Annotated in this window: 45 protein-coding genes (2 of these 45 cut by a window edge); 17 read left to right on the top strand and 28 right to left on the bottom strand. The window is 45.6% G+C overall.

The window, feature by feature from the left end; genetic code table 11:
* The 4 genes in view from AB6805_RS09575 to AB6805_RS09560 are tightly spaced (at most 54 nt apart) and all read right to left on the bottom strand, a layout consistent with a single transcriptional unit that may run on beyond the window.
* Positions 1–278, bottom strand: the start of a protein-coding gene (locus tag AB6805_RS09575) for a VWA domain-containing protein (RefSeq protein WP_370909205.1). The gene continues 733 nt to the left of window position 1, outside the view; the window shows 278 of its 1,011 coding nt (coding positions 1–278); it begins with the start codon at positions 276–278; its stop codon lies off the left edge, out of view.
* A gap of 28 nt (positions 279–306) precedes the next feature.
* Positions 307–1,302: a hypothetical protein gene (locus tag AB6805_RS09570; protein ID WP_370909204.1), complete on the bottom strand. Its 996-nt coding sequence runs from the start codon at positions 1,300–1,302 to the stop codon at positions 307–309.
* Between the two features lie 24 nt (positions 1,303–1,326).
* Entirely contained in the window at positions 1,327–2,193 is an 867-nt protein-coding gene (locus tag AB6805_RS09565; protein ID WP_370909203.1) for a DUF58 domain-containing protein, read from the bottom strand.
* Between the two features lie 54 nt (positions 2,194–2,247).
* Positions 2,248–3,207 (bottom strand): AAA family ATPase, encoded by a 960-nt coding sequence (locus AB6805_RS09560; protein WP_370909248.1) that lies wholly within the window; start codon positions 3,205–3,207, stop codon positions 2,248–2,250.
* A 287-nt stretch (positions 3,208–3,494) separates the two neighbouring features.
* Between AB6805_RS09560 and AB6805_RS09555 the strand changes: the two genes are divergently transcribed.
* The 4 genes from AB6805_RS09555 to AB6805_RS09540 all read left to right on the top strand — a co-directional run bounded on the left by AB6805_RS09555 (position 3,495) and on the right by AB6805_RS09540 (position 5,496).
* Positions 3,495–3,833 (top strand): hypothetical protein, encoded by a 339-nt coding sequence (locus AB6805_RS09555; protein WP_370909202.1) that lies wholly within the window; start codon positions 3,495–3,497, stop codon positions 3,831–3,833.
* 9 nt (positions 3,834–3,842) lie between these two features.
* Complete coding sequence (locus tag AB6805_RS09550; RefSeq protein WP_370909201.1) at positions 3,843–4,505, top strand: peptidylprolyl isomerase; 663 nt, start codon at positions 3,843–3,845, stop codon at positions 4,503–4,505.
* 100 nt (positions 4,506–4,605) lie between these two features.
* Positions 4,606–4,986: a glycine cleavage system protein GcvH gene (gene gcvH, locus AB6805_RS09545; RefSeq protein WP_370909200.1), complete on the top strand. Its 381-nt coding sequence runs from the start codon at positions 4,606–4,608 to the stop codon at positions 4,984–4,986.
* Between the two features lie 117 nt (positions 4,987–5,103).
* On the top strand, positions 5,104–5,496 hold the full coding sequence (locus AB6805_RS09540; RefSeq protein ID WP_370909199.1) for a VanZ family protein: 393 nt from the start codon (positions 5,104–5,106) through the stop codon (positions 5,494–5,496).
* A gap of 70 nt (positions 5,497–5,566) precedes the next feature.
* Here the strand turns inward: AB6805_RS09540 and AB6805_RS09535 are convergent, their stop codons facing one another.
* From AB6805_RS09535 to prfA, 3 genes are all read right to left on the bottom strand, one after another.
* Positions 5,567–6,172, bottom strand: a complete 606-nt coding sequence (locus tag AB6805_RS09535; protein WP_370909198.1) for an OmpA family protein — start codon at positions 6,170–6,172, stop codon at positions 5,567–5,569.
* A gap of 299 nt (positions 6,173–6,471) precedes the next feature.
* Positions 6,472–7,065, bottom strand: a complete 594-nt coding sequence (locus AB6805_RS09530) for a hypothetical protein (protein WP_370909197.1) — start codon at positions 7,063–7,065, stop codon at positions 6,472–6,474.
* A gap of 170 nt (positions 7,066–7,235) precedes the next feature.
* Complete coding sequence (prfA, locus tag AB6805_RS09525) at positions 7,236–8,300, bottom strand: peptide chain release factor 1 (RefSeq protein ID WP_370909196.1); 1,065 nt, start codon at positions 8,298–8,300, stop codon at positions 7,236–7,238.
* A 97-nt stretch (positions 8,301–8,397) separates the two neighbouring features.
* On the opposite strand from prfA, the gene AB6805_RS09520 reads away from it, so the two are divergent.
* Together AB6805_RS09520 and AB6805_RS09515 are read left to right on the top strand one after the other, a co-directional pair.
* The gene (locus AB6805_RS09520; RefSeq protein WP_370909195.1) at positions 8,398–9,543 is read left to right on the top strand and encodes an amidohydrolase family protein; all 1,146 of its coding nucleotides are present in this window, start codon (positions 8,398–8,400) and stop codon (positions 9,541–9,543) included.
* 9 nt (positions 9,544–9,552) lie between these two features.
* Positions 9,553–10,659 (top strand): mechanosensitive ion channel family protein, encoded by a 1,107-nt coding sequence (locus AB6805_RS09515; protein ID WP_370909194.1) that lies wholly within the window; start codon positions 9,553–9,555, stop codon positions 10,657–10,659.
* A gap of 213 nt (positions 10,660–10,872) precedes the next feature.
* Here AB6805_RS09515 and AB6805_RS09510 read toward each other — a convergent pair whose 3' ends face one another.
* The 3 genes from AB6805_RS09510 to AB6805_RS09500 all read right to left on the bottom strand — a co-directional run bounded on the left by AB6805_RS09510 (position 10,873) and on the right by AB6805_RS09500 (position 13,005).
* Positions 10,873–11,367 (bottom strand): thioredoxin domain-containing protein, encoded by a 495-nt coding sequence (locus AB6805_RS09510; protein WP_079469869.1) that lies wholly within the window; start codon positions 11,365–11,367, stop codon positions 10,873–10,875.
* A 10-nt stretch (positions 11,368–11,377) separates the two neighbouring features.
* Positions 11,378–11,896 (bottom strand): MerR family transcriptional regulator, encoded by a 519-nt coding sequence (locus AB6805_RS09505; protein WP_370909193.1) that lies wholly within the window; start codon positions 11,894–11,896, stop codon positions 11,378–11,380.
* A gap of 137 nt (positions 11,897–12,033) precedes the next feature.
* Positions 12,034–13,005 (bottom strand): M23 family metallopeptidase, encoded by a 972-nt coding sequence (locus tag AB6805_RS09500; RefSeq protein WP_370909192.1) that lies wholly within the window; start codon positions 13,003–13,005, stop codon positions 12,034–12,036.
* Between the two features lie 351 nt (positions 13,006–13,356).
* On the opposite strand from AB6805_RS09500, the gene alaS reads away from it, so the two are divergent.
* Both alaS and AB6805_RS09490 read left to right on the top strand, forming a co-directional pair.
* On the top strand, positions 13,357–15,978 hold the full coding sequence (alaS, locus tag AB6805_RS09495; RefSeq protein WP_370909191.1) for an alanine--tRNA ligase: 2,622 nt from the start codon (positions 13,357–13,359) through the stop codon (positions 15,976–15,978).
* Positions 15,979–16,510: 532 nt separating this feature from the next.
* Positions 16,511–17,539 carry a PDZ domain-containing protein gene (locus AB6805_RS09490; RefSeq protein WP_370909190.1) on the top strand — a complete coding sequence of 343 codons (1,029 nt, stop codon included), beginning with the start codon at positions 16,511–16,513 and terminating at the stop codon, positions 17,537–17,539.
* A 2-nt stretch (positions 17,540–17,541) separates the two neighbouring features.
* On the opposite strand, the gene AB6805_RS09485 is transcribed toward AB6805_RS09490, so the two are convergent.
* On the bottom strand, positions 17,542–18,924 hold the full coding sequence (locus AB6805_RS09485; protein WP_370909189.1) for an aldehyde dehydrogenase: 1,383 nt from the start codon (positions 18,922–18,924) through the stop codon (positions 17,542–17,544).
* 104 nt (positions 18,925–19,028) lie between these two features.
* Here AB6805_RS09485 and gatB point away from each other — a divergent pair, with 104 nt between their 5' ends.
* Both gatB and AB6805_RS09475 read left to right on the top strand, forming a co-directional pair.
* Entirely contained in the window at positions 19,029–20,480 is a 1,452-nt protein-coding gene (gene gatB, locus AB6805_RS09480; protein WP_370909188.1) for an Asp-tRNA(Asn)/Glu-tRNA(Gln) amidotransferase subunit GatB, read from the top strand.
* Positions 20,481–20,547: 67 nt separating this feature from the next.
* Positions 20,548–21,708, top strand: coding sequence for a redoxin domain-containing protein (locus tag AB6805_RS09475; protein ID WP_370909187.1), 1,161 nt, complete (start codon positions 20,548–20,550; stop codon positions 21,706–21,708).
* A gap of 76 nt (positions 21,709–21,784) precedes the next feature.
* On the opposite strand, the gene AB6805_RS09470 is transcribed toward AB6805_RS09475, so the two are convergent.
* The 8 genes from AB6805_RS09470 to AB6805_RS09435 form a co-directional block, all read right to left on the bottom strand.
* The gene (locus AB6805_RS09470) at positions 21,785–23,413 is read right to left on the bottom strand and encodes a RagB/SusD family nutrient uptake outer membrane protein (RefSeq protein ID WP_370909186.1); all 1,629 of its coding nucleotides are present in this window, start codon (positions 23,411–23,413) and stop codon (positions 21,785–21,787) included.
* A gap of 12 nt (positions 23,414–23,425) precedes the next feature.
* Positions 23,426–26,557, bottom strand: coding sequence for a SusC/RagA family TonB-linked outer membrane protein (locus tag AB6805_RS09465; protein WP_370909185.1), 3,132 nt, complete (start codon positions 26,555–26,557; stop codon positions 23,426–23,428).
* Between the two features lie 631 nt (positions 26,558–27,188).
* Positions 27,189–28,610 (bottom strand): SusD/RagB family nutrient-binding outer membrane lipoprotein, encoded by a 1,422-nt coding sequence (locus AB6805_RS09460; protein ID WP_370909184.1) that lies wholly within the window; start codon positions 28,608–28,610, stop codon positions 27,189–27,191.
* Between the two features lie 11 nt (positions 28,611–28,621).
* Positions 28,622–31,702 carry a SusC/RagA family TonB-linked outer membrane protein gene (locus AB6805_RS09455; RefSeq protein ID WP_370909183.1) on the bottom strand — a complete coding sequence of 1,027 codons (3,081 nt, stop codon included), beginning with the start codon at positions 31,700–31,702 and terminating at the stop codon, positions 28,622–28,624.
* Positions 31,703–32,295: 593 nt separating this feature from the next.
* On the bottom strand, positions 32,296–33,708 hold the full coding sequence (locus tag AB6805_RS09450) for a RagB/SusD family nutrient uptake outer membrane protein (protein ID WP_370909182.1): 1,413 nt from the start codon (positions 33,706–33,708) through the stop codon (positions 32,296–32,298).
* Between the two features lie 29 nt (positions 33,709–33,737).
* Entirely contained in the window at positions 33,738–36,830 is a 3,093-nt protein-coding gene (locus AB6805_RS09445; RefSeq protein WP_370909181.1) for a SusC/RagA family TonB-linked outer membrane protein, read from the bottom strand.
* A 478-nt stretch (positions 36,831–37,308) separates the two neighbouring features.
* Positions 37,309–37,998, bottom strand: a complete 690-nt coding sequence (locus AB6805_RS09440; protein WP_370909180.1) for a hypothetical protein — start codon at positions 37,996–37,998, stop codon at positions 37,309–37,311.
* Between the two features lie 251 nt (positions 37,999–38,249).
* Positions 38,250–40,616 carry an RND family transporter gene (locus AB6805_RS09435; RefSeq protein WP_370909179.1) on the bottom strand — a complete coding sequence of 789 codons (2,367 nt, stop codon included), beginning with the start codon at positions 40,614–40,616 and terminating at the stop codon, positions 38,250–38,252.
* Between the two features lie 232 nt (positions 40,617–40,848).
* Between AB6805_RS09435 and recO the strand changes: the two genes are divergently transcribed.
* A complete protein-coding gene (recO, locus tag AB6805_RS09430) occupies positions 40,849–41,586 on the top strand; it encodes a DNA repair protein RecO (protein WP_370909178.1) in 738 nt (245 codons plus the stop codon).
* On the opposite strand, the gene AB6805_RS09425 is transcribed toward recO, so the two are convergent.
* The 4 genes from AB6805_RS09425 to rsfS all read right to left on the bottom strand — a co-directional run bounded on the left by AB6805_RS09425 (position 41,558) and on the right by rsfS (position 45,642).
* Positions 41,558–42,382, bottom strand: coding sequence for a UDP-2,3-diacylglucosamine diphosphatase (locus tag AB6805_RS09425; protein ID WP_370909177.1), 825 nt, complete (start codon positions 42,380–42,382; stop codon positions 41,558–41,560). The genes recO and AB6805_RS09425 overlap by 29 nt on opposite strands.
* A 107-nt stretch (positions 42,383–42,489) precedes the next feature.
* Positions 42,490–43,125: a lactate utilization protein C gene (locus AB6805_RS09420; protein ID WP_370909176.1), complete on the bottom strand. Its 636-nt coding sequence runs from the start codon at positions 43,123–43,125 to the stop codon at positions 42,490–42,492.
* Positions 43,126–43,133: 8 nt separating this feature from the next.
* On the bottom strand, positions 43,134–45,161 hold the full coding sequence (gene ftsH / locus AB6805_RS09415) for an ATP-dependent zinc metalloprotease FtsH (RefSeq protein ID WP_370909175.1): 2,028 nt from the start codon (positions 45,159–45,161) through the stop codon (positions 43,134–43,136).
* A gap of 76 nt (positions 45,162–45,237) precedes the next feature.
* On the bottom strand, positions 45,238–45,642 hold the full coding sequence (rsfS, locus tag AB6805_RS09410) for a ribosome silencing factor (RefSeq protein ID WP_370909174.1): 405 nt from the start codon (positions 45,640–45,642) through the stop codon (positions 45,238–45,240).
* A gap of 158 nt (positions 45,643–45,800) precedes the next feature.
* Between rsfS and AB6805_RS09405 the strand changes: the two genes are divergently transcribed.
* Positions 45,801–46,544, top strand: a complete 744-nt coding sequence (locus AB6805_RS09405) for a biotin--[acetyl-CoA-carboxylase] ligase (protein ID WP_370909173.1) — start codon at positions 45,801–45,803, stop codon at positions 46,542–46,544.
* Between the two features lie 4 nt (positions 46,545–46,548).
* On the opposite strand, the gene AB6805_RS09400 is transcribed toward AB6805_RS09405, so the two are convergent.
* Positions 46,549–48,117, bottom strand: coding sequence for a glycosyltransferase family 39 protein (locus tag AB6805_RS09400; RefSeq protein ID WP_370909172.1), 1,569 nt, complete (start codon positions 48,115–48,117; stop codon positions 46,549–46,551).
* A gap of 345 nt (positions 48,118–48,462) precedes the next feature.
* On the opposite strand from AB6805_RS09400, the gene AB6805_RS09395 reads away from it, so the two are divergent.
* Both AB6805_RS09395 and AB6805_RS09390 read left to right on the top strand, forming a co-directional pair.
* A complete protein-coding gene (locus tag AB6805_RS09395; RefSeq protein WP_370909171.1) occupies positions 48,463–49,401 on the top strand; it encodes an AraC family transcriptional regulator in 939 nt (312 codons plus the stop codon).
* 88 nt (positions 49,402–49,489) lie between these two features.
* Positions 49,490–50,482, top strand: a complete 993-nt coding sequence (locus AB6805_RS09390; RefSeq protein WP_370909170.1) for an aldo/keto reductase — start codon at positions 49,490–49,492, stop codon at positions 50,480–50,482.
* A gap of 212 nt (positions 50,483–50,694) precedes the next feature.
* Here the strand turns inward: AB6805_RS09390 and AB6805_RS09385 are convergent, their stop codons facing one another.
* The 4 genes from AB6805_RS09385 to AB6805_RS09370 all read right to left on the bottom strand — a co-directional run bounded on the left by AB6805_RS09385 (position 50,695) and on the right by AB6805_RS09370 (position 53,347).
* Positions 50,695–51,033, bottom strand: a complete 339-nt coding sequence (locus tag AB6805_RS09385) for a translation initiation factor (RefSeq protein WP_370909169.1) — start codon at positions 51,031–51,033, stop codon at positions 50,695–50,697.
* A gap of 20 nt (positions 51,034–51,053) precedes the next feature.
* Positions 51,054–51,935, bottom strand: a complete 882-nt coding sequence (locus tag AB6805_RS09380) for a diacylglycerol kinase family protein (protein ID WP_370909168.1) — start codon at positions 51,933–51,935, stop codon at positions 51,054–51,056.
* Positions 51,936–51,945: 10 nt separating this feature from the next.
* Entirely contained in the window at positions 51,946–52,797 is an 852-nt protein-coding gene (gene nadC, locus AB6805_RS09375) for a carboxylating nicotinate-nucleotide diphosphorylase (RefSeq protein WP_370909167.1), read from the bottom strand.
* A gap of 136 nt (positions 52,798–52,933) precedes the next feature.
* Positions 52,934–53,347 carry a DUF4783 domain-containing protein gene (locus tag AB6805_RS09370; protein WP_370909166.1) on the bottom strand — a complete coding sequence of 138 codons (414 nt, stop codon included), beginning with the start codon at positions 53,345–53,347 and terminating at the stop codon, positions 52,934–52,936.
* Between the two features lie 293 nt (positions 53,348–53,640).
* Between AB6805_RS09370 and gpmI the strand changes: the two genes are divergently transcribed.
* From gpmI to uvrC, 3 genes are all read left to right on the top strand, one after another.
* Entirely contained in the window at positions 53,641–55,164 is a 1,524-nt protein-coding gene (gene gpmI, locus AB6805_RS09365) for a 2,3-bisphosphoglycerate-independent phosphoglycerate mutase (protein ID WP_370909165.1), read from the top strand.
* 415 nt (positions 55,165–55,579) lie between these two features.
* A complete protein-coding gene (locus AB6805_RS09360; RefSeq protein ID WP_370909164.1) occupies positions 55,580–56,164 on the top strand; it encodes a hypothetical protein in 585 nt (194 codons plus the stop codon).
* 2 nt (positions 56,165–56,166) lie between these two features.
* Positions 56,167–57,671, top strand: the 5' portion of a protein-coding gene (gene uvrC, locus AB6805_RS09355; protein WP_370909163.1) for an excinuclease ABC subunit UvrC. Its footprint extends 307 nt past the window's final position; the window shows 1,505 of its 1,812 coding nt (coding positions 1–1,505); it begins with the start codon at positions 56,167–56,169; the stop codon falls past the right edge of the window.

The raw sequence follows: 57,671 nt of genomic DNA, 5'->3' as shown, positions 1-57,671 counted from the left end.
CTGTCGATGCTTTCAGAGGTGTTGGAAGTTTGTGGTCTTGCCAGCGCTACAATGAGTGCAACTACCGCCAGGATACGCAGCACCAGTAACAGGGGTCTGAAACGTACTTTCCAGGATACCGGCAGTCCTTTCAAACCTTCAATGGAAGATACCATCATTACACTTTGCCGGCCCCTGCGCCGCGCAAAGTACCAGTATATCAACACCGGTACCAGCAGCAGGAGCCACAGGAAAACCGGGTAGGCAAATTCAATATTTTTCCAGGTTGAAAAATCCATCAATTTTTAATTAAGATCCATGCTGACTTTATGCTTTTTCGAGGGTAGCATCGGTACCGGTATCCTCAGCCGGACCTGCTTTTGGTTTGGTCCACTCCAGGATTTCTTCGGCCTTCCGCATACATTCTTCATGTTCATCTGCTGTTGGTTGCAATTTGGCAAACTTTGCCAGATCCGCAATCGCCAACAGCGAACGCAGTTTGTCCCTTTGCTGGTTCAGCTTAGTCACCGGCTTGATATTCTGCAGTAATTCCTCACTGGTTTGCTCCAGTGCAGCAATACTGAACTGATGCTCGAAGTAGGTACGCAGGATATCCGTTAACCGGGTATAGTATTGTTTAATATCGCCCTGTTGCCATACCTTTTCTTCCTTCAGCGCTTTCAGCTCCTGTACCGCAATTTCGTAAGGGGAAACGGTAGGTGTTTGTATAACCGGCGGCGTTTTTTTACGGGTACGGAGATACCATATGAGTCCGCCGATGATGAGCACAGCTGCGGCGCCTATAACGATATACAACCAGTAGTCCCAGATGCTCCAGGCGACGCCTTTTATTTCTTTAATTGGTTTGAATGCTTTGGTGGTATCTACTGCTACGGTGTTTACATCAATACCGATAGGCAGCGTCACAGCAGAATCGGGGGCAGCATTGGCGCCGCTGAAAACTTCAAAACGCATGGGAGGAATTTCCCAATGGCCGGAGTCAAAACTGGTAAGGGTAAAAGTCTGGTGAAGAATGCGCTGATCCTGGTTTACCACGGTATCAAGATTGGAGCGGGTTACCACCTCAAAATGATCCAGTGAATCGGGTAATACCGGGAAGAGCACTTTAAAGTTAGCGTCCTTAAACTGTTGCGCTGTCAGCGTAGCGGTAAGCTGCAGTTTTATCTGCTCACCGATCCTGATACTATTGGTATCTGCTTTGGCGGTTACATCCACAGCCTGCTGTGCCAGCAGGGAGAAAGGAAATAACAACCCCAGTATGCAACATAAAAACAGACGCCTTATCACTTGTTGTTTATACATGTTTAATTTGCTCTCCTTTAAATCTTATGCCCTGTTCAGGAAAAATGTTTGTAACGCTTTCACATAGTCCTCGTCGGTACGTACGCTCACTAATTCTGCGCCACTTTTCATAAACGCATTTTTGCAATATTGTGAATGCTGCAGGAATTGCTGTTCATAATACTGGCGTACGCGGCGGTCGTTGGTATCAACCCATTGCGTAGCGCCCGTTTCAGCGTCTGCTACCTGGATCAGTCCTACCGGCGGCAGGTCTTTATCCCGCTGGTCGTATACCTGCACTCCTACTACATCATGCCGTTTTGCGGCGATGTTCAGTGCGTCCTGGTAATTTCCGGATAAGAAATCGCTTAGCATAAAAACGATGCTACGTTTTTTGGTGGCATTGTTAAAGAAACGCAGGGTTTCTTTTATATTAGTTCCTTTTCGTTTAGGCGTAAATGATAGTAGTTCACGGATGATGAAAAGAATATGTGATTTACCTTTTTTAGGGGGGATATATTTTTCCATCCCATCGCTGAAAAAGATAACGCCCACCTTATCATTATTTTTGATGGCAGCGAAAGCGAGTACAGCGCACAGTTCCGTGATCAGGTCACGTTTATCCTGCTTCTTGGTACCGAAGGAAGAGCTTTCGCTCATATCCACCAGCAGCATCACGGTAAGTTCTCTTTCTTCTTCAAAAACCTTTACAAAAGGATGGTTGAACCGTGCTGTTACATTCCAGTCGATAGACCTCACATCATCACCAAACTGATAATCCCTTACTTCGCTGAACGACATACCCCGGCCTTTGAAGGCGCTATGGTATTCCCCCGCAAATATGTGGTTGGTAAGCCCTTTCGTCTTAATCTCTATCTGCCTTACCTTTTTTAATATTTCAGCCGTATCCAATGGGAAAATTTTTGAGTTGTGATTTACGAATAAATGCCCGGCAGCTTTCAGCTGCTATGGTACTTCTACTGCGTTCAGTATTTCACTCAGGATATTTTCGCTGGTAACATTTTCTGCTTCTGCCTCATAGGTTAAACCTACGCGGTGACGCATAACGTCGAAGCATATATTACGTACATCTTCCGGAATCACATAGCCGCGACGCTTCATGAAAGCGTAGGCTTTGGCAGCCCAGGCCAGGTTGATGCTGGCTCTTGGCGAACCGCCGTATGCGATGAGCGGTTTCAGTTTATTGAGTTTATATTCTTCCGGATTACGGGTGGCAAAAACGATATCGAGGATATATTTTTCGATCTTCTCATCCATATACACTTCCCTTACCAGTTTACGCGCTTCGAGGATATCGGAAGGCTGGATAATGGGACGGATAGGAGCTGAGAGTTCCGGGTTCAGGTTTTGACGGATGATCTGTTTTTCTTCTTCCTTGGTAGGATAACCAATCACTACTTTGAGCATGAAACGGTCTACCTGTGCTTCGGGCAGGGTGTAGGTACCTTCCTGCTCAATCGGGTTCTGGGTAGCCAGTACCAGGAAGGGCTCGTCCAGTTTAAAGGTAGTATCGCCGATGGTGATCTGTCTTTCCTGCATGGCTTCCAGCAGGGCGCTCTGTACTTTTGCCGGGGCGCGGTTGATTTCATCCGCCAGGATAAAGTTGGCGAAGATGGGGCCTCTGCGTACTACAAATTCATTCTTCTGCTGGTTATAGATCATGGTACCTATCACATCCGCAGGCAACAGGTCAGGCGTAAACTGGATACGGCTGAATTTCGCGTTGATAGCGGAGGACAGGGACTTGATAGACAATGTTTTTGCCAGACCGGGTACGCCTTCCAGCAGTACGTGGCCCTGGGCCAGCAAACCGATGAGCAGTCTCTCCACCATATAACGCTGGCCAACAATTACTTTACCTAACTCCATTGTGAGCAGGTCCACGAAGGCGCTTGCCTGGTGAATCTTCTCATTCAGTTGCCGGATGTCGGACGATGTATTTTCCATGCTAATAATTTTTCAGGTGTGCTAAAATAAACATTCTCTGGTCAAATAAAACTTATCACTATGTGAATGGGCCGTTAAAATGCTGTTAAACTTGCCACTATGGCTCATTTCCGGCAAATAATCATTCTATGGCGCTGCCTAAATTAATAAAGCCCTGCATATTTATATAATATTTTTCCCTATAACGTACCTTTGCGGAGAATAAGCTCCTGGCAAAAAGCCAACAATTTAAAAGCAACAGTAATATGGAAGATTTTGAGAAGCGCTGGAAACCGGTAGAAGATATGCTTACCGAAAGATTTGGTAAAAAGCCCAATATGGAAGCCATTCTTTTCCTTATCGGCGTAAATGAAATAAATAATTTAAAGAAGAAATATACCAAAGAACAGAAGCAGGATCTGATGCATGTGGCAGTATGTACGCTGCTGAGCCAGAGCGGCTACTTTGAGCTGGATGGCTACGACGAAGACGGATGGCCGCATTTCAAAGAGTTACAACCCGTTCCGAAAATGGAAATGATGGAACAGGAAACCTTTCTGAAAGAACATGTAATTGCTTACTTTGCCGGTCACGAAGAAGCCTAATACACTTTTATGAAGAAACTGCTACTCCTGGGTACCCTGTTTTTGCTGATTGTTAACCTGGCAACTGCCAAAGACCGGAAAGTAAAAGTAACCACCCCTTATGGTACCATGATCATCCGGTTGTATGATCAAACCCCGAAACACCGGGATAATTTCGTCAGGCTGGCCAGACGGCACTTTTACGACAGCACGCTGTTTCACCGGGTTATTCAAACCTTTATGATCCAGGGCGGCGATCCGGATTCCAAACACGCCCATGCGGGCGATACATTGGGCAACGGCGATGTGGGCTATACCATACCACCTGAGTTCCAGCTGGACTTATTCCATCGCAAAGGCGCGCTGGGAGCGGCCCGGGACGACCGTCCCGATAAGGCTTCTTCCGGCTGCCAGTTCTACATTGTGCAGGGCAAGGTATTTACCGATGAGCAACTGGATAAGCTGGAGCAAACAAGGCTCAAAGGCCGCAAAATCCCAACAGATCAGCGGCAGGTATATAAAACGGAAGGCGGCAGCCCGCACCTCGATCAAAACTATACGGTGTTTGGCCAGGTAATTAAAGGCATGGACGTGATCGATAAAATCGCCGCACTAAAAACCGACAGCCACGACAGACCATTGCAGGACGTACCTGTGAAGATCCGTGTCATAAAGAAATGGCTGATCTTCTAAATAAAAAAATACCATGTCCGGAGAAAGTCAAAATTTAAGATAGCTTCCCGTCAAAATCATAATAGTTTCTGTATTTTTACGGCTCAAAATCAAACTTGATATGAATTTTCCGTCAAATCTGCGTTACACAAAGGATCACGAATGGATTTTATTAGAAGGTAACGTAGCTACCATCGGTATAACTGAATTTGCACAACGCGAATTAGGCGATATAGTTTTCGTTGATATCAATTCATTGAGCAAGCCAGTGAACGCCGAAGAAGTTTTTGGTACAGTGGAAGCAGTAAAAACAGTATCTGATCTGTTTATGCCTGTTGCCGGTACCGTTAGTGAAGTGAACCCTGCACTGGAGGCTTCTCCGGAACTGGTAAACCAGGATCCTTATGGTGAAGGCTGGATGGTGAAAGTAACTGTAAACAACCCGGCTGATGTGGAAGCACTGCTGGATGCTGCTGCTTACCAGGCGCTGGTAGGGGAATAATTCCGACCAAAATAATCTTTTATATAAGAAAGGACAACAGGCTACGTTATTGAACGGTCAGCCTGTTGTCCTTTTTACTGGTAGTACTATAACCCGTTCATTAATTAAAAAAGGATCATGAAACTCCTGAGATATTATACGCCAGCTATTCTATGGATCATCCTGATCCTGGTTTTGTGTACCCTGCCCGGGAAGGACATTCCCTCCAACACATTTTTTGATAAAATCCATTTTGACAAATTCGTTCACTTCGGCCTGTTCGGAGGCATTGTTTTATTCCTGAGCCTTGGCATCTACTGGCAAAAAAAACACATCTCTGCGGGAACCCTTGTGTTGCTGGTGATTTGTGCTGCAGGATATGGCCTTGCTATAGAGTTTATCCAGGAGTACTGGGCTATTGGCCGCAGCTTTGATATGTTTGACGTGCTGGCCGATACCCTGGGCGCTATCGCCGGCGTATGGGTATTTAAAATTGTCAGATCCCTGTTCTTCAAAAATGCTGATAAATAAAAAATCCCCCCTGTAACCAGGGGGGAATGTATATCTGCTTATGAGAAATAAGTATTCTTAATGTTTTTTATTACTGTTGACCAGCTTCTTTCTTCGCGTCATTTTTCATCTTATCATTTGCGAAGATAGAGAACTCACAACGGCGGTTGGTAGCGCGGTTAGCGTCTGTATCATTTGGCACTTTAGGCTGTGATTCACCATACCAGAATCCCTGGATACGGCTCTTGGCAATACCCTGTGCTTCCAGATAAGACATTACACTCTTGGTTCTTCTTTCAGATAAACCCATGTTGTACTCATCTGTACCTTTGTCGTCGGTATGACCTTCCACACGCACATAAGTGTCAGGATACTTGTTGAGGATAACAGCCAGTTGTTTGATATTGTCCTGTGCTACGGCAGACAGGTTAGACTTATCAAAACCAAATAATACACCTGCATCAAATGTTACGTTGATACCTTCACCCACACGCTCTACGGTTGCATTTGGTACTTCCGTTTTTATTTCCTGCGCCTGTTTATCCATTTTTTTACCGATCAAAGCACCACCAGCACCACCTAATGCAGCACCAATAATAGCTCCCAATGCAGTATTACCGGCTACTTTACCAATTACAGCACCAGCGGCAGCTCCGCCACCAACACCAATTGCAGCACCTTTTTTAGTATTGTCCATGCCCTGCCAGGTTTTACAACTGAACAACATGGTTGCAGACAAGACCAAGGCTACCAGAACATTGATTTTTTTCATCATAATAAATTTAGACATGAAGGGTTTTTAGCATTAATTCCGTTGACAAAACTAATTGAAATCCTGTATGCAAATAGTTTGCCAACTTGATTTAACAGTCACAACATATTGATAAGTAGAATTAAATAAGCAATAAAAAAATTGCAGGCATAAATCACATAACAATAATTGGGCATGTAAAATGTAACGTGTACGACTATATAACAAGCAAAGTGGTAAAAAGATTATCCAAGCAGATTTTTTAATAATCCGCCGATACCGCCGCCTTCGCCGGCCTGTTGTTGCTGTTGCTGCTGTTGGGCGCCATTTGATAACAGGCTCTTTAAATCATCCAGGTTCACCTGTCCGTCGCCGTTTTTATCCAAACCGCCGGAAAGCCCGCCCAGTATACCGTTCAGGTTAAGTCCCTGTGCAGAACCACCGGTAAGTGAGTTCAGGATACCATCCAGGCTGAAGCTGCTATTGTTGGGATCCTTTGTTTTATTTACCAGGGAGCCTAATACGGTTGGGATCAGGGTAGCCGCCAGTTGTGTAGCCGTACCTTTATCCAGGTGGAATTTCTCCAGGAGTGTTCCGATAAAATTGTTGGAGATATTTCCCACCACGGGATTAGCGGCGGAAGTATCGCTGCCGGCGCCGCCCAGTAAAGATAACACGCCTTCTGTGTTACCGCTGGCCAGTTCCTGTTGCAAACCCGTTGCAATGGAAGAAGTGGCTGCGCCTATTACGGCTTCATTCTGTTCGTTAGGAATAGCAGGATTGTTTACCACAGTACCCTGGGCATTTTCGCGGACGAGGTCCATTAATTGCTCTAACATTTGATGATGATTTAGGGGGAAGAAAAAGGTTTTCCTTAGTGCTACGGCTTGTGACCGCTAACTAAATGTAGGATATTTTGTGTGATTACGACTTAACCCGGAGGAAATTTGTGGAAAGATAACAGCAGGGAAACACCCGTCACTTTCCACAAATTTAAAACCGGTGATCATTAACTGCCCTGCTTCAGCTTTTCTGCGTTTTCTGCAAATTGAAGGGCATCTATCATATCTTTAATATCGCCATTCATAAAGGCGTCCATATTATATACGGTCATACCAATACGGTGATCCGTTACACGTCCCTGCGGATAGTTATAGGTACGTATTTTAGCAGACCGGTCGCCGGTAGATACGAGGCTTTTACGCTGAGAGGCAATGGCATCTTCATGCTTACGCACCGCCGCTTCGTATATACGGGTACGTAACATCTTCATGGCAATTTCACGATTCGAGTGCTGGCTGCGTCCTTCCTGGCACTCCACTACCACACCGGTGGGGATATGCGTTAACCTCACCGCCGATTCAGTTTTATTTACGTGCTGACCACCCGCACCGGAGGAACGGAAGGTATCCATTTTAATATCTGCTTCCCTTACATCCACATCCACCTCTTCGGCTTCGGGCAATACCGCTACGGTAGCCGCCGACGTATGTACGCGGCCGGAAGCTTCTGTCGCCGGTACACGTTGCACCCGGTGTACGCCTGATTCAAATTTCAGGGTACCATATACATCATCTCCATTTACTTCCATTACTATTTCCTTATAACCACCTGCAGATCCCGCATTTTCATTCAGTAAACTGGTGGTCCAGCCTTTGAGCTCACAAAAACGGAGATACATGCGGAACAGGTCTCCCGCAAAAAGACTGGCCTCGTCACCGCCGGTACCGGCACGGATTTCAAGGATGGCATTCTTTTCATCCTGGGGATCTTTTGGTATCAGCAGGTTACGGATCTCTGCTTCCAGGGCTGTTTTCTGCTCCTGCAATTCTTCCGTTTCGGCTTTGGCCAGTTCACGCATCTCATCGTCGCCACTGTCCAGCACTTCTTTGTTAAACGTAATATTGTCCAGCAATTTACGGTAGGCATCATATGCCTTCACGATCTTTTCCAACTGCCGGTATTCCTTGCTGAGCTGACCAAACTTCTTGTTATCACTAACAACCGCCGGGTTGGTAAGCGCCATCGATACCTGCTCGAAACGACCTTTTATAGCTTCCAGTTTGTCTATCATAATTATATTTGACTTTTGAGTACCCTTTCCAACCGGAAATGATACTGCCAATCGGGTTGCAAAATTAACACCATTAACTTAATTAAACAGCAGGTAATTGAAACAGATCAAATTAAAGGGAAAAGATATATTTAACGGTACGCATCTGCTGGGTCCCGGGAAAGTATTGACACTCACTGAAGATGGCGTAGTGACGGGCATTATAGCCGAATCTGATGCCGGCCCCGGCGTCAGGGAACTGGACGGAATTCTTTGTCCGGGATTTATAAATACCCATTGTCACCTGGAATTATCCCATATGAAAGGGGTGATTCCGGAAAAAACCGGTCTGCCTACCTTCCTCACCCAGGTGATGCAAACCAGGAACCAGGCCCCCACCGATTATGACGCCATGATAGACAGGGCCGAGCAGGAAATGTGGGAAAGCGGCATTTCGGCTGTAGGCGATATCTGCAACAGTGCCACCACCCTCGTGAAGAAGCAGCAGGGCAGGATGTACTACCATACCTTTGTGGAATGCATGGGTGTAGCACCCGCGGGCGCCGGTAGCCGTTATCAGTATAGTATGGACGTACTGGCATCATTCCGGGCCATCAACGGCCCGTATCACAGCTGCTCCATTGTGCCGCATGCCCCCTATTCAGTTAGCAACGCCCTGTTTGCATTACTGGCCGGCACACCGGACAATGCGCCCGTATGTACCCACAACCAGGAAACACCGGCCGAAAATGAATTGTATCAGCATAAAACAGGGGAGTTTCTTTCTTTTTACCAGCACTTCGGAATGGATATCAGCGGATTCCAACCAACCGGCACCAACAGCCTGGAAGCCTATCTTCCCTACTTCTCCCGGAATAAAATCCTGCTGGTGCATAACACCTTTACCTCTGAAGCCGATATCCGGTTTACACAACAGCAACCCGTGGAAACCTGGTGGTGCTTTTGCCCGCAGGCGAACCTGTACATCGAAAACCGCTTACCGGATATCCAACAATTCCGGCAACAGCAATGCAACATCACCCTTGGCACCGATAGCCTCGCATCCAATCACCGCCTGTCTATTTGGGAAGAAATAAAAACTATCCGCCTACATTTTCCGGAAATTCCGTTGGAAGAAATACTGCAATGGGCTACATTTAACGGCGCAAAGGCCCTGGGCATACAAAACACCTATGGCAGTTTTAACACTGGCAGTAAACCGGGCGTAATATTGATTAACCAGGAAACCAGCAGAATTATTTAGCTATAACTTATGAACGAATTTTTGAACAAAGTAATTTTAGACAACCCCGTACAGGATTACCTGATTTTGATCGGCGTTTTACTGTTTGTGTTTATTATCAAACGGTATATTTCAAAAGGACTGGCCACCATCCTGTTCCGGCTGGTCCGGCACTGGTCGCCGCAAATTGAAGAAAAAGACTTTATCAGCCTGTTGCTACGTCCGCTGGAATATTTCTTCCTGCTGATCACCTTCATGCTGACGATCGACCGCTTTACATTTCCGCAGGTCCTCAATGTTCATGTTTATAACAAGGCAACACTGCACGATGTTACCAATACTTTACTGAGCCTGGCGTTGAGTATGAGTATTATCTGGATCATGCTGCGGCTGATCGATTTCATCGCCCTGGTACTGGAAAAGAAAGCCGATCTCACAGAAGATAAAACCGATAACCAGTTCATTATTTTCTTCCGGGATTTTTTCAAGGCCATTATATTTATCATGGGCGCCATTGCCTTCATCCGCATCCTCTTTGGTCCCGGCCTGGTAGAGAAGATCATCGCCGGTTTGGGAATAGGTGCTGCTGCTCTCGCATTGGCAGCAAAGGAAAGTATAGAAAACCTGATCGGCTCCTTTATTATCTTCTTTGATAAACCATTCCGTGTAGGCGATAACGTTAAAGTGGATTCCTGGCAGGGTACTGTAGAAAAAATTGGCTTGCGCAGTACGCGCATCCGCACGTTGGAAAAAACTTTTGTTACCGTTCCCAACAAAAAAATGGTAGACAGTATCCTGGATAATCTTTCCCTGCGTACCCAGCAACGGGTAGCCTTAAAGCTTGAACTGGGTACAGATACACCAGCAGGCACCCTGCTGTTGTTTTTACAGGATGTGCGGCAAATGCTGAACAATAATCCCAACATACTGGAAAACCCTGTGGTAAACCTGAATGATTTCACCAAAGATACCTACGTGATTCAGATCATTTTCAACACGTATATTATTGATGGCACCCAGTATAATGCCCTGAGGGAAACGGTGAACCTTGGTGTGATAAAACTGATGGAGGCCCGTGAACTCAAGTTGCCTACTACCTCCACAACGGTTACCCTGAGCGACCTGCGGGCGGAGTAGTGCGGATTTTGTCTTGGCTCAGGATTAAGCTGATTTTACTGATTACCTGGATTTTTACTTTTGGATTTTTTTAGATTTCTTGATTTTCTTAAATAATTAAGGGAGATAAAAGCGAATATCCGCTTCTATCTCCCTTAATCCTTTATAAAATCCAAAAGTAAAAATCCAGGTAATCAGTAAAATCAGCTTAATCCTGAGCCAAGACAAAATCCGCTATTCCTTTTCCTTCTTCGTGCTGCTCAGCAGGATGCGGGAAATGTCGGCTTCTATGGATTCTTTGGGCGCACCTACGATGCGGCCTTCTTCTTTACCGTCTTTGAATACGATGATGGTAGGTAATTTCTTTACTTTATAATCTACCGGAGCATCTGTCTGCAGTTTTTTATCTGCTGCAAACATTACGATCTGTTCGTCGGGGCTGCCGCCGGTGATCATTACTTTATATAGGGCTGGTACTACTTCGCGGCTGGTATTGTCCCAGGTGCCCATCACCACTACCATGTTGAAGTTAGCGCGGTTGGTTTTAATATAGTTCAGCATATTATCGTTAGGCTGGTAGCTGTTTACACCTTTGTAGAACCACGTTGCGGAGGTGTCATTCATCAGTGTTTTCATATCTATCTTGCCCTTCAGTACTGTTTCGTTCTGTGCCCATGCCAGGGATGAGAATAACAGGCCACCACCCAGTAGTAATGTTTTCAATCGCATAATGTTGTTTTTATAATTGATCTTTCAGTTCCGTTAAGAAACCACGTACCTTTAGCAAAGCCTGTACCATTTCAAAATTACGGGCAGCCAGCTTATGATCTTCTTTCAGTTTTTGCTTGGCTCCTTCAATTGTATATTTTCTTTCCCGCAGTAAATGGTAGATTAATTTAAGGTGGTGAATATCTTCCTGCCGGAAAAGACGGTCGCCTTTCCGGTTCTTTTTGGGTTGCAGTATATCAAACTCATTTTCCCAATAACGTATCAGCGACGTATTCACCTTAAACATGGCTGCAACCTCACTGATAGAATAATACTGTTTCTCCAATACCAATTTATCCAATTCCATAATCAGATCCGGGTCCTCCGATAACTCTTTCAATGATTTACGCCCCCGTTTTTTCCCAGGTATGGTGGTTGCTACGGCAGCTTTCTTGCTGCTGGCCTTTGCTTTTACTTTAACTGGTCTTGTTACCGCAGCTTCTGTGGGATGCGGTACTCCAGATGTCGAAAAAAGGTCTAGCTGGTGCATCGTAGTAAAAAACGAGGTGACAAATATCTTTTACAAGATGAAGTTAAGCTTTTAGCTTGTAGCTTGTAACATTCCCACCTCATTTTTTGGGTTTAGACAAGTTACGGAAAGCCCGCAACTGGCTAAAAACTATAACTTTAGTCAAACGACTGGTTCCCCGACCTGGCCATTTTGAGCATGCGGTCAAACTGTTCCGGGGTGAGATCATTAAAGAAGAAATACACCGGATCCACCTTGTCTCCGTTTTTAATGACTTCGTAGTGGCAGTGTGGTCCGGTAGATTTACCGGTGCTGCCTACCCAGCCCAATACATCGCCGCGTTTTACCGCCTGGCCGGGCTTCACTTTCATACGGAGCATGTGGCCGTACAGGGTTTTATAGCCATATCCATGTCGTACAATCACGTGGTTGCCGTATCCCACATCGCTCAGGCTGGCCTCCTCAATCACACCGTCGCCGGTAGCATAGATGGGAGTGCCGCTGGGCGCTGCAAAGTCGAGCCCCGCGTGGTATTTCATGGTCTTATAAATAGGATCGATCCGGTACCCGAAACCGGAGGCAATATGTTTAAGGTCTTTATTGGAAACCGGCTGGATGGCAGGGATAGAGGCCAGCATCTGCTGTTTGTTCTTCACCATCTTATCAATTTCATTGTAAGATGCTTCCTGTGCTTTTACGCGGTTATTGAGTTCTTTCAGAAGTACAGCCGTGGAGGCGATAATCTCGCTGCTGGCAAAGGATTGCAGCTGGGCGGCTTCTTCTTCCCGCTTTACTTTCCCCATACGGGTGCTATCCGGAATAGGAGAGGCTTCAAATATCACCCGGTAAATTTCATTGTCACGGTCTTCCAGCTCCGCCAGTTTTCCCTTTACTTCCCGCATCCGGCCCTGCAACGCATCATATTTTTCTTTCATACCTTCCAGGTCGCGGCGAAGTGATTTCTCCTTTGGGGAGTCTACCAGCCGGTATGCCACGGAAAGAAAAATAGCCCCGGTCACGATAGCCGCAGACACAAACCCCAGTATTCTCAGGATTTTTACCCGCAGGGAAACCACGAGCTTCTCGTATTTTAATGTTTGGGTATTATAAAAATATTTAACCTTCTTCATGCACCAGGGTGTACTTTATGCGCCATAGTGCAGTGAACGCTATGACAGCCGATTTATTTCACGAGGCACAAACTTATGGATGGGTAATCGTTGGCATTTCTTTTCCCACTGAACTATTTTTGCCGGGTAACACAACCTGTTTTGCATAATCATACAGGTTTCGATATTTTTGCACTCCCTTTAACACGGCGGGAAAATAAGGCGCACAAACCTACTGTAATTAGATTAAAACATCAACCTTTTGATTGTCAATTTTCTAACTACTTCATAAGGACTTGAAATACAGCTACAAGCCCCTAACCGGTTATGGCTTATAAGATATAAAATACATATTAATTCGTATCAATATTTATGACAGCATCTGAAATAAGACAGCAATTCCTGGACTTTTTTGCGTCAAAAGGGCACCAGATTGTCCCATCTGCGCCCATCGTTATTAAAAACGACCCTACCCTGATGTTCACCAACGCGGGTATGAACCAGTTCAAGGATTACTTCCTGGGCAACAGGGTTCCTCCCAACAAAAGGGTAGTAGATACGCAAAAGTGCCTGCGGGTAAGCGGCAAGCACAACGACCTGGAAGAAGTGGGTATTGATACTTACCACCACACCATGTTTGAAATGCTCGGTAACTGGAGCTTTGGCGACTACTTTAAAAAAGAAGCCATTGCCTGGAGCTGGGAGCTGCTCACAGAAGTATATAAAATCCCTAAAGACAAACTGTATGTAACTGTTTTCCAGGGAGATGAAAAAGAAAATCTGCCAAAAGACCAGGAAGCCTACGACTTCTGGAAAGAACATATCGCGGAAGACCGTATCCTGTTAGGTAATAAAAAAGATAATTTCTGGGAGATGGGTGATACCGGTCCATGCGGCCCCTGCTCGGAAATCCACGTAGATTGCCGCCCTGCAGCAGAGAAAAACCTGGTAGACGGTAAAACCCTCGTAAATGCCGACCACCCACAGGTGATTGAAATATGGAACAACGTATTCATGCAATTCAACCGCCTGAAAGATAAATCCCTGGAGCCACTGCCTGCCCAGCACGTAGATACCGGCATGGGACTGGAACGCCTCGTCAGAGTATTGCAGGATAAAACCTCCAACTATGACACCGACCTGTTTATGGGCACCATCCACACCACGGAAGGACTTACCGGTAAAAAATACGCCGGCACTGATGATAAGAAGGATGTAGCCTTCCGCGTAATCGCAGATCATATCCGCGCAATTTCCTTTACCATCGCCGACGGACAGCTGCCATCCAATACCGGCGCAGGCTACGTGATCCGTCGTATTCTCCGCAGGGCGGTACGTTATTACTTCTCTTTCCTTGATGTGAAAAAACCGCTGCTGCACGACCTGGTACCCGTACTGGCGGCACAGTTTTCACATGTGTTCCCTGAACTGCAACAACAGGCAGACTTCGTGAAGAAAGTAGTGTTTGAAGAAGAAAACAACTTCCTGCGCACCCTGGAAAGTGGTATCCGCCGGATCGAAGACTATATCAAAAACGCCACCACCAAAACAGTAGATGGTCAAACAGCTTTCGAATTGTACGATACCTACGGTTTCCCTTATGACCTTACCAGCCTGATCGCCTCCGAAAATGGCTTCACTGTTGACAAAGAGGGCTTCGATGCCGCCATGAAACAACAGAAAGACCGCTCCCGCGCCGCTACAGAACTGGATATGGGCGATTGGGTAGTACTCGACGAAACGCCTAACTCCGTTTTCGTAGGTTACGAACAACTGGAAAGCACCACCAAACTGCTGAAGTACCGGACTGTGAAAGCAAAAGGTAAAGAGCAGTTCCAGCTGGTACTGGGCCAAACGCCCTTCTACGCTGAAAGTGGCGGACAGGTAGGTGATACCGGTACCCTGCACTTCGGCGATGAAGTAATTCATGTAACCGATACCAAAAAAGAGAACAACCTCACCATACATTTCGCGGATAAGCTGCCGGCACAGCCAACTGCAACCGTAAAGGCCGCCGTAGCTAAAGATAAACGCCACAATACAGAGCGCCATCACTCGGCTACCCATTTACTGCACGCTGCATTGCGGCAGGTTTTGGGTACACACGTGGCACAGAAAGGCTCACTGGTAAATGCCGATGCCCTGCGCTTCGACTTCTCCCATTTCGCCAAAGTAACCGACGAGGAACTGGCGCAGATAGAAGCCATTGTGAACGAAAAAATCCGTGAAAACATACCGGTGGTGATCCGTGAACTTCCAAAAGAAGAAGCCCTGAAACTGGGTGCTATGGCCCTCTTTGGCGAGAAATACGGCGATACGGTACGCGTGGTAATTATTGACCCCGCCTATAGTGTGGAACTTTGCGGCGGTACACATATCAGCTCAACCGGCGAGTTAGGCCAGTTTAAATTTGTTTCCGAAGGAGCTGTGGCCGCCGGCGTACGCCGCGTAGAAGCCGTAACAGGCGCTAAAGCAGAAGCCTTCGTTAACGAGCAGTTACAGCAACTGAAAGAAATTAAAGCTGCCCTGAAAAATCCGAAAGAGCTGGTGAAATCCATAGAAGCGCTGATCCAGGACAAATCTTCCCTGGAAAAACAACTGGAAACACTGGAACAGGAAAAGGTACGGGCACTGGCAGCCACCATACGCCACCAGGCGGAAAACATCAATGGTGTTAATTTCCTCGGACAAGTGGTAAATGTAAGCAACGCTGAGGGACTAAAACAGCTTTCTTTCCAACTGAAAAACGATATACCGGATCATGTACTGCTGTTTATTGCCAATATTGGCGGAAAAGCCAGCGTGGCGCTCAGTATAGACGAGAAACTGGTGGCATCCAAAGGATGGGAGGCGCCCAAGATCATTAAAGAACACATTGCTCCGCTGATAAAAGGCGGCGGCGGTGGACAGAAAACCTTTGCTACAGCAGGCGGACAGGAAACAGATAAACTGGATCAGGTGATTGCTGCGATAAAAAAACTGCTCACAACATAAAATGATGCTCACAGCATAAAATATGAGGGCTGGCTAAAAAGTCAAATTGAGCTTTTAAGCCAGCCCTCTCTATTCCAGGACGTGACTAACACCGTAAACCTTTTCCAGGATTTAACACTTATATTGTAAACTTTAAACAGGATTATCTAACTAAAGTGTAAACCTTTTTCAGGACGTGACCATCCTATCCAGGGCGGCATAGTGTATTGGGAGTGTATTGGAAGTGTATCATAAGTGTATCATGAGTGTATAGGAAGTGTATGGGGAATGTATGGGGAATGTATGGGGAGTACGACACATACGCTACTCCTAAGTATCCGAGAAGTATCCGAGAAGTATCCCAGAAGTATCGGAGAAGTATCGGAGAAGTATCCCGGAAGTAAGGACGGCCCCTCCTTCAAATAATAAAAAAACATGCTATAAAGCGTATTCTTTTGGGCCCAAAACCATAGATTTTAACTTTTTCTTTCCTGGCCCACCCTTTAATTTTGCCGCATTAGTTTAAATTTAATCAACAAAATACCTAATTACCATGACCAGGTTACTGCAAATTCTCACCATAGCAGGTTTTTCCTGCTTCACTATGAGCGCGGTATCTGCGCAAACGAAAGATTCTTCCAAAAATCAGCTGGGAGAGTTCGATGAAATTGTGATCAAACACAAAGGCAACAAAGACGGTAAAGTGACCGTGGAAATCAAAAACGGCGATGTTTTCATCAATGGTCAAAAACTGGACCGGTACGACAACTCCGATCTCTCCGTTTTCCGCAGGAAGATCACGCCGCGGGATGGCAACACCATCACGTTTGACAGCAACAGTTTACAGGGAGGCGGCTTTGATTTGTTTAACGACAACGACGGTGATGATGAAAATGACATAGAAATGCCGGTGATGAATAAAGCCATTCTCGGTGTGATCACTGAAAAAGTAGCCGCCAGCGGTGTAACCGTAAAATCAGTAGCGAAAGGCACTCCCGCAGATAAAGCAGGAATAAAAACCGGCGATATCATTATTGCTGTAGATGATAAAAAGATCAATGAACCCGCAGAATTATTTGAAGAGATCGGCAAACATAAACCGGCAGACAAAGTAACGGTAACGTACATACGTAATACCAAAACAAACAAGGTGGCTGTTACCCTGGACGAAAGAAAAGGAATAGATAATGGCTGGACTATGCACCCGCCTTTATCTGCACTGCCAAAGAACGGACCGAGATCTTTCTCTTTCCCAATGCCTCGCGGCTTCCAGGGATTTGGCGACAACTGGGATAATAACGAAAAACTGGGCCTCCGCGTACAGGATACCGAAAAAAATGAAGGCGCACAAGTAATTGAAGTGGCGCCTTCCTCTGCAGCCGCAGCAGCAGGTTTCCAGAAAGATGATATCGTATTGGAACTTGCCGGTATACCGGTTAAAAACGCCGCGGAGTTGTCTAAAGCTTATCGCGAAACACAGGCTAAAGTAAAAGGCGATGCTCCAGCGAAAATCCGCCGGAATGGCGCCGATCAAACGCTGATCATTAAGTTGCCGGTGAAACTGAATAAGGCGGATATATAAGCCTACTTCATCACCATCTTCATCATCTTCAATTTATTTTTAAACGGCGGATACTTCATGGGAACATCCAGCCAGGTAGCCGTTTTCAGCATTCCTTTCTGATGGGTAAAAGTATCAAAGCTGTATTTGCCATGATACTTTCCCATCCCGCTGTAACCCGCGCCACCAAAGGGTAGCTCAGGATTGGTGAGATGTACCAGCGCATTATTTACGCAACCTCCGCCAAACCGCACCTGCTCTATCAGCGCCTTCTCCGTTTTTTTACTCTTTGTAAAAACATACAATGCCAGTGGATAAGGCAACTGCTTAATGGCTTGTATGGCCTGCGGGAGGCCGGTGTAAGTAAGTATGGGCAGCACAGGGCCAAATATTTCATCCTGCATTACCGGGTCTGTCCATTCCACATCTTCCAGCAGGGTAGGAGCTATATAAAGCTGCTCGCGGTTGGTTTGCCCGCCGTGTAATACGTGGCCTTCGCCCAGGTAGCCCGCCACCGTATCAAACCGCCTGGCATTGATAATACGGGCATAATCGTCGCTGCGGGAGGGATCTTCTCCGAAAAATTCTGTTATCGCCGCCTTGAGTGCGGCTACCAGTTCATCTTTCACTTTGTGGTGCACCAGGAGGTAATCCGGCGCCACACAGGTTTGACCGGCATTCCAGAACTTACCCCATACAATTCGTTTAGCCGCCACCGTTACATTCACTTTTTCGTCTACCACGCAGGGCGATTTACCGCCTAATTCCAGCGTAACCGGTGTGAGATGCGGCACCGCCATTTCCAGGATCTTCTTGCCCACCGGGATGCTTCCGGTAAAAAATACATGGTCGAACCGGAAACTCATCAGGGTAGGAATCACTGCTGTCCCATCTCCCTCTACTACCGTAATATAGGCCGGATCAAAAGTATCTTTTATCAGGGCAGCGGTTACCGCTGCCGTATGCGGCGCCAGCTCCGACGGCTTAATAATGGCGCAGTTGCCGCCGGCAATAGCTCCCAGCAAAGGACTGAGCAGCAACATAAACGGATAGTTCCAGGGGCCAATGATCAGCGTAAGTCCCAACGGCTGCTTATACACCCGGCTGCTGCTGGGATAGGTAACAAAAGGAGAGGTAACCAGCTCCGGCTCCATCCACTGCTTCAACCCCTGCAGGATATAACTGATTTCTTCATATAAAAATCCTATCTCACTACCATAAGATTCCAGTGGGTGCTTGTGCAGATCAGCATGCAGCGCAGCGGTAATTTTATCTTCAAACTTTTTAATCCCGTTCTTTAAACGCTTTAGCTGCGTTTTCCGGAAAGAATAAGAAAGTGTGGCGCCGGAGTCGAAATAAACCTGCTGCGCCTGATAAAGCTGACTTGCCTGGGCCTTGCTGATCATAGGGAAGAAATTTTGATGTGTATCTCAATTTAGGGATTTATTGGCACCCAATAGCCTGAAATCACGGTATTATTTGAATATATTTGTGGGAATCAGTACGGAAAATGAGCGATATATACAGCAAATATGAAACAGTGATCGGGCTGGAAGTGCATGCCCAGCTGCTTACCGAAAGTAAATTATTTTGCAGCGACAGCGCAGCTTTTGGCGGCGCTCCAAATACGCATATCAGTCCCATTACCATGGGGCACCCGGGTACTTTGCCCCGTATGAACCGTAAAGCGGCCGAATATGCCATCAAACTGGGTCTTGCCTGTCATTGTGAAATTGAAAAGGACAATTATTTTGCCCGTAAGAACTACTTCTACCCGGATCTTCCAAAAGGATACCAGGTATCTCAACATACGGCGCCTATCTGTAAAGGCGGTTATATTACCATTATTACAGATGCCGGCACCCGCAATGTACAGCTGAACCGCATCCACCTGGAAGAAGATGCCGGTAAACTCCTGCACGACCAGGACCCCGACAACAGCTACGTGGATTTAAACCGCGCGGGCGTTCCTCTCGTGGAAATAGTAACTGAACCAGACATGCATAACAGCGAGGAAGCCTACGCTTATCTCACCGAAATGCGCCGCCTGGTGCGCTACCTCGGCGTATGTGATGGTAACATGGAAGAAGGCAGCATGCGCTGCGATGCCAACATTTCAGTTCGCCTGAAAGGCACCACCACCCTGGGTACAAAGGTGGAAGTAAAAAACATGAACTCTATCCGCAACGTAAAGCGGGCTATTGATAACGAGGTAAAAAGACAGATAGATCTCATAGAAGCCGGCGGTACCCTGGTACAGGAAACACGCAGCTTTGACGCCTCCAACGGCAGCTCTTTTTCCCTGCGCTCCAAAGAAGAAGCCAACGATTACCGCTACTTCCCGGAACCAGACCTGGCGCCATTCAGGCTAACAGATGAATTCATCAACAGCGTGCGGGCCACACTACCTGCATTACCGGAAGAACTCATCCGTAAATACACCACCGATTTTGGCCTGCCGGAATATGATGCGCGTGTTATCTGCGATGATAAATCCACGGCAGATTATTATGAAAGTCTTATCGCCGTTACCTCGCAATACAAAGCCGCCGCCAACTGGATGCTGGGCCCTGTTAAATCCTGGCTGAATGAACATTCGGCGGAAATCAGTCATTTTCCGGTAACACCACAGGCACTGGCGGCGTTGATTACGCTTACCGATGCAGGAAAAGTGAGCTTTTCCATCGCGTCTTCCCACATATTGCCGGAAATGATCCAAACACCCGCGGATCATCCGATGGATATCGCTACCCGGCTGAATTTATTACAGGATCATAATGCCGATAACATTTCTCCCATTATTGATGAGGTGCTGGCAAAATATCCCGATAAAGTAGCTGCTTTTAAAGGTGGCAAAAAAGGATTGATGTCGTTGTTCGTGGGAGAAGTGATGAAGCTGTCCAAAGGCAAGGCTGATCCCCGGCTTACCAACGAATTGCTGGCAGAGAAGCTCAAAGGCTAAATAGCATTGAAAATATTTATCCTATATTGAGTGGCTTAGGTCAGATGAATGTTCAAAAAATAATAGCATGAAAAAATACTTATTATGGATTTCCGCCGCCGTTTTCCTCGCAGGATGCGCCGGACAAACGGAAAAAGGTGAATTTAAAATAGACGGGCACCTGAACAATTTACCATTGGGTCCGGTATTACTGGAAGAACTCACACTTGACAATGTGAAAGTGGTAGATTCTACCAATGTAAAGGACGCCAGCGGCAAATTCACGCTGAAAGGAATGGTAGCCGAACAGGGACTGTACCGTGTACGCTTCGAAAACGGCAAATTTATACTGCTCGCACTCGATGCCGGCGATATGAAAATAGATGGAGATATAGATAAACTGGAAGATGTAAAGATCAGCGGCTCCGAACCAACCGCCGAACTGCAACAGTTTATGAGCGATATCAGCAAACAGTCTATTGCACTCACGGAAGAAATGCGCAGCCTGGACAGTCTCCATACAATACTGCCTGATAGTGCATTCCAGTCTAAAGTAGCTGCCTTCCAGAAAAAAGAAAAAGAGTTTGAAAACGGCTTTTTCCTGATGGCCGATAAAACAAAAAATCCTGCTACCGCAGTATTTGCCATCAGCCAGGTAAGAAGCGGAGAAGAGATTGTTGCACACAAACAGGTGATCACCAATCTTGCTACCCGTTTCCCTAAAAACACGCTGGTAAAAAGTATGACAGATAAGATCCTGGAACTGGAAAAGAACCAGGGCGCGGGCGCCGCAGGCGGTGATGCAGCCGGTGGTGAAGAACCTTCTGCTGTGAAAGTAGGCCAGGTAGCACCCGACTTCTCCCTTCCGGATCCATCCGGCAAAATGATCAGCCTCAGCTCTTTCCGCGGTAAATATGTACTGGTGGATTTCTGGGCCAGCTGGTGCGGTCCATGCCGCCAGGAGAACCCGAATGTGGTAAAAGCTTATCAGCAATACAAAGGAAAAAACTTTACCATCCTCGGCGTATCACTGGATAAAACGAAAGATAAATGGCAGGAAGCTATCAAAGCAGATGGACTGGCCTGGAACCATGTAAGCGATCTCAAATTCTGGGATTCCGCGGTGGTACCTTTATACGGTCTTAACGCTATTCCTACTAATTTCCTGCTGGATCCACAGGGAAAAGTAATTGCCTCCAACCTGAGAGGACCTGCGCTGGAAGCGAAGCTGCAGGAAGTACTGAAATAAGTTATCTATCTCCATAAAAAAAACTCACCGGCATTACACCGGTGAGTTTTTTTATTATTGTAGGTCAAGGAAAAGTTTAGTATTGCGGATTCTGCGCATTTTTCAACGCTGGATTAGCAGAGATTTCAGTAGCTGGCAGCGGCCAGATAAACCGGTAATCAGCATACTTAATGCTGCCGTAACCAGACGGTGTTACCGGTCTGGTAACCGTGTTATAATTGCTGCCATCATCTTTCAGATCATCGATGATCACCTTTGCAGGGATACCACCTGTTCCATACTTTGCATCCAGTGCAAGGCGGGTAATGTCCGGCCAGCGGCGCCCTTCGCCTGCAAATTCTACCCTGCGTTCGTCCAATACCGCCTGGATCATGTCGAGCGGAGCAATGGTGATGCGGTTCGGACTGCCTTCCGGTAAAGAACGGTTGCGAACTGCGTTGTATAACTTAAACGACTGTACGATATTTCCTGCACGTGCATATGCCTCTGCCGCATTCAGCAGTACTTCTGCATAACGGATCATCGGCGCCCAGTCGGACTTATTCAGATAATCACGGTATTTATAATTGAAGTAGAAGTTCTGCACGGGTTTGCCGCCTGATACAGTCACCTGCTTTACCTGCAATAAAACACGACGCATATCATCGCCTGCCCAGAAAGAGGCGTTGTACAAATTAGGGCTGGTAGCTACCAGGCCGCGGCCTTTCTGGTCAGAAGGGCCAAACATCGCTGCCAGCGCGCCATTGGAGTTACCGTTGGTAATGGCGCTGTTGGCAATAGAGAAAATAGATTCTGTGTTATTATCTGCTTTTGTGAACGGGCCATCCGGGCTGTCGGTAAGTTTATAACCTTTCACCGGGCTTACAAATGGCGCGCTTTGATCTGCACCCAGCTTTGCGGCTTCTGTGATAACACCCTGCCAATCGGCCATATGGAGCTTAACCCTTGTTTTCAAAGCAATAGCCGCTCCTTTAGTGGCTCTGCTGATAGGATTAGCAGTAGTGGGAAGCAGGTTGGTTTCTGCAAAATCCAGGTCCGCCAATATTTTGGTATAATCTTCTTTTACCGTGCCACGGCCTATTTTCAGGGCTTCCTGGATTTGAGCTGGTGTGCTTACAGGCATATCCCTGTAAGGAATCCCAACTTGTGCACCTGCACCATCGGCATACGGGCGGCTGAAATGAATGACTGCTTCATGATGTGCCAGTGCACGCAGAAAACGGGCTTCACCTTCCAGCTGCAACGCCTTACCCTGTGAAATCACGTTATTGGCAGCAGCTTTCCGTACACCATCAATGAGCGTATTGGCCTGGTTGATCAGCGCATAAAGATTTACCCACATCTGCACATTATTGGCAGAAGTAGGGCTGTAACTACCTTTATAAGTGATATCATAAAACGTAGCCAGGTTCACCATATCCTCTCCACGCATCTCATTTTGCTCTATAGAAGCAGCACCGAAAGGATAACCACGGCCCAGGGTATAATCATCATTATAACTTCCCAGCGCCGCTGTATTATACATACCATTTGCAGCAAGCTCGATAGTGGATGAATCCGAAAATACCGCGTCTTGTGGCAAGGCGTTCTTTGGTGATAATTCGGTGTATTTTGAACAGGACGCAGCACCCAGTGATAACACCAGTAATCCTGCTGCTACTGCTTTCATGCTTCTGTTATATTTATATGCCATTGTATTTCTCATGTTCATTATTTTTTATAATCCTACGTTAATACCAAAAGTATAGCTGCGGGGAACCGGGTTGGTATTGTAATCCAAACCAGGTTGCGTGTTAGCTCTTGCATCCACATAAGTATTTAACTCAGGATCAAGACCGGAATACTTTGTAATGATAAATGCGTTCTGCACCTGCGCATAAATCCGGATGCTGCTCAGCTTAATTCTTTCCAGCATCGCTTTAGGCAGGGTATAACCCAGGCCAATATTCTGTGCACGGATAAAGCTGCCATCTTCCAGGAAACGGCTGTTAACATTACCGCTCTGCAGGATAAAGTTATCTGCGCCCAGGTACAGTTTAGGAACATCTGTTACCTGGCCCGGAGTAGTCCACCTGTTTAAAATTTCTTTACCGTTGTTCAGGAACTTCTGGTTGTTCAGGCCTTCCTGGCGCGTTACGCTGTATACTTTGTTACCGCCGGAGAAAGAAAGGAACAGGTTAAAATCGAACCCTTTGTAATTAACGGTATTGTTCAAACCACCATAATAGGTTGGCGTAGCATTACCGAGGATTTTTTTGTCGGAAGATGATAATGCTTTTGCAGAAGTAGAGATATCCTCAGGCTTTGAAGCATTATAGGCATAGTAAACACCTTTCGATGCATCACCCTGTATAATGGAGCCATCAGCTTTTTTCCATAGCGGGTTGCCATTTGCAGGATTCACCCCCATTGATTCGTAACCATAAAAAGCACCCATAGATTCACCTACGCGGGTAATGTTATATGGATAAACGATATCTGCATTATCTACCAGGGCAGTAATTTTATTTTTTACAAAAGAGATGTTGAAGGAAGTAGTCCAGGAGAAATCACCGCGCTGAATATTAGTACTGTTCACTGTCAGCTCATACCCTTTGTTATACATTTTACCCACGTTGGAATAAAATACATTTGGCTTGGTAGCACTTGGAACACCTAATGATGGCGGCAGCGGAGATGCCAGGATCATGTTATCAATATCATTCCTGAAATAATCAGCCGTTACCGTGATCCTGTCGTGGAGTAATCCCAGGTCCAGGCCAATGTTCATTTTTTTACTGGTTTCAAAAGTCAGGTCCGGGTTGTACACCTGGTTGAAAGCAATACCCAGTAAAGATCCGTATAGTGCTGGTTTGTAAGTACCGGCATAAGGGTATGCACCGATATCCACGTTACCTACTTTAGCATAACCGCCACGGATCTTCAGATTGCTGATCAGGTCGGCGATACCGCCTTCCTGGAAGAAACTTTCCTGTGAAGCTCTCCAGCCCACGGAAACGCCCGGCAATGTTACATCCTGTTTGCCGATAGGCAGGGAAGAAATAGCATCCCTGCGGAGCGTGGCAGATACCAGGTAGCGGTCTTTGTAACTGTAGTTAGCCCGGATAAAGTACGACTGAAATGCGCGCTCCACCAGTGTTCCACCAACAGTTTGAGTACCGGTGCTGTTGTCGATGAGGTTATCAGTACCAAAGAAAGGGCTGATCAGGTTAGTACCTTGTGCATAGAAGCTTCTTTCCCTTGTTTTCTGATTTTCGGTTCCGATCACAGCGCCAATATTATGCGCACCGATCGTTTTGTTATAGCTTAAAGTATTTACCCAGTTATAACGGAAACTTGGAATAGACTGTTGGTAGATAAAACCGTTGGTACCACGGCCATCACCATGGATAGGGTTCCAGTACTGGTAGTCCTCTCCACTCATATAGTTTACACCTACCTGCGTTCTCAGGTCAAAGTCTTTCAGAATTTTTACGCTGGCAAAAGTATTACCGGTAAAGTTCAGGTTTTTGTTACGGTAGATGTTATGATCCAGTACGTATTTAATGTTGGTATAGTTATCAGCGATAGTGGCTTTATTGGCGCCACTGCCGAGCGTATTGGTGTTGCTCAGGTTATAGGTGCCATCATTCCACTGTACAGGTACGTTAGGTAAAGCACGGATAGCATTGGAAAGGCTGCTGGAAAGCCCGGTTTGGCTAACGTTCAGGCCATTGTTGGTAATGTGCGAAACACCGGCATTCACGCCCACTGTTACCACGTTAAAAGCTTTCTGTTCCAGTTTCAGTCGTACCTGATATTTGCGTTGATCGTTACCAACCAGAATACCTTTCATATCGGTGTAACCCAGGGAAACGTAGTAGTTGGTTTGATCATTGGCGCCGCTTAGCGACAACGCGTGGTTCTGCTGAAACCCTGTTCTGGTCACTACTTTCTGCCAATCGGTATCATAAAAGCCACCATCAGGATTGGGTGTAGGGAAAGCATCCGGCGTAGCGGTTGGCTTGGCGTTCAGCTTTTTTTCGTTGGCGATGGTTACAAATTCATCTGCATTCAGCAGATCAAATAATTTAGAAGGCGTAGCTGCAGCCATCCACATATCGTAAGTGAGGCGCGGCCTGCCGCTCTTACCTCTTTTGGTGGTCACCAGGATAACGCCATTAGCGGCCCTGGAACCATAGATAGCAGTAGCTGCGCCATCTTTCAGCACTTCCATGCTTTCAATATCATTCGGATTGATATCTCCTAACGGGTTGTTGGAGGTGATGGTGCTCTGGTTGCCGGTGATATAAGGTACCCCGTCAATTACATACAGCGGATCGGTGCCGCTACTGATACTGTTGGTACCGCGGATGCGGATACGTGCCGGCTGGCCCAGGATACCGCTGGAAACAGTAGCCTGTACGCCTGCTACCTGTCCGGATAACTGACGATCGATACTGGATGCAGCCACATTTTTCAATGTAGCTCCTTTGATGCTGGATACAGAAGCCGTGAGGTTTTTACGCTCAATAGTACCGTAACCAACCACTACTACTTCGCTCAGTCCTTTCAGATCGGCAGATAATTGAGCGTTTACAGTAGATTTACCGGAAACACTTACCTGTTGGGCAGTATATCCTACAAAAGAAAATTCAATGGCAGCAACTTTTTCTCCTACACTGAGCTTAAACTCACCATTGGAGGCAGTCATGGTGCCATTGGAAGTACCAACAATTTTTACGGTAACGCCAGGCAACGGAGATCCATCTTTGGCGTCTGTCACCTTACCTGTGATGACCCTGGTTTGGCCAAGCGCCTGCAGCGCGGTAATAGCCGCAAATAACCAGAGAAACAATCCTTTCTTCATAAGCGATTTTGATTTGAAAAAATAAATGTAATACAGATGTCCAGGCATAGCATGGCCATTTAGCACAAGTGCTATTATTATCTAACAGTAAAGACTAAACGAAACAATAGTATTGATCTTACGGTAACCTTCGCAAAGCACAATTCTACATAAGCATTCCAAAATTCATAAGCAATCCTAACATTATAAACAAGTGAATAAGCATACAGCAGTGGCATGCCACTGAATAACCAGATAATTTTATACAGATTGCTGTAAACGGGTTGTCCGGTATTTTCTGCGGTTACAGAAAATACGGTTCCGTTACTGCATAAACTGCAGGGTGGCAACTATTGAATCTCATTAAATTAGATGGAAAATCTGGCTGTAAGCCGCTCCCCATAAGCAAATATTCCCGTTATAAATTCCCGATAAGCAAAAAATGTATTCGTTGTTTGTTGTATTGTATTACGCTAAAATGAATCTTGATTCCCGATTTTGGCTTCATGAAAATTTTCATGACGGGAGCAAATATAAGTAAACCTTTCAAGTAAAAAATAACATTTTAGGGGGAGAATAAAATAGGCATAAAAAAAGCGGTTGTCTCTTTTCGAGACAACCGCTTTTTATTATTAGTTAAATGAAGTACTGATTATTGTTTGGTATCCCACCAAACGCGATCAGTAACTTTAGCAGGCTGTTCTGGTTGCGCATTGGTTTCATTTTCAGATGCTGGATACACCCATCTGCGTGGAACAGTTGTAATACCCTGATAAGCATTCTGTACAACAGTCAGCTTAGGGAAATTGCTTCTGCGCCAGTCATTGAATGATTCAAGAGACAGGTAGTTAGAGATATATTTCTGTGTCATGATCACTTCGTATGCGTTAGCAGCAGTGAGGGTGCATTTAGCTGTAATGTAAGCCTGAACCGCTGCACTGGCAGGATTTAAACCACATCTTTTCATATGCGCTTCCACTGCACTTTTAAGCACAGGTTGAGCGGCTACAAAACCAGCAGTCAGGAAAGTAGCTTCCGCTTTAATGAACAGTTGCTCATCATAGGTGGCCAAATACACTGACTGATCAGGAGCAGCAAAGAATTGGCCTACAGCTGAAAGTGAATCAATGTTAATTTGTTCATCACCTATTATCCTGCCCCTGTAACCAGTGCCCAATTTAACCGGATCAACCATTACTGGTAATCTGGGGTCATTTGTTGATTGCAGTAACGTAAGGAAAGTAGATGATACCGCTACGCTACCCCATTTAGCATTATCAGTAAACTGGGACCAAGGTGCCTGCGCTCCTGATTTGCTTTCGAATTTCACGCCGGGATTATAACTTTCATCAGGGAAAGCTTTTGTCAATGCTGTTAAAGCTGCCTGTGCCTGTGTGGCGGCCACTTTACCAGGTGCATATGTTAAACGTAAAGCAAAACGTGCTTTCAGGAAATAAGCGAATGCGGTCCATTTTTCAGGATCAGAAGCATATATCAGATCTTTATCGCCTACTGATCCGGAAGCATCTTCTTGCGCAAACAGTGCGATAGCATCATCCAGTAAAGTATTGATGCTGGTGTAAATGCTTTCCTGTGTATCATACTTTGGCTTTAAATTACCAAAGCCTGTAAATGCCTGTGAATAAGGTACTGCATTCCACAAGTCGGTAGCAACAGCTATGTTATAGGCCGTTAATACCTTTCCTATACCGGCGGCATGCGGGTGACTTGCCGTGGCAGCCTGGTCCTGCAGGATCTTCAGGTTATTCAGGATCTGTGGATACAGGTCAAAAGACCAGGTATTATCCACATCGGACGCTGTTACTTTATAAGTGTCCCATTCCGGAGCGGGTTGATCATAACCCAGTTGTTGGGTCCAGAAAGCGGCGGTTCTGGCAGGATAACCACCCGCAATATTAAATGCAGTAGTTAATTCGGCGCCGCCTACCAACAGGGCATCAGTTACGTTTGTGGCTGCAGCCGGGTCATCGTTTACATCCAGGAATTTTTTACATCCTGAACCCCCTAACATTACACTTCCCGCTATAATGGATATAATTATCTTCTTGTTCATCATTACTCAGTTTAGAAAGTTAACTTCAAAGTTGCATTGTAAGATCTGGTGCTTGGTGAAACGTAATGGTAAAAACCACCGGAGTTACTACCTGCTCCATAAGTGCTCAATTCAGGATCTGAACCGGTAAAGTGTGGGGTATAAATCCACAGGTTACGACCGGCAACAGAAAATACTGCTGCTTTAAATGGAGTACGTTTTAACAACTTCGGACTAAAATTATAGGCCAGTGTAACATTTCTCAGTTTTACAAAGGTTGCGTCCTGGATCAGGTTTTCATAAGTATCACCCCATGCCTGCCAGTAAGCCTGATCAGTTTTAATGGATTTGGTATTTTGCTTACCATCGGCAGTTACACCGTCATATACCATTGATCCGTCACGGCTGCTGGTAAGACCACTGGTACCGTAGAAGGTCATGTAGTATTCATCAAAGTTGATCACCTGACCACCAAAACGGCCGTCGAAAGTAAACGACAGGTTGATACCTTTATAAGATACGCTGTTGGTTACACCACCAATCCATCTTGGCTGGGTATTACCAATATCAAAGGAAGTTCCATCTTCCTGGGTAGGATAACCATCATCATCGATCAGCAGTTTACCCTGGTCGTTTCTCATGTAACGTGAACCTCTGATAGTACCATAAGGCTGACCGGCCACCAGGTATATACCTGGGGTGGTGAAACCACCTATCTGGATAGAAGTTACACCCTCTGTCAACTCATTGATCATTGCTTTGTTCCTGGAGTAGTTAGCAGAAATATTCCAGTTGAAATCTTTTGATCTGATTGGATTGGCATTTAAAGTTACTTCCAGACCTTTATTGGTGATCTTACCGGCATTGATTACAGCCTGGGTATAACCAGAACCAGCAGATACTGCTGTCTGGAATATCAGATCTGTACTAACCTTGTTATAGTAACTTGCTTCCAGACCAATACGGTTGTCCAACCATTTTGTTTCCAGACCCACTTCAAATTCTTTAATTTTCTCTGGTTTCAGGTCAGGATTACCCAATACGTTATTCTTGGAGAAACCATTTACACCGTTGAAAGGAAGATCCAGTGAGCCACGAAGACCATCACCCACTACAGTTTTATTGAAAGGCGTTGCTACCTTGTAAGGAGGTGCGTCATTACCAATGGCGGTGTAAGCTACTCTCACTTTACCAAATGATAATACTTTGCTGTCTTTTAATCCTTCCAGTTCGGAGAATACAAATGCACCAGTCACAGAAGGGTAGAAGTAGGAATTGTTCTTAGCCGGCATGGAAGATGACCAGTCATTTCTACCGGTTAACGTTAAAGATAACATGCGGTTATATTCCAGGATTGCCTGTCCGTAAACACTCACCCTTCTTCTATCGTAGAAAGATTTGGTGGAGGTTACAGACTCCGCACTGGTAATATCATAGAAACCAGGTACGGATAATCCTACACCTTTTGAAAACTGGTCGGTATAATGTTCAGAAATGATATTATTACCCACCATTACAGTCAGATCGAATTTATCAAATTCTTTCCTGGCAGTAGCGTAGAAATCGTGGTTAATTTGCTTGTTGTTAATGATTTCATTGTACATACGACCATTGGGGAAACCACCGAAGGAGCCGATTGCTTCATGAAATACACGTTCATCTGTATAAATATCCGCACCTATTCTTTCCGTTAATGTTAACCAATTCAGTGGATTGTATACCAGGCTGAAGTTAGGAATGAAGCGGGATACATTCAGTTGCAGGCCGGTATTAGCCGCGGTCCAGAAAGGGTTATTAGCACTAACCTTATACATATTCTGTGACTTATCTACCGAGTTCTCATATGGCAACAGGTTGTAACTTACCGGCGCATTGTAAAGGTTAGCCAGGTAAGAAGTACCACCACTACCATTACCTTCCAGCAAGCGGTCGTTACGTGAGTCAATATAACTGATACCAGTAGTCGCAGTTAACTTATCAGTAAGATGGGTAGAGAAATTTGCGTAAAAGGAGTTACGGTAATAATCGGTACCGGGAGCCACACCTTCCTGTCTTAAAGAAGAGTAGGACATCAGGTAATTTGACTTTTCAGTAGATCCGTTCAGGCTGATGTTATTATCCCAGGTAGTACCTGTTTTAAAGAAAGCATCACGTGGATCATAGTTAACAGCTGGCTTGCCATCCACTTTTAAGGTATCCATTTTGGCACCCCAGGAACGGGAAGTTTTATTGTTTATTCCATCAAAGAATACGCCGTTGTTACCCTGTGACCAACCGGTCTGGAATTCAGGCAATACCACTTTGTCAATGTTCACACTGGAACCTACTGTCAGGCTGAAAGCTTTACCTTTTAAACCAGCGCCGGTTTTCGTAGTAATGATTACCGCACCACCAGCTGCCCTGGAACCATACAATGCGGTTGCAGAAGCGCCACGGAGAATATTTACTGATTCAATGATGTTCGGATCAATATCAATACCTCTGTTGGGAGTAGTACCCCCTGCCAGAACCGGATCATCGTCAGTGTCACCTGCACCAATCTGGTTGTTATCAATCGGGTTACCGTCCACTACAAAAAGTGGCTGGTTATTTCCGGTTAAAGAGGCCGCACCACGGATAACGATACGGGTACCACCACCGGGAATACCAGAAGTATTACTGATTTGCACACCGGCAATTTTACCCTGCATACCATTCAGGAAGTTTACTTCCTTGGATTGCACGATATCATCACCTTTTACTTCCTGCGTAGTATAACCCAGGGTGCGTTTTTCACGTTTAATACCCAGCGCGGTAACTACTACCTCGCTAAGATCTTTATTGTCGGCGCCAAGAGCCACATTGATAGTGCCTTCGGCTCCAACAGGAATTTCCTTGGAAGCATACCCAATAAAAGAAAAAACAAGCACGGAACCCGCAGGAGCTTCGAGTTTGTAAGAGCCATCGTTGGTGGTTAGGGAACCTTTACCTGTACCTTTAATTCCGACAGATACACCAGGGAGTCCGGAGCCGTCTTTAGCATCCGTAACCTTGCCGCTGATTAATTTTGTTTGTGCATAGGCTTGCACAACACTGATGGCCACGAGCAACCATAAGAGTAGTCCTCTTTTCATAAGCAATTTAGATTTGAAAGATATTGTCAGTTAACTAATAAAAATGGGAGTGCTGTACTCATTTAGCCAAAGGTTATTCCGTAAATCGTTTTCCTCATAACCCATCCTTCCTTATTCGTATTTTCTCAAAGCAAATTCCAGTTTCTCTCCTCTGTTCTCTTCCTAACTATATCAGAAACTGTTTCCGGTATAGATTGAAATGGCGGTTAAATCAACACAAGCACCAACTTAATTAAGATTTTGTTCTTTAGATTCTGTTTTAGATTCTGATACGTATTTGTTAAATATTGTTTAAATTCTACTGCAATATAGGAAATTTAAAAAATACTAGTGCAAAACTGGCTTTTTTTTAAAATATCCGTTCCCGATATATCCGGCAACCACCCTCCTCTGAGAATCACCATTCAACTAATAGTATATTAATTATAATATATAATTAATTACCCTATATGCCTTTTCATTTAAAAAAATGCCTCACCAGGTACTCCTTAAATAAATAATAGGTATCCGGTCCGCTTCTTCTTATCCAGTAGCCTCCGGTTAAATAAAAAAGGTGCCTTCGCTGAAGGCACCTTTCAAATCATATAATAATACTAATTGGAATAACCCTGGTTCTGCACCATATTTGGATTTGCATCCATCTCGGCCTGCGGAATCGGGAAAGCTACACGAAAATCATTCGCTTCTGTAACCCTTGTACTCAGCGCATTAGCATCTTTGATATTACGCTGCCCGTTCTTACGGAACAGATCAGACATACCAAAACCTTCGCCCACCAGTTCCAATCTTCTCTGTTTAATAATCTCCCCTTTGATATTGGCAACATCGGTAAATGGATCCAGCCCGCGTTTCGCTCTCAGCATATTCACATCATCCGTGGCCTTCTGCAGGTTGCCCAGCTCGGCATAAGCTTCTGCACGATTCAGCAACACCTCACTTATTCTCAGGATCTTTACGTTTACAAGACCCACCTGGCCGGTAGCTTCATTACCTGAAAATTTCATCAGGTAGTTACTGCCATCAAGATTCTCCACCAGTGCATTACGCGCATCTTTTGGATCCAACAGTTCCATAAAGCCATCTGTAAGCCTGATATCTCCATACCCACCTAATTTAGCCGGCACATACATATAACCGAAGTTATCGGAGCCACGGCCATCTGGTGTCAGAAAACGCAGGGAAAAGATTTCCTCAGAACCGGCTGCATCTAAATTAAATGCTTTCGCCACTTCAGACGCTTCATATAAAGGATACTTACCGATCAGCTTATCTGCTTCGTTAATCGCCAGCTGCCAGTCGCCCTTATACAGGTAAGCACGGCTAAGCAATGCTGTTGCTGCATCCTTCGTAGCATTAAACACATTCGCACTGTTGTTCTCAGATTTACCGGCAGGAGCGGTTTGCTGCGCCACTTTCAGATCGCTGATAATAGCTGCGTAAGTTTCAGCCAGCGTACTACGACCTGGCTTGAATGTACCGGGTGCATCCACCGCTTTGGTCACCAGGGTAATCCCTGTGTTAGGCTCATTTACTTTTGCACCTACATTAGTATATGGTCTGGTGTACCTTCTGGCCAGGTCGAAATTAGCCAGTGCACGCAGAAAATAAGCTTCTCCGCGGATCGCACCGGTTTTTTCTGTTTCAGGCAGTTTATCAATCAGCACATTCGCCTGGTTTACCACCCTGTAAGCATTCAGGAAGGTATTTGTTTGTGGCGCCAGCAGCGGTGTGTAGTTCAATTGGAATTCTGTAATAAACCGGTTGGAGTTCTGCGAAGTAATCTTCATATCATTGCCACCCAGGTCTGTTACGATCATGAAGTCGCGGCCATAATATTCCAGCGCCTGCATACGCTCGTACATTCCGTTTGCAAGAATACGTGCATTCCCTTCAGTTACGGCATCACCTTCATTCAATGATGACTGCGGATTCTGATCCAGCTTGGAACAAGCTGAAAACAAACCAGCCGTAGCCAATGCTAATATGGAGAGTTTTGAATATTTCATAATTAAACTAAATTTTTGTTGTTACTTCATTACAGTCCCACACTAATACCAAACGTGATCACTCTTGAAGTAGGATAACGGTAAAAATCGGTTCCTGCATTGGTAGTAGCCGGAGACGCAGTGCTGGTCGGAGAAATCGGATTGGTACTCATATCCGGATCCCATCCTTTATATCCTGTCAGCGTAAATAAGTTCTCTGCCTGTGCATACACTCTTAATCCCTGCATTTTCAATCTGCTTAAAGTGCTTTTTGGGAGATTGTAACCCAGTGAAAGGTTTCTCAAACGTACATAGGAGATATCTTCCAGGTAACGGGTAGAAGAAGCATTAGAGTTGGTGCCATTGCCCCAGATAACTTTTGGTCTGTCAGCAATATCGCCTGGCTTTTCCCAGTGGCTGCCTGCATCTTTTGCCTGGTTTCCGGTGGTGTTGTTACCATCGCTTTCCAGAAAGGAACGGTTATAGTTGTACGCTTTATTTCCAGCGCTGAATGTGATGAATACAGACAGGTCGAAATCCTTGTAAGAGAATTTATTGGTGAAACCGCCTGTAATTTTAGGCAGCGCCTGGCCAACATATTTTCTCACTGCTGAATTATAATCGGAAGTTGGTTTTCCATCAGCGCCTTCCCAGGTAGCAGCACCGGTAGCAGGATCAACGCCCGCCCAAACCGGCATGTACCAGGAGCCAAATGGCATACCTACTTCAATCCGCTGGCGGGAACCTGCCGGGATAAATTGCTGGCCGCCCAGTGACAGTACCCTGTTTTTCAGCGTAGCAAAATTCAGATCTGAAGTCCACTGGAAGTTTTTAGTAGACACCGGGATACCACCCACTGTTACTTCAAAACCCTGGTTCAGCATCTTACCCACGTTCATCGTCATTACATCAAAACCGCTGGTCATAGATAATGGCAGCTGCATCAGTAATGCGGAAGAGCGCTTGTCGTAATATCCTACGCTACCGTATAAACGTTTTTTCAGTACACTGATATCCAATCCCACATCATACAGGTTTTGTTTTTCCCAGCTCAGCGCCATGTTGCCTGGTTGCTTCAGATAAGCAACTGATCCGCCATCATAAGCGCCCACGAGGCTGTACAGCGGTTGATAAGGATAATCGCCCAAACCTTCTGCGTTACCCATGATACCATAGCTGGAACGCAGTTTCAGGTCGTTCAGCCAGGATATATTTTTAGTAAATTCCTCTTCTGTAATACGCCATGCGGCACCTACCGAGTAGAAGTTACCATAACGGTTGTCTTTAGGGAAACGGGAAGAACCGTCTCTTCTGAAACTACCGCTTAAGAAATACTTTGATTTATAATCATAATCTGCTTTCGCGAGTAAACCCTGGAAAGCGTAGGATGTTTCATCACCGGCCATGTCGAAATATTGGGAACCCGCGTCCGGCACCTGTGCCTGGCCATTAGGGAAACCATTCTTTGCACTATAGTTCCACACACGGTTCTGGAAGGAGTATTCATTACCTGCCAGTAAGCGGATACTATGGTCTTTACCCAGGTTGAAATTATAAGTCAGCAATTGCTGGGTAGTATACAACGCCATGTTGGTATTCACGTTATACAGGTAACCACCATAGTTACGTCCATCGTAGGAGTCCGGAGATGTCCATTGCTTTTCACGGATGTTGGTCAACTCAGCATTACCTTTCACTACGAAACGCAACCCGTCAATAATGTTGTAGCCCAATGCAGCATTAAAAACTGTTTGGGTATTATTGCTCCTGTTGTAGTTACTGTTCACCGTGCTCACGAAGTTACCTCCACGTAAAACCGGGCGGTAGGAGGAAGGGATATCTGCGAAACCAGCCCAGGAAGTGGTGCCTGGCTGTCCGGCAGTATATCCGTTATAGGGATTTCCGTTCTCATCACGGGAAGGGATAAACGGAGAATTTGCCAGCGCACCCATCAATGGTGAGGAGTAGGTGTTACCTGCGCTTGCACTTCTCTGATCTGTATAGCTGCCGTTCACCTTTACGCTCAGGTCAAATTTCTCATTGAACTTATGATCCACGTTCAAACGGCCACTGTACCGGCTGAAGTCGGAGCCGATCAGGATACCCTGCTGCTTGAAATAATCGCCGGAAGCATAGAACTGTGTCTTTTCATTTCCACCGCCTGCGTTGATACCATAGGATTGGGTTTTACCGGTACGGAAGGCCTCGTCTATCCAGTTGGTATTGATATTTGCCAGGCTGTTCGGACGATTAGCCAGGATCTGTTCTGCAGTGAAAAGCGGCGTGCCATCTTTCTTGGTCGCATTCTTCATCGCCTCGCGCTGATAAGCCAGCAGCTCAGTGGAATTCATCATGTCAATCCCGTGCGACAGATCCTGGAAACCATACTTGGCATTGAAATTAATCCTGCTCTGGCCTTTCTTCCCGGTTTTGGTGGTAATAACTACCACACCGTTAGAACCGCGGGAACCGTACAATGCAGTTGCAGACGCATCTTTCAGGATAGTCACATTTTCAATGTCGGCAGGGTTCAGGTTTGCAATTACATCCTGGGAAGGAGTATTCTGGGTAAAATCGCCGGAGGAAATGATTACCCCATCCAGTACATACAGTGGGCTGTTGCTCGCTGAAATGGAGCCGATACCACGGATACGTACCTCTGTTTTCGCGCCAGGCTGACCGGAGTTAGTTGATACGGCAACGCCAGGCGCATTACCCTGGAGCATCTGGTTTACATCAGGCAAGGCTACGTTGTTGATCTTTGCACCATTGATACTGGATGCGGCGATGGTGGAGTTGATCTTCTTCTCCATCGTGTAACCCGTTACCACTACTTCATCCAGACTTTTGGAATCTGTTTTCAGTTTTACGTTCAATGTGGCAGCAGTACCCACCGGTACTTCTTTTGCCTCATACCCGATAAATGATACAATCAATGTGGCATTAGCATCTACCTGGATAGTGTAAGCCCCTTCCGGATTGGTGACGGTTCCTTTTGCGGTGCCCTTAATCTGGATGTTGGCACCCGGAATAGCTGAGCCATCTGTGGCATCAGTGACTCTCCCTGTTACTGTGCGGCTTTGCGCATAGACTTGCCCGCCCAGAAATAGCACGGACAAGAGGAGAAATAATACTTTCCTCATAAGCATGATTTTGTTTCCTTAACCTTAAAAAATAATCATCATTATCAAGGCCCATACGCCTTAATTCAATTGGTTCCCGTTAAATAAGCAGTTTGGTGAAATTGTAATTGGATACTTAAAGCTGGAGCAGGTATAACGGTACAGTGATATTGACCAAATTAAACAATTGAGCAGTTCTCTTGCGATTTATTCAATGAATAAACAGCAGAAGCAGTCAACTTCTTCCTCATAAGCAGTTTCCTTAGCAAATTTTCAACCAGCCCCAAATATAATAATTCTTAACAAAAAGTTAAGCTTGGAAAGTTCCCGATAACGTTTGGATAACATCTTTTTAACACCTCATTAACATATAATTATTGCAAATTATTTGTAAAGGCATAAAAATAAACAAGCGGCAAGAATACCGCCTGTGCTCATCAACCAAAATCTAAATCGAGATTAAAGTTGCCCCGCATAAATGCGGGGCGAATATTTTTTATCAGGAAAGGGTAAGCGGATATGTTTTTAACAACTCCAGCAATACCGTAAAGAGATCATCATTACGATGATTAAAGCGGTATTCACACTCTTTCAAATGCAAATAGGCAGTATTCCGGTTCAGCCCCTTGAACTTAGCCAGGCGGTGCTTGGTTAGTCCCCAGAAAGCATCTACATCATCCATCTGATGCGTATCAGAAGTCTGACCCAGCCTGTATAAACGGTACTGACCCAAATCTACCAACCCGTTGAACCGGCGCAAACGTTCTGTAGCCACCTGCGTTTCCAATACGGAACGACCGCGGGTAGCCGCATGAATCATAGACCGACTTACGTCTGGAAGAATTTCGGTGTGTAACCTGTCTGAGGATCTGCAGATGCCGAAGATTACGGGCTTAACAATCCGGTCTACTTCCGGTTTTACCGCCACCAGCGTGTCGCTGTCGTGGTCGGAATTAAGGTCACTTTGCCGGGGTTCATACGTTAACACGGGAACAGGCACAGGATGCTGCGTTTCACAGTATCGCGCAATCTGGTGTCGTAGCTTCTTCAGGTAGCTGTTAATAGTTACCCTGCTTACACCGCTGATATTCGCTATCTGGGTCGCAGTAAGATCATCGGCAAACAGCCGCAGGATCTCCTTAAATTTGCGCTCGGATAAATGAGCGCCCTTTAAGTACTTATTTTTCATGAACTATGTGGTTAGAATGGCGTACTAAACCTCATACTTTTTCATTATAATCCCATCCCTTTTTTTACAAGCGGCTATAAGTGTATGTGAATGCTGTCCACTAGATCATTTCAGCTTCTTTTTTTGTCCATTTTAGCTAAATATTTAGCATCCACTGCAGTTTGCCGGCACTAAAAAGCCACCGGGGCAACCAGCAGCATGAAAAAACATGCCCTGCTTGCCCCGGTGGCTCATATGATTGTCTTTATAAACTATTCCTGATCGCTGATCCCCAGCTCCTTTATGTCAATGTCCTCTTCCTCGTCCAACGGCTTCCACAGCTCTTTCTTCTTCGCTTTCTTCAACAACGCCTTTTCCATCCACAACAGTAAAGCCGGCAAAATAGTCAGATTCGTAACCATTGCCACCACCAGGGTCAGGGAAGTAAGCCATCCCAATGCCTTTGTACCACCAAATCCTGAGAAACTGAAAATCATAAAACCGGCAAACAGGATAGCAGAGGTATAAATAATACTCAGCCCGGTTTCATGGATCGTTTGCTTCACCGTAGCGCTGATGTCAAAATCATGCCGTGGCAACTCCTGCTTAAAATTAACCAGGAAACGGATGGTAACGTCGATGGCTATACCGAGCGCTACACTAAACACCAATACCGTAGATGGTTTCAAGGGAACACCTACCCATCCCATCACACCGGCGGTAACCACCAATGGAATCACGTTCGGGATCAATGATATGATCAGCATCCTCCAGGAACGGAACAGGTACAGCATACAAAGCATAATCAACACAAAAGCCAGGATAATACTCTCCATCAGCCCGTTAATAATGAAGCGGGTACCTTCCTGGAAAATCACGCTGGTACCGGTAAAAGTTACTTTGTAATGCGCCGTATCAAAAATAGCAGTTACCTGCGGCTGCAATGAATCCAGCAACAACGGCAGCTTCTGCGATCCTACATCTTTCATATTTACACTCAGCCTGGCCACCTGCCTGGTGCTGTCCATAAAAGAAGAAACCAGTTTGGAGAAAGTAGAAGCGGGTCCGGCAGTATTCCCGCCCTTCATGCGCAGGTAAGGCGCCAGGAAGCCCAGATCAAACTGATTGGGTACCGCAAAGTTGGAGCTGTCCCCATTATAATATGCCTGCTTGGCAAATTTAATCCCCTCTACTACTGACAACGGACGGCCAAAATCAGGCTGCGCAGCAATCAGCTGCGTCAGTTCATCCAGCTTATTCAGTGTCTGCAGGTTTATTACACCATTCTTCTTTTTCGTATCCACCGCAATTTCCAGTGGCATTACCCCTTTGAAATTCGTTTCCAGGAATTTCAGATCCGTATACAATTTATCGGTATGCGGAATATCGTCCAGCATATAGCCCACAGACTGCAAACGCCCCATTCCCACGATGGCCGCTATCACCAGCACCAAACTTACTCCGTACACCCATGGGCGGTATTTAAACACCAGTGTGGTCAGGAAATCAAGTATCGCCCCAAAGAACCGGTTATCCAGGTAAGTGGTATGCTTGCTCTTGGGCGCAGGTAAATAACTTAAAACAGAGGGCAGGAAAATAAAAGAGATCAGGAAGATGAACATGATATTCAACCCTGCTACTACACCAAACTCTTTCAGGATGGCACTGTTTGTGAAACAGAACACCCCAAAACCAATAGCAGCTGTAAGATTGGTAAACAGGGTCACTATCCCCATCCGCTGTATCATATGCACCAAAGCCCGTGTTTTATTGGCATCCTTGGCGTATTCTGTATGGTATTTACTCAGGAAATATACACAGTTGGGAATCCCTATCACCACTATCAGTGAAGGTATAAGCCCGGTAAGTAATGTAATTTTATATCCCATCAGTACGATGGTAGCCACCGACCAGATTACACCGATAGCCACTACAATCATGGACATCAGTACCGCGCCAAATGAACGGAAAAACAGGAACAGGATTAAAGCAGTTAACACGAAAGAGATTTTCAGGAACAGCTTCAGCTCATCCGCTACCTTAACGGCCATGGCTGTACGAATAAGCGGCAGGCCACTCAGGCGTACTTCCGTATGCTGCTTTTCCTGGAAGGCATTGGCCAGCTTCGTAATTTCATTTACTACTGCAGTACGTTTCGGGGAATTAAACACATCCTTGTTTACATAAATAGCCATGAGGTAAGCATGGGTATCCGGGTTGTATAGCAGGCCCTTGTAAAAGAGAAGGGTGTGGAAAACACGGGATAAGCTGTCAATCACCACCTGGTTGGTAAGATCCCCCTGGAAAAGTAAATTAGCCTCCAGCTTCTGTGTGCTGTCGTTCTTCACCAGGTTGATGGCCATCGGCACACTCATAATATTCTCCACAGCAAAAACATTCTTCATGTCCTTGTTCAGCTGAACATAGTCCTTGAAAAAATCTGCCTGGAAAAATTTATCTGTTTGTACGGCAAGCATCAGCACATTACCATCTCCGCCAAATCTCTTCTTAAAATCCTGGTACTCAAGAAATTTAGGGTTATCATGGGGTATGGTGGCCACGTAGTCGTATGACATTTGTACCTTACTGGCAAAATAACCCATCACGCCGGTACCGGCAAGCAGTAGAACAAGAAGCAATAATCGATATTTTAGCACAAAGCCTGCTAAACGTTGCCACATAAGGATTTCCTTTTTAGTAATGGGCGTAAAGGTAATTAAAATAGCTATTAGCTGTTAACAGGCAGCGATGAGCTGACTCCTTTTAGCTGCCAGCTGTTAGGTTTTAGCTTTTAGCCGTTCAATCCCTTCGTTTGTGTAACTTGCATCCCGGTTTCTTTCACTAAATGCTAACAGCAAAAGCCAGGAAAAATTGCTTCACAAAACACGCGGCATCGTATTACGCACGGTAAAGTATGGCGACACCAGCCTGATCGTGAGTATATTTACTGAACTCTTCGGGGTGCAATCGTATATTGTAAACGGCGCCCGTTCTTCTAAACCCAAAGCTGCCAAAGGAAACCTGCTGCAGCCAGGTAATATCCTGGAACTGGTGGTATATCACAACGAAATCAAAAACCTTCAACGCATTTCCGAATACAAACTGGGATATCTGTACAACTTCGTACACCTTAATGTGGTAAAAAATACGGTAGCCCTTTACATGATAGAGCTCCTCCAGAAATGCCTGAAGCAACCGGAGCAACAAACCGATCTCTATTTCTTTACAGAAAATATCCTGCAACTGCTGGACGTCTCCGGCCTGCCGGTGGTGGCAAACCTGCCTTTGTACTTTACGCTGAAAATGGGAGAGCACCTGGGTTTCCGGCTCAATGGAAGATTTTCTGAATACACCCCTTACCTGGATTTACAGGAAGGTACCTTTTCCGATCTGCCACCACATCATGCCAATCACCTTGATACACAGAGCAGCGAATTAACAGACCAGCTGTTTCAATGCACGGCAGTAGAGCACCTGGCGGCGATTACGATGAATAAAGAAAGAAGAAGAAAATTACTGTATGCGTACCTGGAGTTTTTCCGGCTGCACTTACCTGATTTTAAAGAGATGCATTCCCCGCCTATTTTACACGAGATCCTGGATGCCTGATCTGCTGGCCCAGCCTGGCGGCCTTTGCGCCCTCTTCGGTGAAGAATTTCAGATCCACCGTATTCCCATCAAAAACAGCGTAGGAAAAATAATTCAGCCAGTCACCCAGGTTGATATACCTGCTGTCGCCGGGTAATGGAATATCAAGGGGGAGATGCCGGTGTCCGTAGATGAAATAATCGAAATGTTCTTTTTGCAGTATTTCTTTACTGTAAATGGCCAGCCACTCATTTTCCGTTCCCAGGAAATGCTCCAGCTCCTGCCCGGTAGCAGAGCGGCTTTTGCGGCTGAAATAATTGGCAAGGGCAATGCCCCAGGCCGGGTGGATAGCAGAAAACATCCACCGGCAAAACGGGTTCCTGAATACTTTTTTCAGCATCTTATAACCATGATCACCCGGGCCTAAGCCATCACCATGACCGATATAAAACCGTTTATTGCCAATGGTATAGGTTTGCGGCTCATAGTAAACCGGGATGTTCAGCTCTTCCTCAAAATACCCGTCCATCCACATATCATGGTTACCAATAAAAATAGAAATACCGATTCCTTTGTCGCTTAGCGCGGCCAGCTTTCCCAAAATGCGGGTATATCCTTTGGGGATCACATGCTTGTATTCAAACCAGAAATCAAAAATATCACCTACCAGGAAAATATGCTGCGCATCAGGTTCCACCTGCTCCAGCCATTGCAGGAGCAGCTTTTCACGCTCCCTGCTGGCGGCAGGATTGGGAGCGCCAAGATGAAAATCTGAGGCAAAATATATTTTCTTATTGACCGGTAATGCAATATCCATTCTTAAAATTATGAAGCTTTTAGCTTTTAACGGTTAGCCTTCAGTGGAAGAAGCGATACATCGCTCCGGTACTGAAAGTTAACAGCTAAAGACTAAAAGCCATTTATTTATTCGTCTACTAAAAATACGTATACTTCTTTGGGACCATGAATCCCTACCACCAGTGTTTTCTCGATATCTGCGGTACGACTGGGCCCTGTTGCAAAAGATATGGCTGATGGGATATCGTTACCGTATTTATCTTTCAGCTTATTAAGCGCATCCTTCAGGTCAAATACCAATTGGTGCGTGTAGGCTACCACGATATGCACAGGCGCATATACCGGTAATGCCCTGCCACTGGGTTGTGCGGAACTCAGCACCAATGTTCCGGTGCGGGCTACCAGGTATTCACAATCCGTGATGGCGGCATCTGCTTCATGCATGGTACCCTGGTTGAGTACAGGTAAATCCTGTTGGTGGATTGTTTTCAGCAGGGCAGGTGTCTGGCAAAACACATTGTGCCATTCTTTGTGTTCACAAAGCGCACGAAGGCTTTCCATCAACTCACCTTTTCCTGTACAGTAAACAAACTTTCCCTGTAACCGGGTGAATTCTTCTGCAAACTTTAATTCCAGGCTCTCATTCTCTGTTCTGAAAACAGACGAGTTGCCCTCCGAATTCGGGAAGGGCAACTGTACTGACTGACTTAACGCATTCCGTACTCTCTTCAGAATATTTTCCTTAGCAGGAGAAATCTTCATATCACTATTTACGCATTAGCTGGTGATGGAGAAGGATTGATGATATCTGACGGATGCACTCCTTCAGTAGGAGCGCCTTCTTTACCCAGCTGGTGTTCTTTGTGGGTATCGTAAGGACGTTTACCGATCAATCTTTCCAGGTCGGCCTGGTATAAAACTTCTTTTTTCAGCAGTTCTTCTGCCAGTGCCTTTACCTGATCCATTTTGGATGTGAGCAGGTCTTTGGTTCTGATATAAGCGGTGGCAATCAGTTTTCTTACTTCATCATCAATCATCTTGGATGTTTCTTCTGAGTAAGGTTTGGTGAATGACTGATCACTGTTTGGATCGTAGAAAGATACGTTACCAACTTTATCGTTCATACCATACACGGTTACCATTGCATACGCCATACGGGTAATTACCTGCAGGTCGTTTTGTGCGCCGGTAGAAATTTTACCAAAAACCAGTTCCTCTACCGCACGGCCACCGAGGGTCATGCAGATATCATCGAGCAACTGTTCGGTGTTGTACAGATATTGTTCCTTCGGAAGATATTGTGCATAACCAAGCGCAGCTACACCACGGGGAACGATGGTTACTTTCACCAGCGGGTTAGCATGTTCCAGGTGCCAGCCACAAATAGCGTGACCTGCTTCATGGTAAGCAATTACTTCTTTTTCTTCCGGAGAGATGATTTTGTTTTTCTTTTCCAGACCACCAATTACACGATCAATCGCGTCATTGAAGTCGTCCATTTCCACCTGTGTTTTGCCTTTACGCGCAGCAATCAGTGCCGCCTCGTTACACACGTTGGCGATATCCGCACCGGCGAAGCCTGGCGTCATGGAAGCCAATTTTTTCACGTCCAGGTTGGGAGAAGTTTTGATAGGCTTTAAGTGCACTTCAAAAATAGTTTCTCTTCCAGCCAGATCCGGCTTATCGATAGAGATCTGACGATCGAAACGGCCCGGGCGCAGTAAAGCGCTGTCCAGTACATCAGGGCGGTTGGTAGCAGCCAGGATAATGATACCACTGTCTGTTCCGAAACCATCCATTTCTACCAGTAACTGGTTCAGGGTGTTTTCACGTTCGTCGTTACTCATCATTACATTCTTGCCTCTGGCACGACCGATAGCATCAATTTCATCGATAAAGATGATACATGGCGCTTTTTCACGGGCTTGCTTAAACAGGTCACGTACACGGCTGGCACCTACTCCCACAAACAATTCCACAAAGTCGGAACCGGACATGGAGAAGAAAGGCACCTGAGCCTCGCCTGCCATTGCCTTTGCCAGGAGGGTTTTACCGGTACCCGGAGGGCCTACCAGCAGGGCGCCTTTGGGGATTTTACCTCCCAGGGCAGTATATTTTTTAGGATTCTTCAGGAAATCCACAATTTCCATTACTTCCACCTTCGCTTCATCCAAACCGGCTACATCGTTGAAGGTAATATTCACACGGGTACCTTTGTCGAACAACGTAGCTTTCGATTTACCAATATTGAAAATGCCGCCCGGACCACCACTGCCACCGGCAGGACCGCCCATCTTACGCATCAGCAATATCCACAAACCGATGATCAGGATAATTGGTAACAGCAACTGGAAGATAGGTTCAAACCAGCTCTGACGCTCATCATAAGAGATCTTTACCTGATTTTCTACCGGAACACCTTCCTGTGCTTTATCTATATCCTTTTTGAAACTTTCTTCGCTACCAATTGAAAAACGGAAGTGAGGACCGGGGTTCTCTCCACCAAATTTACTTTTGTTAACGTCTTTAAACTTGGCCTCTTTCAGATGGTCATGTTTTATGTAGACCTCTACATATTTTTTATTTACGACAACCAGCTTATCAACATCTCCTGGTTTCAGGTAGTCCACCTGAAATTCCTGGAAACTGATTTCTTTGGTTGGGGATCTTAAATCAAAAAAGTTCATTGCGAGCAGGGCCACGCCAATAAAGGCATATACCCAGTATATATTGAACTTCGGTCCTTTCTTAGGTGATTTCTCCGAACCCTTGTTGAAGTTATTGCCTCCTTTTTCCATAATCTTACGCTCCTTTACGGATGTTTATTGCAATCAGAATAATATGAATAATTAAATTCTAAAACAACTGTTTTGTTTAGCTTTCTGCGTGGTCCATCCTGTCCGCGTCGCTCCACATTTCTTCCAGATTATAGAACTTCCTGTTTTCAGGCTGGAAAATGTGAACTACTACATTCACATAATCAACCAGAACCCAGTTTTGAGAACTAAATCCTTCGTGTTTGTACGGTTCCTCTGAAGTATGCTTCTCCACCTCCTCTGACACATAATCAGCAATGGCTTTCACCTGGGTGCCGGAATTGGCTTCACATATTATAAAGAAATCGGCCACGGCTTCAGGAATCTGGCGTAGATCCAGGGACACGATATTTTCCCCCTTCTTATCCTGTATGGCCTTTATGATGGTGGTAAAAATTTCACTTTCTCTGGTCAGGCGTTGCTGCGCCTTCTTTCTCGTGCTCAGAACGGTTAAGGGTGCCAATAAATCTCGTTTTTGTTAAAAATAATCTTTAATTGTCAAAGTTACTAAACAAGCAGTAATATAAGATGTTTAATATCCGCCGCGGGGGGCCTGAAAATGTTAATTAAATAATAAAATGAATTACTTTTCGGGCCGGATACAGACTAAAAAAGATTCATGTGATAGGACACCCGTTTTATATATTAGACGAAATAGACAGCACCAATAACTATGCCATGGAGCAGGTAAATTCCGGCCAGGTGACATCAGGCACAGCCTGGTTTACCAGCAACCAAACAGCCGGAAAAGGAACCCGCGGGAAACAATGGCTCGCCCAACCCGGAGATATCAGCGCCCTCACAATTGCTCTCCAACCGGCTATGTTACCGCTTTCAAGGCAGTTTATGCTCAGTGTGGCAGTCGCCCTCGGAACCACCGATTTCTTCACTTCCTATGCCGGCGACGAAACAATCATCAAATGGCCAAACGATATTTACTGGCGTGACAGAAAGGCAGGAGGCATCCTGATTGAGAATGTATTGCGTGGAAATATATGGCAATATGCCATTATTGGGATCGGGCTCAACATTAACCAGGCTTCCTTCCCGCCCGATCTGCCCAATGCCGTTTCCCTCCGGCAAATTACCGGCAAGTCCCGCGAGGCGGAAACCCTGGCAAAAGAACTCTGCAATTTCCTCGATAAAAGGATCCGTCAACTGCAACCCGCCAATTATGAAACGCTGCTTGCTGAATACACCTCCCGGTTGTTCCGCTGGCAACAATCCGGGTTATACCGGAAAGACGGGGAAATTTTTGAAGGCATCATCCGCGAGGTATTGCCCGACGGCCATCTCTGCCTGGAGAAAAACGGCGAAATATTACAACTGGGCTTTGGCGAAGTGGAGTTTATTATTACCCGGTAACCGGTTACTTCCGGGAGTAAACGTTTTGCTCTTCACGCAAAGCCCGCTTCAGCGCTGCCGGCAATTCCGGCGAAAGGTCCGATAGCAGCCAGGCGCCGGCGCCCCATAAGTATTCCCTGGACAAGGTATCTTTCATTACACCGGTTTGCTGCAACCGGCCTATCATTTTCATATAGGCGCCTTCCGGCTTCTTACCGATCTTAACAATGTAACGGATGGTGTCCATTTCATGGAACCAGAAAACGTAATCCGCATCCATTGCATTGGCCAATGGAATATTCCTGCCCTTGTTATAGTAATTCAAAGCACCGGCCTCGCCGTAGTTGTCGCAGATCAGCAAGGTGTAACGCTTATCCGCGTCCGGCACCTGCTGCCACGTTTGCCACGACATATCCGCCAGTTCCCTCCAGCCAAGCATATCCGCAAAGTCCTGGGGAAGGGTGTGATCCTCCCCGTCTTCCCAGCGCAATAAGCCCAGCGCCCGGAACTTGCCCGCCTTTTCACGGATCTCAACAGGCTTCATCACCGGGAAAATAACGTTCACCAGCAACCCAAAAGGCACTACAATCAGGGCCACCCAGAGCAAACGCAGGTAACGCGTCCAGTCGTGCGTGAAAATCCGCTCCCAGTAAACACTCCCGAAAGCCAGTAACACGGGGTATAAACCAACCGAATAATAACTTTTTGCACGGAAATAGGTAAACAATAACATGGTTAACGCGTAAATGCCGATTATCACCCGGTAAGACCGGAACGACGGCGAAATAATTAACCCTATAACCGCCGCCACCACAATAAAAGCACCACCCACAAAGAACTTCAACTGATCTCCCAGAAAAGAAACCCGGCTTACATGTACCAGCTGGCTTTCACTTAATTCCTTCATATGATGCAACACCGGTATGCCATGCTGCAACTGCCAGATGATGTTCGGGGAGATGATCACCACGGCAATTCCCATTCCTGCATACAGGTATTTATTCCTGAACACTTTCCGGTGTGCGGACAGCAGCAGCGCCACCACCATTCCAAGCACCAGGAAAATAATATTGTACTTGTTAAGCACGCCCACACCCGTAACCACGCCCATCCACAACAACCATTTGTTCTCCTGCGTTTGCAGAAACTGCATCAGGCACCAGAATAAGGCCGTCCACGCCAGGATATCAAAAGAATTGGGCTGATACAATATGTTCATGCGGGACAAACCTGAACATAAAAATGCAAGCGCCGCCAATACCTGCGCAAACCAGCCGCCACCCAGCCTTGCCACGATTTTCCACACCAGCACCATCCTGAGCGCGCCATACAACGCAGGAAAAAATTTCACCCAAAAAAAATTATTTCCCAACCATTGTATCAGTAAAGAATTAAAGGCAGTAAGCGGCGGCACCGATAAATATCCTGCTGCCAGATGATTGGCCATATCCAGGTGAAGGTATTCGTCCCGGTGAAGCTCGTAATACGGGCTCAACACTGCATACTGAAAAACCATCTTTATAATAACGAAAAATAATAACAACCATAAAGAAGTGGGGCGATACCCTGGTTGTCCGGCAGTGGGATGTATCATATGCGGTGACAAAAAATTTTTAACCATTAAAAAAACGGAAATACCTGCTGATGTTGCAATGTATTTCCGTTATAGATTTTAAAATTTCTTGTTCAGTGGCATATGTGGCAGGCTGCTCTACATAGCGATCATCAGGGCTTGATGATAACAAGATTTTGGTTGATAAAGGCGTTAACAAATTGTGAAATTTTTTCTGATTAATCAAAAATGAAATTGCAACAATGTTTCATTTATAAAAACAAGCCTCTACCAGTAAGGCTTTACATGGATTTCAAACCGGTAAAAGTTAACATACCCGCAAGAAGTAGTGAAAGATTTTAACATAGAATTGTTTAAATTTGGTGTATGCCTTCAAGTAAAAACAACTCCATTACACTCAGGACCTTCAATGACTTCAACGACGATCTGCTGTTATACACGCAAAAGGAGGTAACTCCCAAAGCGCCGTTAAATGGTAGTTTTACAGTACATGAAAGATCTGATTGCCCTTGCGTGGATGAAGTGAGAGCCAGCAGACGGGACTATTATAAGATCAGTTTCTTTACCAAAGGTTCCGGCATTTTCACCCTCGGTGATAGCCGTTACGAGATTGATAGTCCTGCTTTACTTTTTATTAATCCATACGAATTAAAAACATGGCAGCCCACCTCGGAAGAGCAGGAGGGTTATAACTGCCTGTTCACCGACCTGTTGTTTGAAGCACAGCCCAATCACCAGGAAAACCTGTTGCAACATCCGCTTTTACAGATGGGCGCAAAAGCGGTATTCACTTTAACAAATGAACAGGTCGATTATCTCGAGTCCATTTTCAGACAACTGGTAAAGGAATACCGGGAGAATGCCGCCTTTAAACAGGAAGCGATTCTTATTTACCTGAAATTGCTGATGCTGGAAGGGAAACGCCTGTCTGCCCAGGTAAACGAACCCAAACGGCAGCTAACAGCCGCACAGGCGCTTGCACACCGCTTTACAGACAAGCTGGAAAAACAGTTCCCGATTGAATTTACTCATAACCAGTTGTCGCTGAAAACTGCCAAGGAATTTGCACAGGTATTAAATACGCATCCCAATCATTTAAATGCGTGTGTGAAACAGGCTACCGGTCGTACCGTGAGCGAACATATCCGGCAAAGAATGCTGCTGGAAGCACGCCTGTTGCTCATGCATACCGACTGGCAGATTGCTGAAATTGCCTGGTGCCTGGGATTTGAAGATCCTGGTAACTTTACGCATTTCTTTAAAAATCATAGCGGCGTTTCTCCACATCTCTACCGGGCGCAGTGATGCTTTGATTTTTGCAATTAATACTTTGCTTCTTACAATTCCGGAACCTGTACCTGCATGTAAATTTGTATCACTAAAAATTTTAACAATGCAGTACAGAAAACTAGGTAAAACAGGCGAATCAATTTCCGCAATAGGACTGGGTTGCATGGGCATGTCATTTGCATATGGCAATGCACAGGATTTTAATGAAACAGAATCACTGGCTACGCTGGAGCTGGCACTCGATCTGGGCATTAACTTCTGGGATACCGCAGATATGTATGGTCAGGGCGCCAACGAGATCCTGCTGTCAAAAATTCTCGCTACTAAAAGAGATAAAGTTTTCCTCGCTACCAAATTCGGATTCAGATTCAATGACGATGGCACCAACTATTTCGATGGTTCCCCGAAGTATATGAAACAGGCAGTGGAAGATAGTTTGAAAAGACTGAAGGTAGATATGATTGATCTTTATTACACCCACCGGATAGATGAAAATATCCCTGTAGAAGAAACAGTAGGCGCCATGGCTCAACTGGTAAAAGAAGGCAAGGTGCGCTATCTCGGATTATCAGAAGCTGGTGTGGAGTCTATTAAAAGAGCCTACGCGGTTCATCCCATTGCTGCGCTGCAATCAGAATACTCCTTGTTTACCCGCGATGTGGAAGATGGCATTTTGGCCACTACCCGCAACCTTGGCATCACCCTGGTAGCCTACAGCCCGCTGGGAAGAGGCCTTTCCACCGGCGCCATCAACAACACCGATGTTTTGAAAGACGGTGATTTCCGCAAAAACCTGCCCCGGTTCCAGGGAGAAAATTTTGAGCAGAACTTACAAACCGTAAACGCATTGGAAGCTTTTGCCAAAGAAAAAGGTATCACCGCTGCCCAGTTATCGCTGGGATGGCTGCTGGCACAAGGCGAAGATATCGTGCCTATTCCGGGAACAAAACGCAGAAAATACCTGCAGGAGAACGCCGCAGCAGCAGAAGTGAATTTATCCTCAGATGACCTGGCAGCCATCGATAGCATCTTACGCGATAACGCTATCGCCGGCACGCGGTATACCCCAGGCGGAATGCGCCTGGTAAACAGGTAGGACGCGGATTTTGTCTTTCTCAGGATTACGCTGATTTTACTGATTTTTACTTTTGGATTTTTTTGGATTTTTAGATTTAATAATAGTAATTAAGGGAGATAAAAGCGAAATATCCGCTTCTATCTCCCTTAATCCTTTATAAATCCAAAAGTAAAAATCAAACTAATCAGTAAAATCAGCGTAATCCTGAGAAAGACAACATCCGCGCTGCATTACTTAGTACGCTTATATCCCCAATCCAGCAACCATTTCACAACTTTCTCCTTGTAGTCGCCCTGGATCAGGATTTCGCCGTCTTTCACGCTGCCACCGGTGCCGCATTTCGTTTTAAGTTCTTTACCGAGCTTCTCAATATCTTCGTCTTTACCAACAAAACCGGTGATGAGGGTAACTACTTTACCGGCGCGTTGTTTTTTATCCAATGTTACTCTCAGGATTTGTTCTGCAGGTGCAAGTGTTACTGCTGCTTCTTCCTGCTCCGGCTCCAATGAGAAGTTTGGATCGGTGGAATACACGATTCCATTGCCTGGTGTATTTTTCTTTTTCGACATCTCTCTAAAATATTTAAAGGTTATTCGTTTACCACTATATTGATGGCCGCTGTTTGAATACGGATGCGTACCACCCCGTTTTCCGTAAGAGGCACTGCATCACCGTCTACCTGCAAATACTGCAATGCGCTGCTGCTGATGGTGATATCTTTGCCGGTGTAATGTTTCAGGTATCTTGTTTTATCAATGTTACCCATCAGGGAGAAAACGCTTACCGGTAACAGGCTCAGAATGCCTACCGGCGGCATTACGCAAAGATCGAGTTGTCCATCAAAAACACTGGCTTTGGGAGCCAGTTTAAATTCATAGCCAAACTGATTGCCATTGGCTACTGTTAAAAGGAATGCTTTTGTTTGCAACACTTCGCCATCTATATCGATCCTGTATTCTGCCGGTTCATAGCTGTTAAAACTTTTCAATACCAGTTTTGCGTAGCCGGATAAACCACGTTTGGTATTATGCCGGAACTGTTCTGCAATAAGCGCATCAAAACCTACGCCGGCATTGCTGAGAAACAGGTGTTCATTCGCATAACCCACATCGATGGCGCGTTGTTTATTAGTAACAACAAGACTTAACGCCTTATTCACATCCAGCGGAATTTTCAGCGCGCGCGCCAGGCCGTTGCCACTGCCTAACGGCAGGATGGCCATTGCGGTATTGCTTCCTACAAGGCCTTGAGCTATTTCATTGATAGAGCCATCGCCACCTACGGCCACCACGGTATTTACACCGTTACTAACAGCCTCCCTGGCCAGGTCTGCCCCATGGCCAAGATAGGCCAGGTAAGCAGTGCTCACTTCATACTGATCAGAGGGGAAGTGCCGGCTGATAGCGCTTTCCAATCGTTTTTCACGGTCAGTACCCGCTTTGCGGTTGATGATAAATAGAATCTTCTTCAAAAAAACTGTTTTATAATATAATCGCCTTCAGGCTCAGGTCCAGACTCACCGCGTGATGTATAATTGCGCCTACAGAGATAAAGTCTACTCCCGTTTTGGCGTATTCTTCAAGGGTATCTAACGTAATCCCACCGGAGGCTTCTGTTTCAAAACGCCCGTTAATCAGCGCAAGTGCTTTAACAATATCTGCAGGAGTAAAGTTGTCAAGCATAATCCTGTTCACCTGGCCTATTGCCAGCACTTCTTCCACATCCCGTAGGTTGCGTGTTTCCACTTCAATTTCGAGCGGAAGATTATGTTCTTTCAGGTATGCAATGGTATTGGTAACGGCGGCAGTGATGCCACCGGAAAAATCGATGTGATTATCTTTCAGCATCACCATATCATACAATCCCATCCTGTGGTTAACGCCGCCACCAATGCGAACCGCTTCTTTTTCCAGCATCCTGAAGTTGGGAGTAGTTTTGCGGGTATCGAGCACACGGGTATGGTACCCTTTCAGTTTTTCCACGTACCGGTGCGTTAATGTAGCGATGCCGCTCATGCGTTGCATGCAGTTCAGCACCAATCTTTCACCCATCAGCAGGGTATGTACGGCAGCTTCCACTTCAAAGGCCGTTTCGCCGGCCTTCATGGAGTCGCCATCTTTTTTATGGGGCGTAAAAACCGTAAACATATCCAGCCATTTAAAAATGGCTTCCGCCACTTCCATTCCGGCCAGGATACCGTCTTCCTTAATCTTCAACACCGCTTTCCCTTTGGCGGTGGGGGGAATGCAAGCCATCGTGGAGTGGTCTCCGCTTCCCATATCTTCTGCCAGTGCACTTCTGATAAACGCATTCAGCGCTGCTTCATCTAACATAATTGATTGTATTATCTGGTGTTCACGCAAAGATTGGCGCTTTGCTTCTGAGCGCGAAAGATAGGTCAAAAATAAAAAGTGCCCCGCAATAAATTGCGGGGCACCGTGGTTTTTCAACTAATTTATGTTAGCATCTTTATTTACTCTCAAATCTAAGTTCGTTCAACACCATTGTCCCACCCTTCTTCTGCAGGAAAAAAGAAACCCTGTAGTTACCGCCACCGGTGGTCATATTCCCGATGCCAAAACGGGAATTATCCCCGCCCTGATGCACCAGTTCAAATGACTTAACCTGGTTTTTTGAAAAGAAATCTTTCAAAATTATTTCGGCCTGTGCCTTACTGTAAGAATTTGATTTTCCGGATATATTGATCTCTACGTTATTGTCGAGGTAACTGGCTAATCCGCTTACATCTCCTTTCTTAAGTGCTGCCACCACATCATCGAACGGGCCGGCAACAGTGATTTCAATTGACCTGGCTGATAATTTTAATGTTGTAAAAGCACCCCCCAACAACATAATCCCCAGCACCATCAATAGCTTCTTCATTGTCAGTTTTTTTATTAAAAATGTGTTTTTCTCCAACTCAAATTAAAAGCGAAAACTATGCCAAACACCCTGCAAATCAACAAAATCACATTATCGTGGTAGCTATTAAGCCGTAAGCAATAACAGTAAGATAATATGTGTTTCATTTTGAATAATTAGAATAACAAATCTATTGGAAGAGGCCAGCAGCACTTATTTTTCATGGAAGCTTTATTTTTGTAAAATATTTAAACCCTTTATAAGTACTTTCACCCTCTCGAGTGAATTTATATTAAACTATAACCAGATAGGATATGGAAAAGAAAAGAGCCATTCTCGTAATTATGGACGGATGGGGCGAAGGTAAAGTTCCTACAGCCGATGCCATTGCACACGCAAAAACCCCTTTTGTAAGCAGTTTATACAAGCAATACCCGCATAGCCACCTTGTAACCTGCGGGGAAGCGGTTGGTCTTCCCGACGGGCAAATGGGCAACTCTGAAGTAGGTCACCTGAACATTGGCGCCGGCAGAATCGTATACCAGGAACTGCAGAGGATCAACGTAGCCATCCGTGATGGCGAAATGGCCCAAAACCAGATCCTGCTCGATACCCTGGCACATGCTAAAAATAATGATAAAGCCCTCCACCTGATTGGTTTGGTAAGCGACGGCGGCGTTCACTCTCATATTGAACACTTAAAAGCGCTCGCCACCATCGCCCAGGCGCACGGGCTTGAAAAAGTATATATCCATGCATTCACCGACGGACGCGACACCGATCCTAAAAGCGGATTGGGTTTCCTCGAAGACCTGTCGGCCCACCTGGAAAAAACTACCGGCAAAATCGCCACCGTTACCGGACGCTATTATGCAATGGACCGCGATAAGCGCTGGGAAAGGGTGAAGCTGGCCTACGATGCCCTCGTAAACGGCGTCGGCACGCCAACCCAGGATCTCCTTACCGCCGTGAAAGCATCCTATGCAGAAGGTGTTACAGACGAATTCATTAAGCCTATCATCGTAACCGATGATCAGCATAAAGCCATAGCTACTATCCAGGACGGCGACGCCGTGCTTTGCTTCAACTTCCGGACAGACCGCTGCCGCGAAATTTCGCAGGTGCTCACCCAGGAAGCTTTCCCGGATTTCGGTATGAAACCGCTGGATATCTACTACACCACCATGACAGATTATGACCGTACCTATAAAAATGTACATGTCATCTTCGAAAACGATAATCTGAACATGACCCTGGGTGAAGTACTGGCAAAAGACCACTGCACACAGATCCGTATAGCTGAAACCGAAAAATATCCGCACGTATCCTTCTTCTTCTCCGGCGGACGGGAAAAAGAATTTGAAGGAGAACGCAGGCTGATGGCGGCCTCTCCAAAAGTTGCCACCTACGACCTGAAACCCGAAATGAGCGCCAATGAACTGGCAGACCTCATTGTTCCGGAACTGCAGGCCAAAACCGCTGACTTCGTAGTGCTCAATTTCGCCAACGCCGACATGGTAGGCCATACCGGCGTATTTGAAGCCGTAATTAAGGCCGTTGAAACAGTAGACCATTGCGTGGAACGTGTGGTAACAGCTGCGCTCGCAAGCGATTACACCGTTTTCCTGACCGCTGATCACGGCAACGCCGACTTCATGATCAACGCCGACGGCTCACCCAATACCGCCCACTCACTGAACCTGGTCCCTTTCTTCATTATCAATAAGGATTTCAGAGGCCCGGTAAAAGACGGCAAACTGGGCGACATTGCCCCTACCATCCTGCATTTCATGGGCCTGGAAATTCCGAAGGAAATGACCGGCAATTTGCTGGTATAAGGCGGATTTTGTCTTGGCTCAGGATTACGCTGATTATACTGATTAGCTGGATTTTTACTTTTGGATTTTTTTTGGATTTTTTTGATTAATAATAATTAAGGGAGATAAAAGCGAATATATCCGCTTCTATCTCCCTTAATCCTTTGTAAAATCCAAAAGTAAAAATCCAGCTAATCAGTATAATCAGCGTAATCCTGAGCCAAGACAAAATCCGCATCGCCGAAGGCGATTTATTTATTCCCCCCTGTAACATTTAGTTTATCACCTCCGTTTAACAAGCGTTACCCACGAAAAATATCAGCCCAACACGCTGATTTACATATTTTTAGTGCTCTCGACAGATTTGCTCATGCATCGATGCGCCGTTTTTACGGCGCATTTTTTATGACCCGCATTTAAGTATTAATTTTGCAGCATGAAAAAATACAGGCAAGCAACAGCTTTGTTTACCATGATTGGCTTAATGGCCTGTAACCTGGCAAATAAACCATCAAAAAATAATACGCCCGATAAGTTCATAAAACTGCCGGAATATTTCAGCCAGGAGGATGCTCATATCCGCACTGGTGGCTTTATACTACATAAATCTGTAACGCTCAACTGCAAAACAGACACCGTCAGCATCCCCGGCAGCGACAGCGCCACGGTACACGACCTGTTAAAGCCCTTCACAGATGCAGATCTGAATAAACCCTCCCTCCGGGACGAATACGATACCTCCGGTTTGTATGATCCGTTTTCCGGAAGAAGATCGCTGATCTATAAATCCAAGGGAAAACAAACCAATCCGTCGGAAATAACCCTGGAACTGGATAAACATGGCAATATACAACAGGTAAATATTCACTCCTATACCAGTAACATGGTGTATGAATTCCGGCAGGATCTGCACTACCAGCAAAACAGGCAGGTACGGATGACTACCTATCAGAAAATTGCTTTCCTGTCGCCAAAAGAACTTGAAGTAAATGTAACGATCGCACCAAAAACAGGGATGTAAACATGACAGCAGCGGAGTTTCAGCAAATATCACATACCATACCGGGAGATGCCGGTATCTATAAATACTACGATGAAGCCGGCACCCTTCTTTATGTAGGGAAAGCCAAAAGTTTGCGCAAAAGAGTAAGTTCCTATTTTGTAAAAAATCACGACAACTATAAAACCCGCAAACTGGTCGAACACATCCATCATATTGAGTTCACAATCGTCGACTCTGAGCAGGATGCTTTCCTCCTGGAAAATTCACTCATCAAACAATTCAAGCCCAGGTATAATATCAATCTGAAAGATGATAAAACCTACCCTTATATTGTTATCAAACATGAGTCCTTTCCACGGGTATTTTTCACCCGCAACGTTATTAAAGACGGATCCGACTACCTGGGGCCATTCACTTCCGTTGGACGGGTAAGGGAAATACTGGATGTAATCAAATACAATATTCCTCTCCGCACCTGTAACCTCAACTTATCGGAAGAGAATATCCGTAAAGGAAAATTCAAAGTATGCCTCGAATATCACCTGGGAAACTGCAAAGGTCCCTGTGAAGGGCTGCAAACACAGGAAGACTACCGCGAAGGATTACAGCAGGTAAAGAACGTATTAAAAGGCAATCTTACCCCGGTAGTAAACCTGTTCAAAGAACAAATGCTGGAGCATGTGTCGAAGATGGAATTTGAGAAAGCGGAAATCATGCGGAAAAAAATAGCAAGCCTGGAAGACTATTCCGCTAAATCCACCATCGTAAATACCCGCATGGGTAATGTGGATGTGTTTTCAATTATCAGTGAAGGAAATCATGCTTACGTAAACTACCTGCGCATTCTCAACGGCACTATTGCTGATACCAAAACCGTAACGCTGGAAAAACAACTGGAAGAAAGCGACGAGGAAGTACTGGCCTATGCCATTGCCTATCTCCGGGAAGTATTTAAAAGCATCAACTCGGAAATCGTAGTGCCGTTCCCGTTAGTATACCCGGAAAGCAATGTTACCGTCACCGTTCCCAAAGGCGGCGATAAAAAGAAGCTGCTGGAATTGTCGGAAAAGAATGTGAATTATTTTAAAGAAGAATTATACCGGAAGAAGATCCTGCACCTGGAAGGAAAGTCGGACATGGAACGGAAACAGGTGCTGTACCAGTTGCAGGCCGACCTCGAATTGCCGGTGCTACCAGAGCACATCGAATGCTTTGATAACTCCAACTTCCAGGGCAGTTATCCGGTAGCCGCCTGCGTAGTGTTTAAAGACGGCGTTGCTTCCAAAAAAGATTACCGGCATTTCAATATTAAAACAGTGGAAGGGATCAATGACTTTGCTTCCATGAAAGAAATAGTTTTCAGGCGGTATAACCGCCTCCTCGCAGAGCAGCAACCACTTCCTCAACTGGTAATCATCGATGGTGGTAAAGGCCAGCTGGGCTCTGCTATGGAAAGCATCCGTGAGCTGAACCTCATAGGTAGCATGACAGTAGTGGGCCTTGCAAAAAATGAAGAAGAAATATT

The sequence above is a fragment of the Chitinophaga sp. RCC_12 genome (genome assembly GCF_041360695.1).
Classification (GTDB): Bacteria; Bacteroidota; Bacteroidia; order Chitinophagales; family Chitinophagaceae; genus Chitinophaga.
Note: the sequence above shows the minus strand (reverse complement) of the source record. Positions and strands in the feature narration are given on the sequence as shown.

Excerpts from the sequence above, each read along its gene's own strand:
- gcvH (WP_370909200.1), top strand. The coding sequence starts at position 4,606 with ATGAATTTTCCGTCAAATCTGCGTTACACAAAGGATCACGAATGGATT.
- alaS (WP_370909191.1), top strand. The coding sequence starts at position 13,357 with ATGACAGCATCTGAAATAAGACAGCAATTCCTGGACTTTTTTGCGTCA.
- AB6805_RS09505 (WP_370909193.1), bottom strand. The coding sequence starts at position 11,896 with ATGCACCAGCTAGACCTTTTTTCGACATCTGGAGTACCGCATCCCACA.
- AB6805_RS09570 (WP_370909204.1), bottom strand. The coding sequence starts at position 1,302 with ATGTATAAACAACAAGTGATAAGGCGTCTGTTTTTATGTTGCATACTG.
- AB6805_RS09555 (WP_370909202.1), top strand. The coding sequence starts at position 3,495 with ATGGAAGATTTTGAGAAGCGCTGGAAACCGGTAGAAGATATGCTTACC.
- ftsH (WP_370909175.1), bottom strand. The coding sequence starts at position 45,161 with ATGGAAAAAGGAGGCAATAACTTCAACAAGGGTTCGGAGAAATCACCT.
- AB6805_RS09450 (WP_370909182.1), bottom strand. The coding sequence starts at position 33,708 with ATGAAATATTCAAAACTCTCCATATTAGCATTGGCTACGGCTGGTTTG.
- AB6805_RS09510 (WP_079469869.1), bottom strand. The coding sequence starts at position 11,367 with ATGCGATTGAAAACATTACTACTGGGTGGTGGCCTGTTATTCTCATCC.
- AB6805_RS09535 (WP_370909198.1), bottom strand. The coding sequence starts at position 6,172 with ATGGACAATACTAAAAAAGGTGCTGCAATTGGTGTTGGTGGCGGAGCT.
- AB6805_RS09465 (WP_370909185.1), bottom strand. The coding sequence starts at position 26,557 with ATGAAGAAAGGATTGTTTCTCTGGTTATTTGCGGCTATTACCGCGCTG.
- AB6805_RS09485 (WP_370909189.1), bottom strand. The coding sequence starts at position 18,924 with ATGATCAGCAAGGCCCAGGCAAGTCAGCTTTATCAGGCGCAGCAGGTT.
- nadC (WP_370909167.1), bottom strand. The coding sequence starts at position 52,797 with ATGTTAGATGAAGCAGCGCTGAATGCGTTTATCAGAAGTGCACTGGCA.
- AB6805_RS09550 (WP_370909201.1), top strand. The coding sequence starts at position 3,843 with ATGAAGAAACTGCTACTCCTGGGTACCCTGTTTTTGCTGATTGTTAAC.
- AB6805_RS09475 (WP_370909187.1), top strand. The coding sequence starts at position 20,548 with ATGAAAAAATACTTATTATGGATTTCCGCCGCCGTTTTCCTCGCAGGA.
- AB6805_RS09515 (WP_370909194.1), top strand. The coding sequence starts at position 9,553 with ATGAACGAATTTTTGAACAAAGTAATTTTAGACAACCCCGTACAGGAT.
- AB6805_RS09540 (WP_370909199.1), top strand. The coding sequence starts at position 5,104 with ATGAAACTCCTGAGATATTATACGCCAGCTATTCTATGGATCATCCTG.
- AB6805_RS09390 (WP_370909170.1), top strand. The coding sequence starts at position 49,490 with ATGCAGTACAGAAAACTAGGTAAAACAGGCGAATCAATTTCCGCAATA.
- AB6805_RS09500 (WP_370909192.1), bottom strand. The coding sequence starts at position 13,005 with ATGAAGAAGGTTAAATATTTTTATAATACCCAAACATTAAAATACGAG.
- AB6805_RS09425 (WP_370909177.1), bottom strand. The coding sequence starts at position 42,382 with ATGGATATTGCATTACCGGTCAATAAGAAAATATATTTTGCCTCAGAT.
- AB6805_RS09490 (WP_370909190.1), top strand. The coding sequence starts at position 16,511 with ATGACCAGGTTACTGCAAATTCTCACCATAGCAGGTTTTTCCTGCTTC.
- gpmI (WP_370909165.1), top strand. The coding sequence starts at position 53,641 with ATGGAAAAGAAAAGAGCCATTCTCGTAATTATGGACGGATGGGGCGAA.
- AB6805_RS09385 (WP_370909169.1), bottom strand. The coding sequence starts at position 51,033 with ATGTCGAAAAAGAAAAATACACCAGGCAATGGAATCGTGTATTCCACC.
- AB6805_RS09370 (WP_370909166.1), bottom strand. The coding sequence starts at position 53,347 with ATGAAGAAGCTATTGATGGTGCTGGGGATTATGTTGTTGGGGGGTGCT.
- AB6805_RS09445 (WP_370909181.1), bottom strand. The coding sequence starts at position 36,830 with ATGAGGAAAGTATTATTTCTCCTCTTGTCCGTGCTATTTCTGGGCGGG.
- AB6805_RS09530 (WP_370909197.1), bottom strand. The coding sequence starts at position 7,065 with ATGTTAGAGCAATTAATGGACCTCGTCCGCGAAAATGCCCAGGGTACT.
- AB6805_RS09420 (WP_370909176.1), bottom strand. The coding sequence starts at position 43,125 with ATGAAGATTTCTCCTGCTAAGGAAAATATTCTGAAGAGAGTACGGAAT.
- AB6805_RS09400 (WP_370909172.1), bottom strand. The coding sequence starts at position 48,117 with ATGATACATCCCACTGCCGGACAACCAGGGTATCGCCCCACTTCTTTA.
- prfA (WP_370909196.1), bottom strand. The coding sequence starts at position 8,300 with ATGATAGACAAACTGGAAGCTATAAAAGGTCGTTTCGAGCAGGTATCG.
- AB6805_RS09460 (WP_370909184.1), bottom strand. The coding sequence starts at position 28,610 with ATGAACAAGAAGATAATTATATCCATTATAGCGGGAAGTGTAATGTTA.
- AB6805_RS09360 (WP_370909164.1), top strand. The coding sequence starts at position 55,580 with ATGAAAAAATACAGGCAAGCAACAGCTTTGTTTACCATGATTGGCTTA.
- AB6805_RS09455 (WP_370909183.1), bottom strand. The coding sequence starts at position 31,702 with ATGAAAAGAGGACTACTCTTATGGTTGCTCGTGGCCATCAGTGTTGTG.
- AB6805_RS09395 (WP_370909171.1), top strand. The coding sequence starts at position 48,463 with ATGCCTTCAAGTAAAAACAACTCCATTACACTCAGGACCTTCAATGAC.
- AB6805_RS09440 (WP_370909180.1), bottom strand. The coding sequence starts at position 37,998 with ATGAAAAATAAGTACTTAAAGGGCGCTCATTTATCCGAGCGCAAATTT.
- gatB (WP_370909188.1), top strand. The coding sequence starts at position 19,029 with ATGAGCGATATATACAGCAAATATGAAACAGTGATCGGGCTGGAAGTG.
- AB6805_RS09470 (WP_370909186.1), bottom strand. The coding sequence starts at position 23,413 with ATGAGAAATACAATGGCATATAAATATAACAGAAGCATGAAAGCAGTA.